Source organism: Curtobacterium sp. SORGH_AS_0776, from assembly GCF_031453355.1.
Taxonomy (GTDB): Bacteria; Actinomycetota; Actinomycetes; order Actinomycetales; family Microbacteriaceae; genus Curtobacterium.
The window spans coordinates 1,808,847-1,866,517 of record NZ_JAVIYU010000001.1 but is presented as its reverse complement, the minus strand read 5'-3'; the positions used below and the strand labels follow the sequence as shown (position 1 = coordinate 1,866,517).

Sequence of the window (57,671 nt, the reverse complement as noted above, 5' to 3'; positions counted from 1 at the left end):
GACGGCCGGAAGTCGTCGAGCACGTCGGCCAGGTTGTCGACGCCGGAGAGTTCCTCGACGACGACGCCCTCGACCCGGAGGTCGGCTCCCCAGACCTTCTCGACGAGTTCGGCGTCGTGCTTGCCCTCCACCATGATCCGGGAGGGCAGTGCCACCCGGGCGCGCTGCGACTCCACGGCGAACGATCCGGACGCGGTGCGGAGGCGACCACCGTCGGACGCGTGCCGGACCGCCGGGACCGAGCCGCGCCTCCCGGAACCCGCGCCGTCCGCCGGACCGGCACCCGCACCGCCAGCCGGAGCGCGCCGCCCCACCGGCGCCTGCGGGCGGCCCAGCGTGACGAGCTCGCCCTCGAGCAGGAACTGCCCGCTGAAGGGGAACGACCGGGTGCGTCCCTTCCAGTCCTCGAGCTCCACGTTGCCGGCCTCGAGCCGCACCACGGCGCCGGCCCAGCCGGTCGTCGGGTCCTCGAGGACCATGTCCCGCTCGAGCGGCACCTGCCGCACCTTCTGCACCCCGCGCGAGCGCCAGTCGCCCGAGAGCACGTCACTGCCGTACCGGTCGTCGTCCACCCGCACGAGGGTACTGTCGTCCCGGGCCCGGACGACGTCGACCGGCCGCACACCCCACCATCTCGACGGAAGGCACACCCTTGCGCGCTGCGATCATCCACGCCCAGAACGACATCCGTGTCGAGGACCGCGACCAGCCCGACCTCATCACGCCGAAGGACGTCGTGGTCAAGGTCGTCGCGGCGTGCGTGTGCGGGTCGGACCTCTGGCCGTACCGGGGCGTCACGCCGACGAAGCAGCCGCGTCCGATCGGCCACGAGCTCGTCGGCGAGGTCGTCGCGGTGGGCGACGCCGTCACGGACCTGCACGTCGGCGACTTCGTCATCTCCCCCTTCACCATGAACGACGGCACGTGCCAGGCCTGCCGCCACGGCATGACGACCGGCTGCGACCACCTGTCCGGCTTCGGCGGGAAGGACGCGTACGGCGACCCCGTCGGCGGCGCCCAGGCCGAGTACGTCCGCATCCCGGACGCCTCCGCGACGCTCGTCGCGGTGCCGGGCCCGGTCGACCCGGCGCTCGTCCCCTCGCTCCTCACCCTGTCGGACGTCTTCTCCACCGGGCACCACGCCGCGGTGTCGGCAGCCGTGGGCCCCGGCAAGACGGTCGTCGTGGTGGGTGACGGCGCGGTCGGGCTGTCCGCCGTCCTCGCCTCGAAGCGGCTCGGTGCCGAGCGGATCATCGCGATGAGCCGGCACGCCGACCGACAGGCGCTCGCGCGCGAGTTCGGCGCGACGGACGTCGTCGAGGCGCGTGGCGAGGAGGGCGTCGCGGCGATCCGCGAGCTGCTCGACGGCGACCTGGCCGACTGCGCGGTCGAGGCCGTCGGCACCGAGGAGAGCATGGACCAGGCACTGCACTCGGTCCGCCCGGGTGGCAACCTCGGCTTCGTCGGGGTCCCGCACGGGGTGCCGACGATCGGCACGCGGTACCTCTTCGACACGAACATCACCGTCGCGGGCGGCATGGCCCCGGCGCGCAAGTACATCCCCGAGCTGCTGCCGGACGTGCTCTCGGGTGCGATCGAGCCGGGCCGTGTCTTCGACCTCGAGCTCCCGCTCGACGAGGCGGCGGAGGCGTACCGCGCGATGGACGAGCGTCGCGCGATCAAGGTGCTGCTGCGTCCGTAGGACCCGTCCGCGACGTCGACGTCCCGCGCCGCCCGTTCGGCGCCGCGCGTTCCGCTCCGCACGTTTCGCGGAGCGGAACGCGTGTTTCGAATCGGTAAACAAACCTTTCAGTAAAGAAGGTTGTCCGTTACAGTCCTCGACATGACCACTCGAGGACGCACCCCCGGCCAGCCCGGCCTCCTGCGTGTCCTCAACGACCGGGCCGCGCTCGAGCTCCTGCTCGACGACGGGCCGCTCACCCGCAACGAGATCGCCCAGCGCACCGGGCTCAGCAAGCCGACCGCGGCCGAGATCATCCGGCGGCTCGAGGCGGCGGCCCTCATCCGCGAAGCCGGCACCGCATCGCAGGCCGGTCGCCGGGGCCCGAGCGCGGTGGTGTACGAAGCGATCACCGACCGCGACCTCGGCGTGGCGGTCGACGTCCAGCTCGTCGACGTCCGGAGCACCGTGGTGGACGCCGCGGGCCGGACCTTCCCGGTCGCGACCCACACGATGTCCCCGGCCGAGATGCGCGCGCCCGGTGCCGACATCGTCGCCGCCGCGATCTCCCGGGCCGCGGCGGCCGCGGGCGTCGACCCGGACCTCGTCACCGCGGTCGGCGTCGGGGTCCAGGCGAGTGTCGACCACGCGACCGACACCCTCATCTTCACCGACGGCCTGCCCGGCTGGCCCCGTGACCGGGTCGCCGCGACGCTCTCCGCCGCACTCGGGGTCCGCGTCGTCATCGAGAACGACGCCAACCTCGCGGCGATCGCCGAACGGAACATGGGCGCCGGACGGACCCCCGGGTCGTTCGCCCTGTTCTGGATGGCCGAGGGCCTCGGCATGGCGCTCGACCTCGGCGGCCACCTGCACACCGGCGCGTCCGGTGCCGCCGGCGAGATCGGCTACCTCGGCGTGCCCGCAGACGCACGCTCCATCGACCCGACGGCCACGATCGTCGCGGACCTCATCTCCGAGTCCGCGATCATCGCACTCGCCGCCGAACACGGGATCACGGCACCGGACGGCACCGCTGCCGACTGGCGCCAGGTGCTCCCGCAGCTGCCCGGGCTCCCCGAGCAGCACCCGTTCACCACCGCCCTCGGCGAGCGTGTCGGGCACAACGTGCTCCCCGCCCTCGCCGTCGCCGATCCCGAGACGGTCGTGCTGCACGGCCCGACCGGGATCGCGGGCGGACCCGCCCTGGCCGCCGCCGTGACCGCCTGGCTCCGGACCCGCACGCGCTGGTCCACCGCCGTCGTGGCCCCCGGCGTCCCCGACACCCCCGTCCTGCACGGTGCGCGGCACGTCCTCATCGACGTCGTCCGCACCGCGCTCGCGGACCGGCTCGAGCGCATCAGCGACGATGTGCCCGCACCGGACCCGGCCGAGCGCCCCTGACCAGCACCACCCCACCCGCACCACTCGAGGCACCATCACCCGGCCCTGTCCCAGGGCTCTTCGGCGCGCCCGGAAACGACGTCGCACGCCCGGATCCGTCCGGCGTGCGGCACCGCGACCGCACCGCGTCGGAGCGAGACCAGAGAGCGAGTACCGCAGTGTCCCTCCCCCAACCGAACGTCCCGCACCGCCGGACGTTCCGCCGCATCGTCACCGCCACGGCCGTCGCCGCCGTGGGCGCCCTCGTCGTCGCGGGCTGCAGCTCCGGCAGCAGCGCCGACTCGATCGAGAAGAGCGCACCGAAGGAGCTCAAGGGCACCGTGTCCCTGTGGCACTTCTTCACCGGTCGCGAAGCCGGCGTCGTGAAGAGCGCCGTCGCCGGCTTCGAGAAGGAGAACCCCGGCGTCACGGTCGACATCCACGCCGGCCAGGACGACGAGAAGCTGCAGAAGGCGATCTCGTCCGGCCAGAACATCGACGTGGGCCTGTCGTACTCGACCGCCATCGTGGGCAGCTTCTGCTCCTCGGGCGCCTTCCGCGACCTGTCGCCGTACATCAAGCGTGACGATGTCGACCTGTCGGACATCCCGAAGGCCGTGCAGTCGTACACGCAGTACAAGGGCACGCGCTGCACCCTGCCGGCCCTCGCCGACGTCAGTGCGCTCATGTACAACAAGCCGCTGCTCGCGAAGGCGGGCATCACGACCCCGCCGAAGACGCTCGACGAGCTCAAGGCCGACGCGCTGAAGCTCACCACGTACAACGCCGACGGGTCGATCAAGCAGCTCGGGTTCAACCCGCTCATCGACTTCTACGAGAACTCCCCCGAGCACTGGGCCCCGATGGTCGACGGCTCGTGGCTCGACGCGAAGGGCAACAGCGTGATCGGCACGTCCGACGCCTGGAAGAAGCTCATCACCTGGCAGAAGGGCTTCGTCGACGAGATCGGCTACGACAAGCTCAAGGCCTTCACCTCGGGGCTCGGCCAGGAGTTCGCCGCCGACAACGCGTTCCAGACCGGTCAGGTCGCGATGCAGATCGACGGCGAGTACCGCACCGCCTTCATCAAGGACCAGAAGCCGGACCTCGACTACGGCACCGCGCCGACCCCGGTGATGGACGGCCTCGGCAACTACGGATCGACCTACATCGCGGGCAACGTGGCGGGCATCGCGAAGGGGTCCAAGCACCCCGAGCTGGCCTGGGCGCTGCTGAAGTACCTCTCGACGAACACCGACGCGCAGGTCACGATGGGCAACGGGCTGAAGAACATCCCGACGCTCACCTCGGCCCTCGAGTCGCCGAAGCTCGAGGTCGACGAGAACTACAAGACCTTCGTCGACGTCGCGGGCGACAAGGACACGATGACCTCGCCGGGCACCGCGGACGGCGCCGCCTACATCGGCACCTTCACGAAGTTCTGGCAGGCGTACCAGCAGAACGGCGGCGACCTCGACGCGAAGCTCAAGAAGCTCGACTCGGACATCGACAACGCCAACCAGCTGGCTGGTCCGTGACCATGACCGACGTCACCACCCCTGAGACCGGCAGCCTGGAGGCGCGGCCCACCCGCGCCTCCCGGCCGCCGGCCAGCGCCGGGTCGCGTTCGACGGCCCCCGGGAGCCGACCACGTCGGCGCCGCTCCGCCGAGTCCCGCCGTCGCCTGGTCGCGCTGACGATGCTCGCCCCGGCCCTGGCGGGCCTCGTGATCTTCTTCGCGTACCCGCTCGTCGCGTCGATCTTCTACTCGTTCACGCGCTACAACCAGCTGCAGGAACCCGAGTTCGTCGGGCTGCTGAACTACCGGTTCCTCTTCACCCAGGACCCGCAGATCGGCCCCGCGGTCGTGAACACGCTGTGGTTCGTGGTCATCCTCGTGCCGGTCCGGATCGTCTGCGGGCTGCTCGTGGCGGGACTGCTCAGCCGCGCGAAGACGGCGACCGGGTTCTGGCGGACGCTGTTCTACCTGCCCGCCCTGGTGCCTCCCGTCGCGAGCGTCGTCGCGTTCGTCTTCCTGTTCAACCCCGGCACCGGCCCCGTGAACCAGATCCTGCGGGTGTTCGGCATCGACGGCCCGCTGTGGTTCAACGACCCCGCGTGGTCGAAGCCCTCGCTCGTGATCATGGGCGTCTGGGTGATGGGCGACATCATGATCATCTTCCTGGCGTCGCTCCTCGACGTGCCGCGCGACCTGTACGAGGCCGCGTCGCTCGACGGGGCGAACGGCGTCCAGCAGGTGCGGCACATCACGCTGCCGACGATCGCGCCGGTCATCGGGTTCGCCGCCGTCACGGGGGTGATCGCGGCCCTGCAGTACTTCACCGAGGCCGCCGTCGCGTCGGGCGTCGCCAGCGGCAAGGCCACGATCGGCGGAGGCACCGCGGCGCAGCTCGGCTACCCGGGCACCTCGCTGCTCACCTACACCGAGCTGCTCTACCAGCACGGGTTCGCGAACTTCCAGTTCGGCTACGCGTCCGCGATGGCCGTGGTGCTGTTCGTGGTCACCGCCGTGGTGCTCGTCCTCACAATGCGCCGCATCTCCGTCTTCAGACCCGAGGAGTCCTGATGACCGCCGTGTCCCAGTCCCCGCTCGCCCGGGCTCCCCGCCGTGCGGCGTCCGGCTCCGCCCGCGGTCCGCGCCGCAGCCTGCTGGTCTGGATCGCCGAGCACGCCGCACTCGTCGCGCTCGGCGTCCTGACCATCGCGCCGATCGTGTTCGTCATCCTGACGTCGCTGATGTCGAGCAACCAGGCACTCACCGCGTCGATCGTGCCGCGCCCGTTCGACTTCTCGAACTACGGCCGGGTGTTCACCGAACTGCCGCTCGTGCAGTGGTTCGGCAACTCGTCGATGTACGCCGTGCTCGCCACCGCGTTCATGCTCGTCAGCTCGGTCCCGGCGGCGTACGCGCTCGCCCAGATCAAGTTCCGTGGCGCGAACCTGATCTTCACCGTGATCATCGTCGCGATGCTCCTGCCCCCGCAGGTCACCGCGGTGCCGGTCTACGTGATGTGGTCCGAGCTGCACCTCACCGGCACGCTCTGGCCGCTCATCCTGCCGAACCTGCTCGGCGACGCGTTCAGCATCTTCCTGCTCCGTCAGTTCTTCATGACGATCCCGAAGGAGTACGGGGACGCCGCTCGCATGGACGGATGCAGCGAGTGGGGCGTGCTGTGGCGCGTGGTCGTCCCCATGGCCCGCCCGGGCATCGCGTCGGCGGCGATCTTCATGTTCTTCCACTCGTGGAACGACTACTACGGCCCGCTCCTGTACGCCTCCGAGAACCAGGCCGCCTGGCCGGTGGCGTACGGGTTGGCCACGTTCCGCGGCCAACACGGCACCGACTGGTCGATGACGATGGCGATGACCGTCGTCGTCATGGTGCCCGTCGTCATCATCTTCTTCTTCGCACAGAAGGCATTCGTCGAGGGCATCGCGCTCACCGGCGTGAAGGGATAGCACCACAGTGAAACTCGCAGTCATCGGTGGCGGATCCACCTACACCCCCGAACTCGTGGACGGCTTCGCCCGGCTCCGTGACCAGCTGCCCATCGACGAGCTGTGGCTCGTCGACCCCGATCCCGTCCGGCGCGAACTCGTCGGCGGTGTCGCGAAGCGGATGTTCGCCCACGCCGGCCACCCGGGCACGATCCACGTCACGGACGACGTCGTCGCCGGGGTCTCGGACGCCGACGCCGTCATGTTCCAGCTCCGGATCGGCGGGCAGGCCGCCCGGCACCAGGACGAGACCTGGCCGCACGAGGCCTGCTGCATCGGGCAGGAGACCACCGGGCCCGGCGGGTTCGCGAAGGCGCTCCGCACCGTGCCGGTCGTGCTCGAGTACGCGTCGCTCGTCAAGCGGTACGCCAAGCCGGACGCGTGGATCGTCGACTTCACGAACCCGGTGGGCATCGTCACCCGTGCACTGCTCGAAGCGGGGCACCGGGCCGTCGGGCTCTGCAACGTGGCGATCGGGTTCCAGCGGCGCTTCGCGAAGGAGTTCGACGTCGCTCCGTCGGCCGTCCGGCTCGACCACGTCGGTCTGAACCACCTGACGTGGGAGCGCGGCGTCCACGTGACGGACGGCTCCGGCGAGCGCGACGTCCTGTCCGACCTGCTCCGTGCCGACACCGGTGCCCTCGACCGGATGGCGGAGAGCGTGCACATGCCGGCCGACCTCATCCGGCTGCAGCACGCCGTGCCCTCGTACTACCTGCGCTACTTCTACAGCCACGACGTCGTGCTCGAGGAACAGCTGCACGCCCCCACCCGTGCCGAGGCCGTCATGGAGACCGAGCGGGCCCTGCTCGCGAAGTACGCGGACGAGTCCGTCGTGACGAAGCCCGCCGAGCTCGAGCAGCGGGGCGGCGCCTACTACTCCGAGGCGGCGATCGACGTGCTCTCCTCGATCCTCGGCGACCGCGGTGACGTGCAGGTCCTCAACGTGCGCAACGACGGCACGTTCCCGTTCCTCCCCGACGACCACGTGATCGAGGTCCCGGCCCGGGTCACCCGCGCGGCGATCACACCGTTGCCCGTCGCGCCGCTCGACGCCGACATGGTCGGACTCGTGTCGCACGTCGCCGGGTACGAACGCCTCGCCCTCGACGCCGCCGTGCGCGGAGGCCGCGACCGCGTGCTCCGCGCGATGTGGGCGCACCCGCTCGTCGGGCAGGTCGACAAGGCCGAACGGCTCACCGACCTGCTCCTGGCCGCGAACGTGGAGCACCTGCCGTGGACGCGATCGGAGCAGCTGACGTGGGCGGGCTGAACGGAGCCGGAGCGTCCGGGGGCGGCGTCGGCACCGCCCGAGCGACCCGTCCGCCCGCACCCGTCCCGCCGGCGCCGAGCGACGTCGTCCTGGCCGTCGACGGTGGCGGCAGCAAGACGGACGTCGTCGCGATCGCACTCGACGGTTCGATCGTCGGGCACGCACGGGGCCCCGGCTCGAACCCGCAGACCCGCGGGTGGGGACGTCGCCGGGCCGATCCTCGACGACGTCCGGGCGCGGGTCGTCGGCGACCTCGGCGACCGTCGGATCCGGACGACGCACGTGTACCTGGCCGGGCTCGACCTGCACGACGAACTCGTCGCGGCGACCGGGGCGCTCGCGCACTGGGAGGCCGACGGCGGCGCGCCGCACGTCCTCGACAACGACCTGTTCGCTCTGCTGCGGGCGGGGACCCTGTCGCCGGACGCCGCCGCGGTCGTCTGCGGCACGGGAATCAACGCGCTCGCCGTCCGGGCCGACGGCACCACCGCACGGTTCCCTGCCATCGGGGACGTCTCGGGCGACTGGGGCGGCGGCGCGTACCTCGGCAACCGTGCGCTGTGGCACGCAGCCCGCGCCGACGACGGTCGCGGACCGGCGACGGCCCTGGTCACGGCCGTGCCGGCGGCACTGGGTCTCCGCAGCGTCCGCGAGGTGACCGAGGCCATCCACTTCGGCCGCCTCGACCAGCGGGTGTTCAACCGGCTGTGCCCGGTGCTGTTCGAGGTCGCCAGCGCGGGTGACGCCGTGGCCGCCGGCGTTGTCGCGCGGCAGGCCGAGGAGATCGTCCTGCTCGCCGCGGTCGCGCTCGAGCGTCTCGGTCTGGGTGGCTCGGCCGCGAGCCCGGTGCCCGTGGTCCTCGGCGGCGGGGTGCTCGCGGCACGGGATCCCCTGCTCGTCGAGGGCGTCGTCGACGGCCTCGCTGCCCGGGTGCCCGGAGCGGTGCCGACGTGGGTGACCGATCCTCCCGTGCTCGGGGCGGGGTTGGCGGCGCTGGAGTCCGTCGGGGCCGACGACGCCGCGCTCGACCGCTACCGGCAGGCCGTGCGCTCCCGCGCCTTCGCGAGCACCACGGCGCTGATCCGCTGACGCGGCCGCGCGCCTGCGCGCCCGCCGCGCACGCGCCCGCGGCCGCCGCGCCCGCGCCGCGCGAGGTTTCGCGCCCAGCGACAGTCCACGGCCGCCCGGACCCGTGAACTGTCGCCCAGCACGAAACGTCACCACGCACGGACGGGAGGCGCGGTGCCAGCCCGCACCGCGCCTCCCGTCCGACCGTGCTCGCGCCCATCCCGTGGTCGCGCGCCCCGAGACTCGGCCGGGCGGACGAGATGCGGGCCGCCGGGCCGCGAAACTGTCCGCCGAGCCGAGACTCGGCAAGACCGCCACCGCGCGCCGCGCTACGCGCGCGCCAGCAGCCCCAGCATGTCGACCACCCGGTTCGAGAACCCCCACTCGTTGTCGTACCAGGCGACCACCTTCACGTGCCGCCCCTCGTCGACACGGGTGAGCAGCGAGTCGAACACGCTCGACTCCGGCCGCCCCGTGATGTCCGTCGACACGAGCGGGTCCGCCGTGAACGCCAGCACCCCCGCGAGCGGCCCGGCGGCGGCGGCACGGTAGGCCTCGTTGACCTCCTCGACGGTGACGTCCCGCGACACCACGGTGTTCAGCTCGACGATCGACCCCACCGGCACCGGCACCCGGATCGCATCACCCGACAGCTTGCCGTCGAGCCGCGGCAGCACGAGCCCGATGGCCTTGGCCGCTCCGGTCGACGTCGGCACGATGTTCACCCCGGCGGCACGCGCCCGACGCAGGTCGCGGTGCGGACCGTCCTGCAGGTTCTGCTCCTGCGTGTAGGCGTGCACGGTCGTCATGAACCCGTGCTCGATGCCCGCGAGGTCGTCGAGCACCGACGCCAGCGGCGCGAGCGCGTTCGTCGTGCACGAGGCGTTCGAGACGACGGTGTGCACCACCGGGTCGTACACGTCGGAGTTCACGCCGTACGCGATGGTGGCGTCCGCGCCGGTGGCGGGCGCGCTGATGAGGACGCGGCGGGCTCCCGCGGTCAGGTGTCCCGCCGCTGCGTCGCGCGCGGTGAACCGGCCGGTCGACTCGAGCACGACCTCGACGCCGAGGTCGCCCCACGGGAGCTCCGACGGCTCACGCGACGCGAGGACGCGGATGCGCCGTCCGTCGATGACGAGGGTGTCCCCGTCGACCTCGACGGTCCCGGCGAACGGGCCGAGCGCGGAGTCGTACCGGAACAGGTGGGCGAGCGTCTCGGGTGCGGTGAGGTCGTTGACGGCGACGACCTCGAGGTCGTCGCCTCCCCGGGCGAGGAGCGCGCGGAGGGTGTTGCGGCCGATGCGGCCGAAGCCGTTGATCGCGATGCGGGTCATGTGGACTTCCTTTCGTTCCGCGGTCCATGCTCACGGCCCGGGAGGCGCGGCTCCAGTGGCTGGGAAGCCAGCGTTCGAAAGGATGTCGCCACCACTGCGGCGACGCGGTCAGTCCTGGAAGGTCCGCCGGTACTCGGTCGGCGAGGTCCCGAGTATCCGACGGAAGTGCGTCCGCAGGTTGGCGTCCGACCCGAGCCCCGCCCGCTCGGCGACCTGGTCGACGGCGAGGTCCGAGCGCTCGAGCAGCTCCCGTGCGAGGTCGACCCGAGCGCGGAGCACCCACTGCATCGGCGTGTACCCGGTGTCCTCGACGAAGCGCCGCGAGAACGTCCGAGGCGAGACCGTCGCGTTCCGGGCGAGGACCTCGAGCGTCAGCGGGTCGGCGAGGTGTCGGAGCGCCCACTCCCGCGTCTCGGCGAAGACGTCCCCGAGTGGCTCGGGCATGCTCCGCGGGACGTACTGCGCCTGCCCGCCGCTCCGGTACGGGGCACTCACGAGGCGCCGTGCGACGTGGTTCGACAGCCCGACCCCGTGGTCCTGCCGGACGATGTGCAGGCACAGGTCGATCCCGCTCGCCGCGCCCGCACTCGTCAGGACCGACCCGGCGTCGACGAACAGCACGTCCTCGTCCACGTCGACCTCGGGGTACCGGTCGCGGAGCACCCGAGTGTAGTGCCAGTGCGTGGTCGCACGGCGGCCGTCGAGCAGTCCCGCGGCGGCCAGGGCGAACGCCCCGGTGGAGATCGCCGCGATCCGGACGCCCCGCTCGTGCGCCTGCCCGAGCGCCGCCACCACGTCGGCCGGGGGTGGCGTGTCCGCGGGGAACCGGTACCCGGGCACGAAGACCGTCTCGGCCCACTCGAGGGCGTCCAGCCCGTGGTCGACCGCGTACGCGAGGCCGTCTCCCCCGGCGATGCGACCCACGCGGGGGCCGCACACCCGGACCTCGTACGGCATGCTCGGGCGGTTCGAGAACACCTGGGCCGGGATCCCGACGTCGAGCGGCTTCGCCCCGTCGAGCACGAGGACCGCGACGCGGTGCAGGTGGGGCGTGGCCATGCAGCGACGCTAGCGCCCTCCGGGGACGTCAGGCATCGCGGATCGCGAGGACCCGGTGCGGAGCCGCCCGCTCCGCCCGCCACCCGGAGGGCAGGACGTCCTGGAGTTCCGGCAGCGTGAAGCTCCGCCGGATCGAGCGCAACCCGTCGACCCGCACGAAGGTGCCGGCCGCGACCAACGTCGAACCGACCGCGTACGCCCGGTAGGCCGAGCGCGACCGCCGGATGTCCGAGTGCAGGCTGCGGCTCGTCGCCAGCTGTTCGGAGTCCGCGAGGAACCCGCGCCGCTCCTCGTCGCCGAGGTGGTGCAGCACGTGGTTCGACACGACGACGTCGAACCGCTCCCCCGCGGCGATGAGCTCGGCGCTCGACTGCTGCCGGAAGGTGACACCGCGCGGGGTGGAGCGGGTCGCCGCGTCGATCGCCCGCGCGTCCGGGTCTGCCCCGACGACCTCGACGTCGAACCCGTCGGCGGCAGCCCACCGGACGAGCGCCCGCGCGAGGTCGCCGCCGCCGCACCCGAGGTCGAGCACGCGTCCCCGCCCGTTCGCGGGGAGCGCCGGCGCGACGTGCGTCCGCCACGCGGAGCGCCAGCCGCTCACGAGTGCGTTCACCACGGCGAAGCGCCGGAACGTCCGCGCGAGCGCGCGCGGGTCGCAGTCCGGGTCGTCCATGAGTTCGTGGAGGTCCAGTGCGCGCGTGGTCAGGTCGACGGCCGGGAGGCGCGGGTCGATCCCCTCGGTGCGGCTCACGAGACGCCCGTGGTCGCCGTCTCGACCGCGTGGTCGCGGGTCGCTGCCGTCGCCGCCGTGACCGGTTCGTCCTGCTCGCGGGTCGGGATCGACGGTCGCGTGCTGCCGACGGCGGTCAGTCGGGCGGCCTCGACCGTCAGGCCCGGCCCGAATGCGAGCGCGATGACGGGGGCACCGTCGTCGATGCCGTCGTCGAGCACCTGGCGGAGCACGAAGAGCACGGTGGCACTCGAGACGTTCCCGTGGTCGCGGAGGACGGCGCGGCTCGCCGAGAGGGCGGCGTCCGGCAGCCCGAGGGCGACCTGCGTCCGGTCGAGGATCGCGCGGCCTCCGGGGTGCACGGCCCAGGTCGGAACGTCGACGGCAGCGGAGCCCACGGCGGACAGCAGCGGCGCGACGGCCTCGGCGACCGTGGCGCCGAGGAGCTTCGGGACGGCCGTGCTGAGCACCATCTCGAAGCCCTCGTCGCCGATGTTCCACGCCATCTCGGACGCACCCTCGGGCACGACCGTCGTCGCGAAGTCGTCCAGGCGGAGTCCGGCACCCTCGGCGGTGACCACTGCGGCCGCCGCACCGTCCCCGAAGACGCTGTTGGCGACGATCTGGTCCGGGTCGTCGCTCGCCCGGACGTGCAGCGTGCAGAGCTCGGCGCAGACGACGAGCACCACGGCGGACGGCACCGACTCGGCGAACGCCGCAGCGATGCGGAGCGCCGGGAACGCCGCGCAGCACCCCATGAACCCGATGTGCTGGCGGAAGACCGTGCGGGGGATGCCGAGTTCGGTGACGACGTCGAGGTCGGGGCCGGGCTGGGTGAACCCGGTGCACGAGACGGTCACCACGTGGGTGATCGACTCGGGTGTCACGCCCGAGCGATCCACGGCGTCGCGGGCGGCCGCCACGAACAGGGCCGGGGCGAGCTCGCGGTACCGGTCGTTCCGGGTGCCGGTCGACGGGGACCGCAGCACGCCCTGGTCGTCGCGGAAGGCGCCGGACGGCCGCGTGCTGTCGAGTTCGTCGAGCACCGTGTGCCGGTGCTCCACGGCGGAGGCGTCGAACGCGGCGGGGACGAGCCGCCTGCCGAGCCGGCCCAGGTCGGGCTGCGACGCGAAGAGGTCGCGCACCGCAGCCTGCTCGAGTGTCGTCTCGGGGACGGCGGTACCGATGGCGCGGATCGTTGCGGACACGACTCATCCTGTCACCGGGTCGCTGACGCGTCCCCAGGATCGACGGGAGGCGCGGTGCCAGCTGGCACCGCGCCTTCCGTCCGTGGCCTGTACTCGTCTACGACTGCTGCGCGCGCTCCAGCACCAGCTCGCGGACGCGGGCGGCGTCCGCCTGGCCTTGCATGGCCTTCATGACGGCGCCGATGATGGCGCCGGCGGCCTGGACCTTGCCGTCCTTGATCTTGGCGAGGACGTCGGGCTGTGCGGCGAGCGCCTGGTCGACCGCGGCGGTGAGCGCCGAGTCGTCCGACACGACCTTGAGCCCACGCGACTCGACGACCTGCGACGGCGACCCTTCGCCAGCGATGACGCCTTCGAGGACCTGGCGTGCCAGGCGGTCGGTCAGGTCACCGGACTCGACGAGGGCGATGAGCTCGGCGACGTGCTGCGGCGAGACGAGGTCACCGGGGGCGGCGTCCCGCGTGTTCGCGACACGGCTGATCTCACCCGTCCACCACTTGCGTGCGGCCTGCGGTGCGGCACCGGCGGCGACGGTCCCCTCGAGCTCGTCGAGCAGCCCGCCGTTCACGACGTCCTGGAACTCGAGGTCGGTGAAGCCCCAGTCGCCCTTGAGCCGACGGCGACGTGCCACCGGGGCCTCGGGCAGGGAGGCGCGGAGCTCCTCGATCACGGCCGGGTCCGGCACGACCGGGAGCAGGTCGGGCTCCGGGAAGTAGCGGTAGTCGTCGGCGTCGGACTTCGGACGGCCGGCCGAGGTGCGACCGGTGTCCTCGTGCCAGTGCCGGGTCTCCTGCGTGATCGACCCACCGGCGGCGAGGATCGCGGCCTGACGCTGGATCTCGTAGCGGATGGCCCGCTCGACGGCCCGGAACGAGTTGACGTTCTTCGTCTCCGTGCGCGTGCCGAGCTTCTCCTGCCCGCGGGGACGCAGCGAGATGTTCGCGTCGCAGCGGAGGTTGCCGCGTTCCATGCGGGCCTCGGAGACGCCGAGCGCCCGGACGAGGTCACGGATGACCTGCACGTACGCCGCACCGAGCTCGGGTGCGCGCTCCTCGGCACCGAAGATCGGCTTCGTGACGATCTCGACGAGCGGGACCCCGGCGCGGTTGTAGTCGACGAGCGAGTACTCGGCGCCCTGGATGCGGCCCGTGGCACCGCCGACGTGCGTCAGCTTGCCGGCGTCCTCTTCCATGTGGGCGCGCTCGATCGGCACGGTGAAGATGGTGCCGTCGGCGAGCTCGACCTCGACCTCGCCCTCGTACGCGATCGGCTCGTCGTACTGCGAGATCTGGTAGTTCTTCGGGTTGTCCGGGTAGTAGTAGTTCTTCCGGGCGAACCGCGAGGACTCGGCGATCGAGCAGCCGAGCGCGAGCCCGAGCTGGATCGAGTACCGCACCGCCTGCGCGTTGACGACCGGCAGCGACCCGGGGAGCCCGAGGTCGACCGGCGTCACGTTCGTGTTCGGCTCGCCGCCGAAGAAGTTCGGCGCGTCCGAGAACATCTTGGTCTTCGTCGCGAGCTCGACGTGGACCTCGAACCCGAGGACCGGCTCGTACAGCCGGAGTGCCTCGTCGAAGTCCATCAGCGCGTCCTTCTGCGCCATCAGATCACACCTTCCTGCGCAGCGGACTGCTGACTCTGGTCGAGGTCCGGGATGCTGTCGATCAGCGGGCGGCCCCACTGCTGCTCGAGCAGGCGTTCGAGGGCGGCGCCGTACCGGTAGAGCCGGGCGTCCTCGCGCTGCGGTGCCATGAGCTGCACGCCCGTGGGCAGCGAGTCCTCGGGAGCGAGGCCGTTCGGGATGCTCATGCCCGGGACGCCGGCGAGGTTCGCCGGGATCGTCGTCAGGTCGTTGAGGTACATCGCCAGCGGGTCGTCGATGCGCTCACCGATCGGGAACGCGGTCGTCGGGGCCGACGGGCTGACCAGCAGGTCGACCTGCTCGAACGCGGCCTGGAAGTCACGCTGCACGAGGGTGCGGACCTTCTGCGCCGACCCGTAGTAGGCGTCGTAGTAGCCGGCGCTCAGCGCGTACGTGCCGAGGATGATGCGGCGCTTCACCTCGGGACCGAAACCGGCCTCGCGCGTGGCGGCCATGACGTCCTCGACGGTGGCACCGTTCTCGGGCGTCACGCGGAGCCCGAAGCGCACGGAGTCGAACTTCGCGAGGTTCGACGACGCCTCGGCCGGGAGGATCAGGTAGTAGGCGCTGATCGCGTAGGCGAACGACGGAGCGTCGATCTCGACGACGACGGCACCGGCCGACTCGAGCAGGGCGACGGTCTCGTGGAAGCGCTGGGTGACGCCCGCCTGGAAGCCCTCGCCACCGGCGAGCTCCTTCACCACGCCGACGCGCAGGCCGCGCAGCGTGTCCGCCTGCAGGCCCTCGCGCGCAGCGGCCGCCATCGACGGCCAGGCGTCGGGGATGCTCGTGGAGTCACGCGGGTCGTGCCCGCCGATGACGTCGTGCAGCAGCGCGGCGTCGAGGACGGTGCGCGACACCGGGCCGACCTGGTCGAGGCTGGAGGCCAGGGCGATCGCGCCGTAGCGGCTCACCCCGCCGTAGGTCGGCTTCACGCCGACGGTTCCGGTGACGGCACCCGGCTGACGGATCGAGCCGCCGGTGTCCGAGCCGAGGGCGAGCGGTGCCTCGTGCGCGGCGACCGCGGCGGCCGAACCGCCGCCGGAGCCACCGGGGATGCGGTCGAGGTCCCACGGGTTGTGCGTCGGGCCGTACGCCGAGAACTCGGTCGTCGAGCCCATGGCGAACTCGTCCATGTTCGTCTTGCCGAGCGGCACGAGGCCGGCGGCACGGAGCTTCGCGACCGGGGTGGCGTCGTACGGCGGCACCCAGCCTTCGAGGATCTTCGAGCCGGACGTCGTGGGCATGTCCTGTGTGCACAGGACGTCCTTGATCGCGATCGGCACGCCGGCGAGCGGACCGAGGTCGTCACCGGCGGCACGGCGGGAGTCGATCGACTTCGCCGCGGCGATCGCGTTCTGGTTGACGTGCAGGAAGGCGTGGACGTCGCCGTCCACCGCCTGGATGCGGTCGAGGTGCGCCTGGGTGGCCTCGACGCTCGAGACGTCGCGCGCCACGAGGGCGTCGGCGAGCGCCGCGGCGCTCAGCTTCGTGATGTCGGTCACTGCTCTTCTCCCAGGATGGCCGTCACGCGGAACCGTTCGCCGTCGGAGTCGGGTGCGCCCGAGAGCGCCTGCTCCTGCGTGAGGGTCGGACCGACCACGTCGGGTCGGGTGACGTTGCCGAGCGGCACGGGGTGGCTGGTCGCCGGGACGTCCGGGGTGGCGACCTCGGTGACCTTGGCGACGCTGTCGACGATGTGCGACAGCTCCCCCGTGAGCTTCTCGATCTCTTCGGGCGTGAGTGCGATACGTGCGAGGTTCGCCAGGTGGGCGACCTGCTCGCTCGTGATGTCAGGCATGGTGCTCCGTCGATCGGTTCGTGGATTGCGCACCAGTCTATTGGTGCCTCAGTGGCCCTTCTGCTTCCCCTGCGGCTTCTGTGGAGACTGCTGTGCCGGCTGCTGCGCTCCCGTCTGCTGACCCTGCTGCTGGTCCTGCTGCTGCGTCGCTGCCGCGTCACCCTGGGACGCGCCCGACGATCCGCTCGACGACGTGTGGCTGGTCTGACCGATCATCGCCGGGTCCGCAGCCGGCAGCGTGCCACCGCCGACGGTCTGGTCGAGGTACGACATCATCGACTTGCCGACGCCGAACTTCGCGGTGTACCCGGTGGTCCCCTGCAGGAACGGCCAGTTCGCCAGGCTCACGTTGTTCTTGACGTTGCCGATCCAGGTCGCGTTCGTGTACTTCGTGCTCGACGCGACGAGCCAGTTCTGCACGTCGCCGTCGGTGGTGCCGGTCTTCGCGAACTTCGGGGTGCTGTCCCCTGGGTTGGCGCTCGCGGCCGTGCCGGACCCGGTGAGGACGCCCTGCAACGCGTAGTCGACCGTCCCCGCCACGTCGGCCGCCACACCCTGCGTGCAGGACGACGGCGTCGGGGTGATCTTCGTGCCGTCCGACTCGGTGACGGAGTCGATGGCGGTCGGCGTGCAGACGACGCCGCCGTTCGCGAAGCCCGCGTACGCCTCGGCGAGGTCGATCGGGGACAGGTTGTTCACGCCGAGGATCGACGCCGGGGTCTGCCCGAGGGCGCCGCCGGCCGCCGGGTGGATGCCCATCGACTGGGCGAGCTGCGCGATCTTGCACAGGTCGAGCTGCTTGCCCATCGCGGCGTAGGCGGTGTTGATCGACTCCGACGTCGCGGCCTGCACGGTCATCGACGACGGCACGTTCTCCGCGTTCGACACCGGCCAGGTCCCACCGCTGATGTCCTGGCAGGTGTTCGTGAACTCCGAGTTCTGGAACGTGTGCTCGGTCGTCGACACGGACTGCGAGAGCGTGTGCCCGGTGGCGAGCCACTCGGCGAGCGTGAACACCTTGTACGTCGAGCCGGTCTGGAACCCGCCCGAGTTGCCGTACCCGCTGTCGGCGCTGTAGTTCACCGCGGTCGACCCGGCCGTCGAGGTGTCGCCCTGCGTGTACTGCGTGTTCTGCACCATCGAGAGGATCCGGCCGGTTCCCGGCTCCACGGTGACGTTCGAGCCGCCGACGTCGACGCCGGCCATCGTCGACGGGACGTAGGTCGACAGCGCGGTCTGCGCCCGGGACTGCAGGTCGAGGTCGAGCGAGGTGTGGATCTCGAGGCCCTTGGTGTCGAGCGTCGCGATGCGCTCGGCGGCCGTCTTGCCGAACGCCGGATCCTGCAGCACCTGGTCGCGCACGTAGTCGCAGAAGTACCCGGCGTCGTACCCGGTCGCGGCCGAGGAGCAGCCGTTCGCCGTGGCGGTGATCTTCGGCGTGACCGGTGTCGCCTTCGCCTGCTCGAGCTGCGCCTTCGTGATGTCGTGGTGGACGTACATGCGCTGCAGCACGTAGTCGCGGCGTTCCTTGGTGGCCGCGTAGCCGTTCTTCGCGCCGTTGTCGGCGTTCGACGGCTGGTCGATGCGCAGGTTCGACGGGTTGTTGAGGATCGCGACGAGCGTGGCCGACTGGACGAGCGAGAGGTCCTTCGCGTGCACGCCGAAGTAGTACTCGGCACCGGCCTCGGCGCCGTACACGCGGCCGCCGAGCCCGACGAGGTTCAGGTACCCGGTGAGGATCTGGTCCTTCGAGTACTTCTTGTTCACGGCGATCGCGTACCGCATCTCCTGGAGCTTGCGCTGCGGGGTCACCCCGGCGGCGTCCTCGTAGCACGCGGCGACCTTCTTCTCGGTGTCCGCGGCGTCCTTGCCCGTGAGCTCCTCGCACTGCTGCACGAGGACGTTCTTCACGTACTGCTGGGTGATGCTCGACCCGCCCTGCACGTCACCGCCGACGACCGTCGCCGCCGCACCGCGGAGCGTGCCGACGACGTCGATGCCGCCCTCGTCGTAGAAGCGGGGGTCCTCGGTGTCGATCGCCGCCTGCTTGAGCGTCTTCGCCATCGCCCCGGACGCCACGGTCGTGCGGTTCTCGGCGTAGAACGAGGCGATCTTGACCTGCTGTCCGCCCTTCTCCGCGTAGACCGAGGAGACCTGCTGCGGCGTCTGGATGTCGAGGTAGCTCGGCAGGTCCTCGAAGAAGGACACCGCCCCGGACGTGCTCTCGCCCGCGACGGCGACCCCCGGCGTGACCGCCACGGCGACGAGCATGCCGGCCAGCGCCGACATCGCGACGAACGTCAGGAGAGCACCAGGCCATCGCACCACACGCATGCAGGGCACCGTACGGTCACGATCTGGACTGGTTCTGCCGTGGAACGAGTCCACGCTGCACCGCCGCTCAGGTTCCCACCCAGGATCAGTCGCGGGGCTGGAGGTCCTGCGGTCGGACGAGGTACATGTCCGGCGACGCCTGCGGCAGCCCGTCGCCACCGCGCTCACCGCGCCGGACCTGCTCGCGGACGAGGTCCCCGCGGCCGACGGCGATGAGCGCGACGTCGTGCAGCGACGCCGTCCCCGGCTTGAGGTAGTCGTTGTGCCCGACCGGTCGGCGGAACACCTCGCCGGCCTCCTGCACGTCGACGCCGCCGGTCAGGTCGAGCACCGTCGATCCGAACCCCGCGGAGCCGGGATCGGTGCCGAAGTACCCGGAGCCGGCGATCGGGTCGCTGTGCGCGTCGCCGACGAACACCTGCCCGGCGCTGACGGCCAGGTCGGCCGAGGTGCGCACGTCGCTCCCCGGGGAGCCCAGGACCGTCAGGGTGTCCGCGCTCATCTCCCCGGAGGCCAGCGCCATGAGCGCCGCGGTCGACCCGTACGAGTGAGCGACGATGTTCACGCGCGGCTCGTCGCCGTCGCGGATTTCCCGGAGCCCGCCGACCGTCCGGGCGAGGCGCTCCCCGCCCGTCTTGGCCATGCCGAGCGACATGATGTTCGACAGGTCCGGCGTGCGGTAGCCCATCCACGCCACGACGGCGACGCCGTTCCCCGAGCCGGGAGCCGCCAGACCCGCCACGGTCGCCTGCTCGGTGTAGAGGTCGTTCGCGGTGTTCGTGAAGTCGGCCATCTGGCCGGTCACGGTGAAGAACATGCCGGGGACGACGACCGTGACGTCGGCGGCGGTGTCCAGGTCCCCGACGGCGATGGCCGCGCGCCCGGCTCCCCGCGTGTCGAGCGTGATGAGGTACCGGTCCGGTGCACCGACCTCGTGCACGAGCGCGTCGCGGACCTGGCCGAGCATCGCGGTCACGGCGGCCGCGGCCGAGTGGTCGGCGAGACCCGTGGCGAGGACCGCCCGGTTCGCACGGTCGCGGACCGCGTAGGGCACGCCCTCGAGGTTCCCGACGACGGACGGCGCGAGGGTCGTCAGCGTGTCGCGCTCGTCGTCCGAGAGTCCGGACCACCAGGCGGTGACCTCGGCGGCGGTCGGCGGGTCGTCCTCGGCGGTCGCGAGCACGTGACGGTCCTGACCGGCACGGAGGAGGTCCGCGCCGCTGAGCGACGACAGGTCGGTGAGGAACGCCCGCCCGTGCTCGACGGTGACCCCACCCGACGCGGACGACGGCCCGGACACGGACACTGACGCGGTCAGGTGTACCCCGGTCAGGACCGGTGCGGCTCCTGAGGTCCCCTCAGGGACCTGTGCGGAAGCATGCGCGACGGCCGCGGAGTGGGTGGCGGGCGCGACTGGGGCCTCGACCACTCCGAGCGAGTGCATCGAGGCGGTGAGCAGAGCCGCGGCGATGAGCAGCAATCGGGTCTCCCCCGGGAAGGCCGTCCCGTCGTCCCCCTGCAGACGACGGGTGATGCTCTAGCGAGTGTAAGGAGGATAGCCTTCCCGACGACGTGCGCGCTGCAACTTGTCCCCCGAACTGGGTGCACACTCAGGCGCGCCGTACCTCGCAGACCGAGGCCGGACGTGCTCCTGAGTCGGACTCAGTCCTCGGGCTCGTCCCCGGCAGCGTCGCCGAGCGCCGACGGCCCCTCGGTCACCAGCAGGCGGAACTGCTCGGCGTCGATGATCCGGACCCCGAGCTGTTCGGCCTTCGTGAGCTTCGAACCGGCACCGGGACCGGCTGCGACGAAGTCCGTCTTCTTGCTCACGCTCGAGGCCGCCTTGCCGCCCGCCGCGATGATCGCCTCCTGCGCGCCCTCGCGGCTGTACCCCTCGAGGGAGCCGGTCGCCACGACGGTCAGCCCGCTGAGCACGCCGCCTTCCTCGTCCGCGGCGCCCGGTCCGGGGTGCCCGGGCGTGGTGAACTGCACGCCCGCCGCCGTCCAGCGGTCGATGATGTCGCGGTGCCAGTCGACCTCGAACCAGTCGAGCAGGGCGTCGGCGATGATCCCGCCGACACCGTCCACCGCGGCGAGTTCCTCGCGCGAGGCGGCCCGGATCGCGTCGAGCGACCCGAAGTGGTTCGCCAGCGCGCGGGCTGCCACCGGCCCGACGTGCCGGATGCTCAGGCCGACCATGATCCGCCAGAGCGGCTTCGTCTTCGCGGCGTCGATGTTCGCCAGCATCTCGAACGCGTTCTTCGACGGGTACCGGCTCGGTTCGCCCGTGTAGTCCGCTCCCCGCGCGTCGGGGTCGAACGGCGGATCGGTCTTCTTGCGCGCCCGACTGAACGGCGTCACCCGCTTCGGCGCACCGTCGTCGGTGGTCTTCTCCATGCCGGTCTCGGCGTCACGGACGATGACCTCGATCGGGACGATGTCCTCCATCGTCAGGTCGAACAGGCCGGCCTCGGTCTCGAGCGGGGGCTGCTCGGGGTGGAGCGGCTGCGTCAGGGCCGCGGCAGCGACCTCGCCCAGCCCCTCGATGTCGAGCGAGCCACGGGAGGCGATGTGCTCGACCCGGCCGCGCACCTGCGCCGGGCAGCTCTTCGCGTTCGGGCAGCGGAGGTCGATGTCGCCTTCCTTCGCGGGGGCGAGGGGCGTGCCGCACTCGGGGCAGTTCGTCGGCATGACGAACTCGCGCTCGGTGCCGTCGCGGAGTTCGACGACCGGACCGAGCACCTCGGGGATGACGTCGCCGGCCTTCCGGAGCACGACGGTGTCCCCGATGAGGACGCCCTTCGCCTTGACGACCTGCTGGTTGTGCAGGGTCGCCTGGCGCACGACCGACCCGGCGACCTCGGCCGGGGCCATCACCGCGAAGGGCGTGGCGCGACCGGTCCGACCAACGCTGACGACCACGTCGAGGAGCGTCGTGTGGACCTCTTCCGGCGGGTACTTGTACGCGATCGCCCATCGCGGGGCGCGCGACGTCGACCCGAGTTCCTCGTGCAGGGCGAGGTCGTCGACCTTGATCACGATGCCGTCGATCTGGTGCTCGACCGAGGCCCGTCGCTCGCCGTAGTCCTTGACGAAGGCCAGCACCTCGTCGATGGAGTCGAAGACCCGGTAGTGCGAACTCGTCGGCAGGCCCCACGTCTGCAGGAGCTCGTACACCTCGGACTGCGCGCGGACGTCGGTGTCCCGTTCGAGTTCGCGGACGGGCCACGCACCGATGCCGTGCACGAGCATGCGCAGCCGACGGAGCCGGTCCACCATGAGCTCGCGCTTCGCCTCGGACTTGCCCTCTTCCTTCTGGCGGAGGGATCCGGCTGCCGCGTTGCGCGGGTTCGCGAAGACCCGCTCCCCCGCGTCGCGCTGCTTGGCGTTCAGTTCGTCGAACTGCTCGACCGGGAAGAAGATCTCGCCACGGACCTCGACGAGGGGCGGGTGCCCGGAACCGGACAGGCGGTCCGGGATCGTGCCCATCGTGCGGACGTTGCCGGTGACGTCCTCGCCGACGACGCCGTCACCGCGCGTCGCCGCCGACACGAGCCGACCGTTCTCGTAGCGGAGGTTGATCGCGAGCCCGTCGATCTTCAGCTCGGTGAGGAACCGGACGCGCTCGGCACCGGCATCGCGCTGCACCTTGACCGCCCAGTCGACCAGTTCGTCCGGGCTGAAGACGTTGTCGAGGCTGAGCATCCGCTCGGCGTGCTCGACCGGCGCGAACTGGATCGTCTGAACCTGCGCACCGACGGTCTGCGTCGGGCTGTCCTCGGTGACGAGCTCGGGGAAGCGCTGCTCGATGGCGTCGAGACGTCGGGCCATGACGTCGTAGTCCGCGTCGGTGACCGTCGATCCGTTCTCACCGAAGTAGTAGGCGCTGCGCAGCTCGGTGATCAGCGCCCGGAGCCGGTCGACCTCACGCTGCGCCTGCGCCGCGTCGAGTGCGGCGGGGTCGATCGTCTCGAACGTCGAGTCCGCGGGCGTCGTGTCGCTCATGCCCTCAGTTCTACCGGCAACCACCGACCGGACGCGCAGCCGACGGGCAACCCGGGAGCGCCGCGCGGTCAGACGGCGGCGGGCACCGCCGACACCGTCGCGTCGATCGTGCACTGCCCGAGCACCCGGGTGCCGACGTACACGACCGCGGTCTGCCCCGGCGCGACGCCTGACAGCGGCTCGTCGACGTCGATGACCAGCTGGCCGTCGGTGACCCGTGCGGTCGCGGGCACCGGGTCGGCGTGCGCCCGGATCTGCACGTCGCACGCGAACGGCGTGGACGGGTCGGCGGGCGCGGTGCCGGCCCAGGTGAAGCGCGACCCGGACATCGAGGTCACGTCGAGCGCCTCCTTCGGGCCGACCACGACGGTGTTCTCCTTCGGGCGGATCTCGAGCACGAACCGCGGCTTGCCGTCCGGGGCCGGTCGACCGAGGTGCAGTCCGCGCCGCTGTCCGACCGTGTACCCGGTCGCCCCGTCGTGCGCACCGACGACCGTGCCGTCCCGCTCGACGACCTCGCCGGGGGCCGTGCCGACGCGGTCCGCCAGCCAGCCCCGGGTGTCGCCGTCCGGGATGAAGCAGATGTCGTAGGAGTCGGGCTTCTGCGCCACGGTGAGGCCTCGCGCTGCTGCCTCGGCCCGGACCTCGTCCTTCGAGGGCGTCGCTCCGAGCGGGAACATCGCGTGCTGGAGCTGCTCGGCGGTCAGGACGCCGAGGACGTACGACTGGTCCTTCGCCCACGCCGCCGAGCGGTGCAGCTCGCGCGACCCGTCCGGACCGGTGACGATCGAGGCGTAGTGCCCGGTGCAGACGGCGTCGAACCCGAGGGCGAGCGCCTTCTCCAGCAGCGCCGCGAACTTGATCCGCTCGTTGCAGCGCATGCAGGGGTTCGGCGTGCGGCCGGCCTGGTACTCGGCCACGAAGTCGTCGACGACGTCCTCCTTGAACCGGGCCGAGAAGTCCCACACGTAGTAGGGGATGCCGAGCGCGGACGCGGCGCGCTGGGCGTCCATCGAGTCCTCGATCGTGCAGCAGCCGCGGCTGCCGGTGCGCAGGGTCCCGGGCATGCGGCTCAGCGCCAGGTGCACACCGACCACGTCGTGCCCGGCGTCGACCGCCCGGGCTGCGGCCACCGCCGAGTCGACCCCACCGCTCATCGCCGCCAGAACTCGCATGGCTCCAGGGTAACCCGCCGACGAAGCGGTACCGCGGGCGTACCTTTGTCCGAGCGATGACCTCCGAGACCCCTGCCTTCGACTTCCGGTCGGTCCTGCTGTCCGGGTTCCTGCCCGCAGCGCTCTTCGCGATCGGCGAGGGCGCGATCATCCCGATCATCCCGATCGCGGCGAGCTCCCTCGGCGCGAGCCTGGCGTTCGCGGGCTTCGTCGCGGCGCTCATCCTCGTGGGCGAGCTCATCGGGGACGTGCCGTCCGGGGTGGTGGTCGCCCGCATCGGGGAGCGCAACGCGATGATCGGTGCAGCCGTGGTCTCGGTCGTCGGGCTCCTGGTGTGCACGGCCGCCCCGAACGCCTGGGTCCTCGCGCTCGGGGTGTTCCTCGTCGGTGTCTCCACCGCCGTCTTCGCGCTCGCCCGGCACGCCTACATGACGACCGCGATCCCCCTGCACATCCGGGCACGGGCGCTGTCGAGCCTCGGCGGCGTGTTCCGCTTCGGCTACTTCGTCGGTCCGTTCATCGCCGCCGGTGTCGTGCACCTGACGGGCACCACGCAGAGCGCGTTCTGGATCCACATCGTCTGCTGCCTCCTGGCGGCGGTGACGCTCCTCGTCCTGCGCGACCCCGCGACGGGCGCACGCGGCTTCCGCAGGCCGAGCCGCGCCTCCCGGCTCACGACGGACGACGCGACGAACGCGACGGGCGCGACCACGACGGAGCCGCCCACCGACACCGGTGCGCAGTTCGTCCAAGAGGAAGCGCACGGCCTCTTCCGCACCATCCGCGCGAACCGGGCCGTGCTCCTCCGGCTCGGCAGCGGTGCCGGCCTGATCGGCGCGCTCCGCGCCGGCCGCCAGGTCATCCTGCCGCTCTGGGCGGTCAGCGTCGGGCTCGACGACTCGACCGCGGCGCTCGTCATCGGCATCGCCGGTGCGGTCGACTTCGCGCTCTTCTACACGAGCGGGCAGATCATGGACCGGTGGGGCCGCCTGGCGAGCGCACTCCCCTGCATGGTCGGGCTCAGCATCAGCTACTTCCTGCTCGCGTGGTCCGGGCACCTCGACGCCCGGGTGGGCTGGTTCGTCGCGATCGCGATGGGGATGTCGCTCGCGAACGGGGTCGGGTCGGGCATCCTCATGACGCTCGGCGCGGACCTCGCGCCGCGGGACCACCCGGCGCCGTTCCTGGGCGCCTGGAGGTTCACCGGCGACTTCGGGCAAGCCGCTGCACCGCTCCTCATCTCCGGCGTGACCGCCGTCGCGTCGATCGCGGTCGCGAGCGGGGTGATGGGGGTGCTCGGCCTGGTCGGCGCGGGCATCCTCTTGCGGTACGTGCCGCGGTACCTCCCGCGGAAGCTGCGCTGACCGTCCGCCGAACGGCCGGTCGGGGCGGCCCAGGAGGCGCGGATCACGTCCGGCGCGCGGGCGGCGCTCGGTAGACTGCCGCTGCTCGCGGGAGTGGTGGAATCGGTAGACACGCAGGATTTAGGTTCCTGTGCCCCTGGCGTGAGGGTTCGAGTCCCTCCTTCCGCACCAGAGTTTGCGTCCTCACGCATCTCATACCACCGAGGGACGTTGCCGTCATCGGCGGACGGTACCCTCGTCCTGCGGGACGCCTCCCCGTGTCCCCGCCTCCACGACCGGAAGAACCATGCACTCCGTCGCACTCGCCCTGATCCCCTGGCTGGATCCGCAGTACATCCTCGACAACTTCGGGGCCATCGCCGTGTTCGTGGTGTGCGCCATCATCTTCGCCGAGACCGGGCTGCTCGTCGGCTTCATCTTCCCGGGCGACAGCCTGCTCGTGATCACCGGCCTCTTCGCGTTCGACCGCGGCGGCGAGATCGGCGGCATCCCCGTCTGGATCGCCGCGCTGATGATCGCCGCGTCCGCGTTCCTCGGCGGCGAGCTCGGCTACTACATCGGCAAGAAGGCCGGCCCGCCCATCTTCGAGCGCAAGGAGAGCGGGCTGTTCTCCAAGGCGAACGTCGACCGCACGAACGCGTTCTTCCACCGGTTCGGGCCCCTCGCGGTGATCCTGGCCCGGTTCGTCCCCGTCGTGCGGACGTTCCTGCCGATCGCCGCCGGTGTCGGCCGGATGAACTACAAGAAGTACTCGCTGTACAACGCGATCGGCGCCGTCGTGTGGGGCGTCGGGGTGACGTTCCTCGGGTACTTCATCGGGCACATCCCGTTCGTCGCGCACATCGTCCGCGAGTACATCGACATCATCCTGCTCGCGGCCGTCGTCGTGACGGTCGTGCCGATGGCGCTGACGTACTTCCGGAACGCGCGCAAGGCGAAGCGCGACGAAGCCGCGGCCGAGGCGGGGACCGAGCCGCAGCGCTGACGGTCCGTCCTGCCGGACAGGAGGCGCGGTGCCGGCTGGCGCCGCGCCTCCTGTCCGTCGCGGGCCGTGCCGGCCCGGACCGGGCCGCCGCCCGGTCCGCTCGCGCCGCCGAGCGGGCGAAGTACGCACCGCTCGGCGCCCCCGCGCCGCACATTCCGCCCGCTCGCCGCACAACCGCGGCGGCCAGCACCGCCCAGCCGCCGCCCGCTCCGCCGCGGGGCCGCGGCTGCGCCGGGCCCTCGCACAACCAAAGACAACCCGAGCCACGTCGCGACGTGGCTCGGGTTGTCTTCGGTTGTGCGGACGCGCGCCCGCGCCCGCGCGTCAGACGCCGAAGTACTCCCGCACCACCGGCGCGATCCCACGGAACGCCTTGCTCCGGTGCGACAGCGCGTTCTTCTCCTCGCGCGTCAGCTCCGCCGACGTCCGATCGGCGTCGTCCGGCCGGAAGACCGGGTCGTACCCGTGCCCCCCGTCGCCGATGGGCTCGGTCGTGACCTCGCCGTTCCAGACCGCCTCGACCACGTGCTCGGTGCCGTCTGGCGTGACGAACGCCGCGGCGCACACGAACGCCGCCGTGCGCTCGACGACCCCGTCGAGGTTCCGCAGCAGCAGCGCGATGTTGTCCGCGTCGACCCGTGTGCCGGCGTACCGCGCCGAGTGGATGCCGGGAGCACCGTCCAACGCGTCCACCGCGATGCCCGAGTCGTCGGCGAGCGCCGGGAGCGCCGTGTGCGCGACCGCCGCCCGGGCCTTGATGAGGGCGTTCGCGGCGTAGGTGTCCCCGTCCTCGACGGGCTCCGGGCCGTCGTACCCGACGAGCTCGACGCCGTCGCCCAGCGCCGACCCGAGGATCTCGCGCAGCTCGACGACCTTGCCCTTGTTGTGCGTCGCCAGGACCACCGTGCGGGAGGTCACGCGAGCCCCAGCACGGACTTCTGGATCGCCGCGAGGGACTGGTTGCCCGCGAGCCCGAGGTCCAGCAGCACGTTGAGCTCGTCGCGGTCGAAGGGTGCGTGCTCGGCGGTCCCCTGCACCTCGATGAACTTGCCCGAGCCGGTCGTGACGATGTTCATGTCGGTGTCGGCGGCGGAGTCCTCGGTGTACGCGAGGTCGAGCATCGGCTCGCCCTTGACGATCCCGACGGAGATGGCCTGCACGCTGTCGAGCAGCGGGGTCGCCTTCTTCGCCACGAACCCGCGGTCGCGCCCCCACTCGATCGCGTCCACCATCGCGACGTACGCGCCGGTGATCGACGCCGTGCGGGTGCCGCCGTCGGCCTGGAGCACGTCGCAGTCGATGACGAGCGTGTTCTCGCCGAGACCCTTCGTGTCGACGACCGCGCGGAGCGATCGGCCGATCAGGCGGGAGATCTCGTGCGTGCGCCCGCCGACCTTGCCCTTGATCGACTCACGCTGCATGCGCTCGTTCGTCGAGCGGGGCAGCATCGAGTACTCGGCGGTGACCCAGCCGGTGCCCTTGCCGGCGAGCCACCGCGGGACGCCGTTCGTGAAGGACGCGGTGCAGAGCACCTTGGTGTTGCCGAACGAGATGAGCGCGCTGCCCTCGGCCTGCGTGCTCCACCCCCGCTCGATCGTGACGGGACGGTGGTCGGTCGCGGTGCGGCCGTCGATGCGGAGCGTGTCGCTCATGGGGTCCTTTCGATGCGGGGCAGCGTGATGGCCCCGGTCTGGAGGTGGCCGACGCTGGAGACCTCGGGGCCGAGGAAGCGTCGGGCGAGTCGGATGAAGCCGTTCTTGTCGTCGCCGGTCGCCTCGAACGAGTAGGTCGGCGGCTCGGTGGCAGTGCGTTCGAGTCCGTGCTCGACGAGTCGTCGGTACACGTCGTTGGCGGTCTCCTCGGCGCTGGAGACGAGCGTCACGTCCGGACCCATCACGTACTGGATCGCGGCGGACATGAGCGGGTAGTGGGTGCACCCGAGGACGAGCGTGTCGACGTCGGCTGCGCGGATCGGTGCGAGGTAGCCCGCAGCGACCTCGCGGAGCGCTGGGGAGGAGGTGTCCCCCGCCTCGACGAACTCGACGAAGCGCGGGCATGCCGCCAGGCTCAGGCTGATGTCCGACGCGACCGCGAAGGCGTCCTCGTACGAGCGCGACGCGATGGTGCCGACCGTGCCGATCACGCCGATGCGTCCGGTGCGGGTCTGCTTGACGGCGGCGCGTGCAGCGGGCTGGATGACCTCGACGACGGGGATGCCGTACGCCTGCTCGTACCGTTCGCGGGCGTCCCGGAGCACCGCGGACGAAGCGGTGTTGCACGCGATCACGAGGGCCTTCACACCCTGTTCGACGAGGTCGTCCATCACCTCGAGCGCGTAGCGACGGACGTCCGCGATGGGCTTCGGGCCGTACGGCGAGTGCACGGTGTCGCCCACGTACCGGATGCTCTCGCGTGGCAGCTGGTCGATGATGGCGCGGGCCACCGTGAGTCCGCCGACCCCGCTGTCGAAGACTCCGATCGGTGCATCCGTCACGACACCAGCGTACCGAGCGCGCGGGCCCGCCCGCCCCGCGAGCGGGCGCAATTCGCACCGCTCACCGCGCCGACACGACGGAATCCGCCCGCTCGCGTCCACGGCCCGTCCAGGAGGCGCGAGCCGACCCCGCCAGGCCGCCCCGCGCCTCCAGGCGACCACCCCCACCCCGCGAGCGGGCGAAACACGCACCGCTCGCCGCACCGACGCGGCACATACTGCCCGCTCGCGACCGCGCGGGTCCGCCCGCCTAGCGAGCGGGCGGAACACGCACCGCCCGCCGCGACGACCCGGCACATACCGCCCGCTCGCGTCCACGTCCCGCCCAGGAGGCGCGAGCCGACCCCGCCAGGCCGCCCCGCGCCTCCAGGCGGCCACCTAAACCCGCGAGCGGGCGGAACACGCACCGCTCACCGCGCCGACGCGGCACATACCGCCCGCTCGCGCGCGCCGGCCGGCGGATCCGTACCTCCGAGCCCGGGCGACACTAGTGTCGGAGAGGTGACCAGCGCGCTCCTCACGGACCAGTACGAACTCACCATGGTCGACGCGGCCCTCAAGGACGGCACGGCCGACCGCCGGTGCGTGTTCGAGGTCTTCGCCCGCCGCCTGCCGGACGGACGCCGCTACGGTGTCGCCGCGGGCCTCGGCCGGTTCCTGACCGCGCTGACGGACTTCCGGTTCGGCGACGACGAGATCGCGTTCCTGCGCGACCGCGGCGTCATCGATGCCGGGACGGCCTCGTACCTCGCCGACTACCGGTTCACCGGGGACATCCGGGCCTACCGCGAGGGCGAGGTCTTCTTCCCGAACTCCCCCGTCCTCCAGATCGAGGGCACCTTCGCCGAGGCGGTCGTGCTCGAGACCCTCGCCCTGAGCATCTTCAACGCCGACAGTGCGATCGCGAGCGCCGCCGCACGCATGGTCTCCGCTGCCGACGGTCGTCCGCTCGCCGAGATGGGCTCCCGGCGCACCGGCGAGTGGAACGCCGTCGCCGCCGCTCGGGCCGCGTACATCGCGGGCTTCGGGGCGACGAGCAACCTCGAGGCCGGGCGCACCTGGGGCATCCCGACGATGGGCACCGCGGCGCACGCGTTCACGCTCCTCCACGACTCGGAGGAGGACGCCTTCCGGTCGCAGATCGACGCCCTCGGGACCGGCACGACGCTGCTCGTCGACACCTACGACATCGAGGCCGCGGTCGACACCGCGGTCCGGCTCACCGACGGCAAGCTCGGCGCCGTCCGCATCGACAGCGGCGACCTGCCGTCCGTCGTGGCGTCGGTCCGCGCACAGCTCGACCGGCTCGGGGCGACCGACACGAAGATCACGGTCACGAACGACCTCGACGAGTACACGATCGCGGCACTCCGCGCGGCGCCGGTCGACTCCTACGGCGTCGGGACCTCGGTGGTCTCCGGATCGGGCCACCCGGCCGCGGGCATGGTCTTCAAGCTCGTCGCACACCGCGACGCGAGCCACCGCGACGCGAGCCACCGCGACGCAGCCGACGGCGGTGCGAACGACGACGGCTGGGTCCCGGTCGCGAAGAAATCGCCCGAGAAGGCCACCGTCGGCGGACGCAAGCAGGCCGGCCGCCGCCTCCGCAACGGCATCGCCACCGCCGAGGTCGTGCTGACCACGGGTCAGGTCGGGCCGGACGAGCGCCCGCTGCTCGTCCCCGTGGTGAGGAACGGCGAGGTGGACCCGGCATTCCTCGGCGTGCAGGGCGTCGAAGCGGCCCGCGCGCACCACAAGATGGCGAAGGCCGAGCTGCCCGCCGACGCGTCACGCATCGGTCGGGGCGACCCGGCCATCCCGACGCTCGTCATCTGAGCGTCGGCGTCACTCCGCCTTCATCTTCTCGTAGATCGCCTTGCAGTCGGGGCAGACCGGGAACTTCTCGGGGTCGCGCCCGGGGATCCACTTCTTCCCGCACAGCGCCTTGACGGGCTTGCCGGTCAGGGCCGACTGCAGGATCTTGTCCTTCTTGACGTAGTGCGAGAAACGCTCGTGGTCGCCGGGCTCGATCGCCTCTTCCTCGAGGAGCTTCTCGAGCTCGCGGTCCATCACGTCGAGGCCGCCACCGGGTTCCGTCATGCTCATGCGTCCAGGGTACGACGACCGGGCGCGCGCCGCGACGGTCCGCGACGCGCGGGGGGGGGCGTGGCCGACCCGTGACGGCCTGGAGGCGCGGGGCGGGGTCGACCCGCGCCTCCAGGCCGTCAGGTGGTCACCCCGGGAGGCGACCCGGCTCAGTTGCGCTGCGCTGCGGCCAGCAGGTCCGGCCCGTGGCGGTCGAAGAGGCGACCGCCGATCGCGACGCCCGCCGCCAGCACGACCACGCCGACCAGGACCCCGACGACGAGGGTCAGGATCCCCCACGGCTCCGGGCCGTCGACGAAGGCGAGCACCGCGAGCCACGCCGCGGGGACGGAGCAGACCAGGATCCCGACCACCATCGACGACTGCGCGACCGAGGCGAGGACGCCGGCGGCCTGCGGCTGCTGGAAGGGGTGGTCGCCCGGTCGGACGGTCGGGTACGGCAGCAGGACGGACACGACGCTCGACAGCCCGAGGCCGGACAGGAGCGCACTCGTGCTCACGCCGACCAGCAGCGGGAAGGCCGTCCAGTCGCCGAACAGCCACGCGGAGACCCACGAGCCGGCGACGAGTGCGGGGATGCCCACGGTGAGCACCGGCACGAGGCGACCGAGTCGGTCGCTCCAGCCCGGGGCTCCCGAGGCGACGTGCAGCCACACCGCGGTGTTGTCGTACGAGACGTCGTTGTGCGGCAGGAAGCCCGCGATGAGCGCCATCAGCGGCAGCGGCACCAGGGCGGTCCAGTGCCACGGCACGCCGGCCACCCCGAGCGGGATGACGACGAGCGGGACGAACACGATGATCAGGTAGGACGCGCGGTACCGCGGGTCGCGTCCCCAGTAGGTGAGTGCCCGTGCCGCCACCGCGCCGACGGGCGTGGAGCCGAGCGTGTCGAACCATCCGAGGCCCCGGTACCGACGGGTCCGCGCACGGCCGTCGACGGTCTCGAGCGCCCGGCCGACCACGGCCCACCAGGCGAGGCCGAGCAGGGCCACGACGACCACCGCGATGACGAGCTTGACGATGCCCTCGCCCACACGGCCGCTCGCGACGTCGGCCGGGACGGCCCAGGCGGCGCCCCACGGCGTCCACCCGGCGATGTCGGCGACGCGCTGCATCTCGGCGCCGGCCGGGTCGAGCCAGTCGACGCGGAGCAGGAGCGAGACGGCCGGGATCGCCAGCACGACGATGACCAGCGCGACCAACCAGCCGGCGTCCCGCGACCGGTGCGGACCGATCAGGGACGCACCGACGGCGCTGCCGACGCGGATGAGCAGCGCGCACGTGGCGATGGCGAGGAGGGCGGCGACGACGCCGAGGACGCCGACACCCGCACCGCGCATCCACGCGACCGACTGCGCGACGGCCACGACGGCGACCGCGACGACCGGGACCCCGATGAGTCCGGCGACGCCGAGCCCGACCGCCAGGTCACGTCGGCCGATGCCGAACACGGTGAAGCGCCGCGGATCGAACTGGTCGCCGCGCCCGACGACGAGCGGGACGACCGTGAACGCGAAGGCGATGAGCGTGCCGACCGGGACGACGACCGAACGTGCGACCTCGGGTGCGGCGTCACGGAGCCCGACGACCTCGATCGCCACGAGCACCGCGGCGACGAGTCCCGCGAGGCTGCCGAGCACGACGAGGACCGACCGACGGGCGCTCCCGCGGACCTCGCCCGCGAGCAGGTCCGCCCTCAGCCGGAGAAGCTGTGCAACCATTCCATGCTCTCTGCCACGACGCGGCCGCCCGCGAGTTCGACGAACTTGTCCTCGAGGCTCTTGCGCCCGCGGACCTGCGCCATCGTGCCGGAGGCGAGGACCTTGCCGCCGACGATGATGGCGACGGAGTCACACGTGCGCTGCACGAGCTCCATGGAGTGGCTGGAGAGCACCACCGTGCCGCCCCCGCGCGTGTAGCGACGGAGGATCTCGGTGATGGTCGCTGCGCTCACCGGGTCGACGGACTCGAACGGTTCGTCGAGCACGAGCACCCGGGGCGAGTGGATGAGCGTCGCCGCGAGGGCGATCTTCTTCGCCATGCCCACGGAGTAGTCGGCGACCTGACGGCCGAGCGCCTCGCCGAGACCGAACGCCTCGGCCAGGTCACTGCTGCGCTTGCGCGCGGTGGCACCGTCGAGCCCGCGGAGGGTCGCCGAGTAGTACAGCAGCTGCGCGCCGGTCAGCCGGTCGAACAGCCGGAGCCGGTCCGGCAGCACGCCGAGGTCCCGCTTGGCGGCTGTCGGGTCGGCCCACACGTCGTGGTCGAGCACGGTCACGCTGCCGGCGTCGGGGCGCAGGAGTCCGGTGACCATCGACAGGGTGGTCGTCTTGCCGGCGCCGTTCGGGCCGACGACGCCGAAGATCGAGCCCTGACGGATCTCGAGGCCGACCTCGTCGACGGCGAGGGTCTGGCCGTAGCGCTTCACGAGGCCGTCGGCACGGAGGACGACGGGCTGCTGGGGCTGCTTGGCCGTGGGCGCGGGGCGCTTCGTGCCGCTCGGGCGCTTCTTCGCGGACTTGGTGTCGGGCGCCGCGGTGTCCGCTGCGGTGTCCGTTCCGGTTGCGGTGTCCGTCGGGGTCGCGCGGTCGGTCGGGGTCGCGCGGTCGGTCGCGTCCGTAGCGGCGGGCGCGTCCGTCTCATCGGTCGCGTCCGTCTCATCCGCCCCGTCGCGCGGTCCAGGAGGCACGGTGCCGGTCGTCCCCGCCGTCTGCGTCGGGCGGGTGGCACGTCCCTTGCCGCCGCGCGCCTTGGCAGGGCGGCGACCGGTGGTCGTCGGCGCCACCGCCTGCGCGGCGACGCGGTCCGCCCCTGTCTCCGTCTCCGTCGTCTCGGTGGCCGTCGTGTCGTCGGTCATCGTGTCCTCAGCGGAGGCGTCGTGTGCATCCCCGTCCCCCATGTCGTCGTCAGCGGCGTCTCCCGCCGCAGTGGCGTCGTCGTCCTCGGTGGCAGCGTCGTCCGAGGTGTCGTCGTCGCCGTCGGCGGCCGCTTCGGCCTCGGTGTCGGCGTCCGCTTCCTCGGTCAACCAGGCAGCGTCCGACGTGGCGTACACGTCGTCATCGTCCCCTGCTGCTGCGGCCACCGCCCCACCGTACCAACGCTCACCGGACAGCGGGGGACGCCTCGGGCGCGGTGTCCCGAATCCCCGGCGCTGTGTCACAAATTGAGCACGAAGCGGCCGAGACCGTACCCCGGCGGAGGGTCGTTCCGTATCATTCACCGAGGCACGACGAAGTGTTCACCACTTGGAAACCTGCCCCGGCCGGTGTCCCCGTGACGATCCCTCCCTGCGAATGCGCGCAGAGACGGCGGTCTTCCCGGGCAGATCGGATCTTCCGGGAGCACACTCGACGAGGCCCGCCCGTGCCCCAGGGCGCGCGGGCGGACACCAGAAGGGACCAGCATGACCACGCAGATCGTCATCCTCGCAGCGGGGATGGGCAGCCGCCTCGGGCGCAGCCTGCCGAAGCCGCTGACCGAACTGAGCGACGGCCGCACCATCATGCAGCAGCAGTTCGACAACATCCGTGCGGCGTTCGGTTCGAGCGCACGCGTCACCATCGTCGTCGGCTACAAGTCGGAGTACATCGTCGAGGCCTTCCCCGAGGCGAACTTCGTCTACAACGAGTCCTACGACTCCACGAACACCTCGAAGAGCCTGCTCCGCGCCCTCAAGGCGACGGGCAAGGGCGGCGTGCTCTGGATGAACGGCGATGTCGTCTTCGACCCTCGTGCCCTGGTGCGTGCGGCCGACATGATCGACGAGGACCGCTCGTTCGTCAGCGTCAACACCGACAAGGTCTCCGACGAAGAGGTCAAGTACACCGTCGACGTCGAGGGCTTCATCCACAAGCTGTCGAAGCAGGTCGTCGGTGGCCTCGGCGAAGCCGTCGGCATCAACTACGTGTCCTCGAAGGACAAGCAGGCGCTCATCCGCCAGCTCGGTCGCGTCGACGACCAGGAGTACTTCGAGGGCGGCATCGAGGCTGCCATCGCCGAGGACGGGCTACTCTGGAGCCCGATCGACATCTCCGACCTCTACGCGGTCGAGATCGACTTCGCCGAGGACCTCGAGCGCGCGAACAACCTGTTCGCCTGAACCAGCGTCAGGACCCCCTCGGCGGTTCCGCCCGAAGGGAAACCGTGACCACAGCGAGTGCGCCGACCGCGCCCGCGGCTGCCGCACCAGCGGCGTCCCGGAGCGCCGGTCGGCGCTATCGTCATGCCCTCTGGCTGCTGACGATCCGAGACCTCCGCGTCCGCTACTCGACCTCGGCGCTCGGCTACTTCTGGTCGATCCTCGACCCGCTCGTGATGTCGGCGATCTACTGGTTCGTCTTCACGCAGGTGTTCCACCGCGGGTCGGTCGGCGAAGAGCCGTACATCGTGTTCCTGCTGTCGGCGCTGCTGCCGTGGATGTGGTTCACCGGTGCCGTCTCGGACTCCACGCGGGCGTTCATCAAGGAGACCAAGCTCATCCGGTCGACGACGATCCCGCGCAGCATCTGGGTCGCCCGGGTCACGGCGTCGAAGGGCATCGAGTTCCTCCTCAGCCTGCCGGTGCTCGCCGTGTTCGCGATCGCGACGGGGGCGCACTGGCACTGGGAGATCGCGCTCTACCCGCTCGCGATCGTGCTGCAGTGCGCGCTCGTGTACGGGCTCGGCCTGATCGTCGCGCCGCTCGTGGTCTTCTTCCGTGACCTCGAGCGTGCGGTGAAGCTCGTGCTCCGGTTCCTCTTCTACGCCTCGCCGATCATCTACGGCACGTCGGCACTGCCCGACAAGCTGCACGACCTCGCGGCGTTCAACCCGCTCAGCGGCATCTTCGGCATCTACCGCGCGGCGTTCTTCCCGTCGCAGCTGAACTGGTTCGAGGTCGGGGTCTCCGTCGTCGTCACCGTCGTCGTCCTCGCGATCGGACTCGTCGTGTTCCGCCGCAGCGAGCACCGCGTCCTGAAGGAGCTGTGATGACCGCCACCGAGCAGACCAGCCGCAGCGCGACGGTCGCCCCCGTGATCTCCGTCCGCGACGCCGGCATCCGGTTCAAGCGCAACCGTCGGGCGAGCCGGAGCTTCAAGGACCTCTTCGCCGGCAGCAACCGCCGCAAGCGCGCGGACGAGTTCTGGGCGCTCCGGGGTGTGTCGTTCGACGTCCGCCCGGGCGAGGCGATCGGGGTCGTCGGCCGCAACGGTCAGGGCAAGTCGACGCTGCTGAAGCTCGTGGCCCAGGTCATGCTCCCCGACGAGGGACGCATCCACGTCGGCGCCGGGGTCGCACCCCTGATCGAGATCACCGGTGGCTTCGTCGGAGACCTCTCGGTCCGCGACAACGTCTACCTCACGGCGGGACTGCACGGCATGTCCCGGGCCGAGATCCGCGACGCCTTCGACGAGATCATCGAGTTCGCCGAGATCGGCGACTTCGTCGACACCCCGTACAAGCACCTGTCGAGCGGCATGAAGGTGCGCATCGCGTTCGCGGTCATCTCGCGCCTCGACGAACCGGTGATCCTGGTGGACGAGGTCCTGGCGGTCGGCGACAAGGGGTTCCGCGAGAAGTGCTACAAGCGGATCGAGGAGCTCCTCGCCGGCGGCCGCACCCTGTTCTTCGTCTCGCACAGCGACAAGGACCTCCGCCGCTTCTGCGAGCGCGGGCTGTACCTCGACAAGGGTCGCCTGCAGCTCGACGGCACGATCGAGGAAGCACTGCAGCGGTACTCGTCCGACTACGCCGTCTGACCACCGATCCCCGTCCACAACCAGGGTCCCCAGGGCCGCTCTCCACAGCCGCCCCTCCCCCGAGCCGAACCGGCCGCCGGACGTCAGACCCTCACCCTACGGTGACGGCATGCACCACCCGACACCGGCCTACCCCGTCCCGTTCTCGATCGACCGTTCCCGTGCCCCGCGCCGCTACGACCTGCTGAACACCGGCGACGAACCCGTCGACGGCATCACGCTCACCCACCTCGGCACCGGCTACTGCCCGCCGCTCGCCGTGCACCGGCTCGAACCGGGTCGGTCGCTCTCGATCGCCGTGTTCGGCGCCGCCACCGACGACACGGGCGTGGTGATCGTCCGCTGGCGTCGACCGGACCGCTCCGAGTACCTCTGGCGGATGTCCCTCGTGGGTGACGCCCGTGCTGCCTGACCGTCCTCGTCGTGCCACCGCCGACCGGTGGGTCCGGGTCGGTCCCTCAGTCCTCGCCGCGCGCCGCCGCGACGGTCTGCCAGCGGGCGAGCAGCCGTTCGACCGCGTCGTGCAGCCGCTTCGTCGCCGCACCCGGCGTCGTGTCGCCGAAGTACCGCTCGACCCAGCGCTGCAGCTTCGCGAGCTCGGCGGCGTCGTTCGCCGCGGCGTCGACCCGCGCGACGACGTCCTGCGCATCGGACGCCGTCAACCAGTTGGCGTCGCTCAGGTACCCGCGCTCGTCGACGTCCGCCTCGGGCGAGACCGGCCGGGTCACGATGAGCGGCTTGCCCACGGCCAGCCGGTCGTAGATCATCGCGCTGATGTCCGTGATCGCCACGTCCGCTCCGGCGAGCTGCCACCCCAGCTCGGCACCGTCGTCGTACACGTGGTGCGCGCCCGGGTCGGCGGCGTTGGCGCTCGCGATGGCCGCGACGATCCGCTCGTGCGCCGCCTTGTACGCGGCGTCGCGCACACCGCTGCGAGGGTGCGGCCGGTAGACGAGCCGGTGCGTCGGCGACGCGAGCACCCGTTCGGCGATCGTGGTGCCGTGGCTCGCGATCGACCCGTAGGCGGCCGCGGCCCGGTCCCCCTCCCAGGTCGGCGCGTAGAGCACGACCGTGCGGCCGTCGGCCGGGTACGGCGCCGCGCCGGCGAAGTGGTCGGCCTGCGGGCGACCGATCGAGATCGTCCGGGCATCCAGGTCGTAGTCCCACAGGGCGTCCGACAGCCGTCCACGAGCGGCGTCACCGGCGATCAGGGCGTAGTCGTACGCCTTGAACTGGTTCGTCGTCATGTACATCTTGTCGCTCTCGCCGTGGTTCACGAAGACGTGCCACATGCGCCCGTACCGCATCATCTGGAAGTTGCGGGCGTTCTGGTTGACGTAGAAGACGATCTTCGGGGCCTGCTCCTCGACGAACTGCTCGAGGTCGACGACCTGGCGCGCGTAGACCACGGGCACCGGGGACTCGTCGAGCAGGGTGAGCATGGTGCCGGGGCTCCGCGCGATGATCGCGACCGGGTGGGTCGCCGCGAGTTCGGCGAGGGGGGCGTACCACTGCCGCACCTGGTACATGTTCACGGGGCCGTCGGCGAAGTAGACGGCGATCTCCACGGTGCCCGGAGCAGGGGCCGCCACCGACGGCAGTCGGCGTGCGAGTTCACGACGGCTGCGTCGCGACTTGAGCAGGCGGTCGGCGAGCCGCAGGGCCGTGCGCGCGTCGCTGATGATCGGCATGGTCTCTCTTCCTGGGTCCGGGGACGGTTCGGTGCGGGCGGGTCAGACGACGGGCGGACGGCCGGCGAGCGTCATGCGACCGATCGTGAGCCAGCCCATCACGTGCACGGGGCCGCAGTCGCTCCGCCAGCCTTCGCGGACGCCACCGAACCAGGTGGCGAGCCGCTGCGGGTGTCGCCACCAGCGAGCGACCTGGATGGCCGCCCACGACCCGACGTACACCGGTCGGAGCACCGCCGGCAGGTTGCGCCGAGCCAGCCAGACCCGGTTCCGAGCGTTCAGCCGGTAGTACTCGGTGTGACGTGCCGGGTCGATCGCGGGGTGGTACGCGACGAGGTCCCCGGCGTACCAGGTCCGTCGGCCGGCATCCCACACGCGCCACGCGAGCTCGATGCCCTCGTGCGCGTAGAAGTACTCCGCTCCCCAGCCGCCGGTCGCGCGGTACACGTCCATCGGCAGGACGACCGCTCCTTCCCACACCGAGAACACCGGCGACGAGTGATCGGGCTCGCCCTTGCGGATCCGCGGGATCCAGCGCGTCGGGTTCGCAGCGCCGGTGGGGTCGACGACCCGGGGTTGCACGAGACCGAGCGACGGATCGCGCTCGAACAGGCCGATCGCGTCGCGCAGGAACGTCTGCGACGGCACCGAGGCGTCGTCGTCGAGGAAGAACACGTAGTCGCCGTCGACCACCTCGGCCCCGGCGTTCCGCCCGGCGGGGATGCCCACGTTCTCGGGCAGGGCCAGCGCGCGGACGCCCTCGGGCAGACCGGTCGGCTCCCAGCCGTTGCCGACGCACACCACGTCGAGGTCGACGTCCTGCTGCGCGAGCACGCTCTCGAGTCCACGACGCAGGTCGTCCGGGCGGGTCCCCTGCGACAGGCTCACCACGGCGACACGGGGCCGCTCGCGGAGTGGGACCGCGTGACGACGGAGCGTGCCCGGCGTCACCCGCGGACCCGCTTCGACGAGATGATCGCGACGAAGTGCCCGAACGTCGCCAGCACTGCCAGTGGCAGGAGCGCGCCCACCAGGATCCGGTCGGCCAGGGGATGACCGATCACGAGCGCCAGCAGCGCGAAGACGAACGCGAGGATGCTCAGCTCGACCGAGTGGTACAGGCGGTGGAACGGCAGGAACCGGGCGGCGCGGCGAAGCGTGGCGAGCCGTCGTCCGGACGGAGCGGTGCCGGCGTCGCGACGGTCGACGAGCTTGTCGAGCCCGGCGTTCGCCCGTGCGACGTGCACCATGTCGTTGAGCGCCTTGTTGAGGACGATCACGAGTCCCAGCGCGCAGCCGATCGTGGTCCACATCCAGTCCGCGCCGTGGATCGGCCACGTGGCCGCACGGACGCCGAGTGCGATGGGGATGAGTCCCTCGGTCGTGTAGTGCCCGACCTTGTCGAGGAACACGCCGGCGGGCGACCGGGTCCCCCGCCACCGGGCGACCTCGCCGTCGCAGCAGTCGACGAGCATCTGCAGCTGCCCGAGCACGAGCGCGAGCGCCGCGCCCCAGATGCCCGGGATGAGCAGGGCGGCCGCGACGCTCCACCCGACGAGGATCATCAGGCCGGTCACCTGGTTCGCCGTCACGCGGGTCTTCAGCAGCACCCACGTCAGGTACGGCGAGACGTCCCGCAGGTACAGCGACGCCGTCCAGTGCTCGGCGTTCGCCCGCGAACGGACCTCGTCCGGTTGGGCGACGGCACGGAGTTCGGCGATCGAGGTGGGGCGGGCGTTCCCGCGGCCGGTCGTGTCATCGGTCAAGAGGTCAGGTCACCGTCCCGTGTGCGTGGTCAGCTCGGACGTCCGGGTCAGGAAGCCGATGATGAAGCCGAGTCCCCACCCGACGTGGATGCACGGCAGCACCACGACGAGCCAGAGGAGCGTCGGCAGCCCCGACCGCCGGGCGACCGCGACGGCCCCCAGCACGACGAAGACGATGTAGACGGCGGGCACCACGAAGCCGAGCAGCGCCCACGCCGCCCCCGTCCCGAGTGCGGCGCCGACGATCCCGACGATGCCGGCGACGATGCCGAGCGCCATCGCGGCGACCATGGCCGGGGGCACGAAGTAGCGCAGCCCGTTGTTGGCGGGGAACCGGCGGGCGAGCTCGCCGCGCCACAGCCCCGTCGCGACGAACTGCCGGACCAGACGCTTCAGGCTCGGCCGCGGGCGGTACGTGACGACGAGCTCCGGGGTGAACCACACCGTGCCACCGGTCTGCCGGAGCCGCCGGTTGAGCTCCCAGTCCTGGCCGCGCTTGATGCCCTCGTCGAACAGCCCGACCGCGAACAGTCGCTCACGCCGGAACACGCCGAGGTACGCCGTCTCGGCCGGACCGGCCTGGCCGCCGACGTGGTGCGGCGTGCCACCGAGCCCGACGCGGCTGCCGTACGCGAGCGCCACGGCGCGTTCGAACGGGGTCCGCCCCTCGGCGCGCATGATCCCGCCGACGTTGTCCGCGCCCGACTCCTGCAGCACGCGCACGGCGATCCGCGTGTAGTCCTGCGGCAGCACCGAGTGCGCGTCGACACGGACCACGACGGGGTGCACGGACGCGCGGATCGCCACGTTCAGCCCGGCGGGGGTGGAGCCGGCCGGGTTCTCGATCGCGCGGATCCGGGGGTCGGCGGCGCTCATCTCGGCGACGAGTTCGTTCGTGCCGTCGATCGACGGGCCGAGGGCGAGGATGACCTCGAACGGACCGGAGTAGTCCTGCTCGAGCAGACTCTGGACGGCTGCCCGGACCTCGGTGACCTCGTTGAGGACGGGCATCACGTACGAGACGCCCGGCAGGGGCTGTCCGTCTGTCTGCATCGGTACCTCGGGGTCCTCACCTGGGTGCACGGGACGCACCGCGGACGGTGCCGCCCCGCAAGAGCGACCCTGAGCCTATCAAGTCGCCGCGGGTCGTCGGGGCGACCGGCAGACGGACGGGAGGTGGGCCCCACCCGGCCGGTACCGGCGCGACGCGGAGCCTGCGGAGCGTCGTGACGGCCGAGACGGGAGGGACGGTGCCAGCTGGCACCGCGCCTCCCGTCCGTCGCTGGTCGCGTCAGCCCTTGTAGGTGCCGAGCGTGACGTCCGCCTCGCGCGTCTGACCGCCGCGGATGAAGGTGATCGTGGTCTTCGCGCCGCCGGCGAAGTACCGCACCTGTGCCGTGAGGTCGGTCGCGTCGGACACCGTCGCCGAGCCGATCTTCGTGACGACGTCGCCCTTCTGCAGGCCGGCCTTGGCCGCCGCGCCACCGGACGACACCGACTTGATGAGGCCGCCCATCTGCGTGGCGTTCGCGTCCTCGGCGGCGTCGCCCACGGTCGCACCGAGCAGCCCGTGCGTGGCGGAGCCGTTGTCCTTGATCTCGTTCGCGACCCGCTTGACGAGGTTCGACGGGATCGAGAAGCCGACGCCGATGCTGCCGGACTGGCTCGACGACGAGTCGGACGAGCTGCCCGCGCTGGCGATGGCCACGTTGATGCCGATGAGCTTGCCCTTGGAGTCGAGCAGCGCACCACCCGAGTTGCCGGGGTTGATCGACGCATCGGTCTGGATGACCGGTAGCGACACGGTGCTGTTCGTCGACGAGTTGCTGCCGTTGCCGCCGTTGCCCCAGAAGTCGAAGGGACCGCCGCTCGAGCCGTTCCCGCCCTCGTTCGAGTCGCCGCCCTCGGTGGGAGCGCTCGAGGTGACCTGGATGCTGCGGCTCAGGGTCGAGACGATGCCGTCCGTCACCGTGTTCGACAGGCCGAGCGGCGCACCGATGGCAACTGCGGTGTCGCCGACGTTGAGGTCGGAGGAGTCCGCGAAGCTGATCGGCTTCATGTCCGTCGCGTCGATCTTGATGACCGCGAGGTCGACCGTCGGGTCCGTGCCGACGAGCTTCGCCGGGTAGATCTTACCGTCCGAGGTCGTCACGGTGATGGTGCCGTTGGAGCTGTCGCCGTCGAGGGTCACCACGTGGGTGTTGGTGACGATGTAGCCGTCCTTGCTGAAGACGACGCCAGAACCGGTGCCGGCCTCGCTGCTCGACGAGACGTTGATCGTGACCACCGAGGGGGTCGCCTGCGCCGCTACCGCGGTGACGACCGTGGCGTTGTTGTAGTCGTTGACGGTGAGGTTGCCGCCACCCTGCGCGCTCGAGGACCCGACGACGCTGCTGCCGCCCTGCGTGTTGGACGCGGCGAGCCAGCCGGCGCCGCCGCCGACGAGGCCAGCGATGACGACACCGGCGATGATCGGGAGGGCGAGGCGGCCACGACCGGTGCCGGTGCGGCGGCCGGGGGCTGCTGCTCCGACGCCTGCTCCGGCTGCGCCTGCTGCTCCGGCGGCCCCGGCTGCTCCGGCGGCTCCGGTGTCGAAGTAGTGGCCGTTGCGCTGGTTCGAGCCGTCGACGTCGCCGAACGCGCTCGTGGGGGCCTGGGCGGACGGGGCTCCGGCGTACTCGGAGGCCGATGCCGGCGCCGAGGTCGGCTGGGCGTACTCGCCGTAGCGGGGCTGCTGGCCGTACTGCGCCTGCTGTCCGTACTGCGACTGGCCGTACTGCTGCCCGTACTGCTGCTGGCCGTACTGGGACTGACCGTACTGCTGCTGGTCCTGGCCGTACTGCGGCTGGCCGTACTGCTGCTGGCCGTACTGGGACTGCTGGGCGTGGTCGGTGCCGTACGGAGTGCCGTGCGCGCCGTACCCGGCCGGCGCCTGGCCGTACTGGCTCGTCTGGCCGTACTGGTTGGGCTGGCCGTTCTGGTCCGGCTGGCCGTACTGGCTCGTCTGACCGTACTGGCTCGTCTGGCTCGTCTGACCGGCGTCGGAGTCGTGCTGGGACAGCGTCGGGTACGGCGCCGTGTACCGGTCGGTCGGGTGGTCGTTCGAGGCCGCGATGACATCGGGGTCGCTCGCGGGAGCGATCACGTCGGTGTGGTCCGCGGAGCCGTCGTGCGGAGAACGGTCGCTCGTCGGAGCATCGCTGCTCGGAGCGTCGTCGCGGAACGCGTGGTCGAAGTGCTCGGAGTCGTTCGGCGAAGCGTCCTCGGATGCGGCCTTCGCGGCCGCGTCGTCCGGACGGATGTCGTCGCCCTGCCCGTTGGGCGTGGTGTCGGTCATGCTGGACGTGCTCCTTTCAAGCTCGTGCAGTCTGTCGCACCCACCTGAGCGGTGCTCCTGGTGACGCTGCAAGCGACCTATGGCGATCTTATGCGTGGGCTGTGCGGCCGTTCCCGAGATGCCCGCGGCCCGGCCGCTAGGTTGGGGTCCGTTCAGCGCCGCGAGTGCGGTCGACACCTCGGAGGGAACCACATGCGCCACGCAGGACCCTGGTTGCGAGCAGCAGAAGGAGCGATGCTCCTCGGCCCGGACGGCGTCCCCGCGCCGACGGTGTTCGCCGAGATGAGTGCGCTCGCGGCGGCCACGGGCGCGGTCAACCTCGGGCAGGGCTTCCCGGACGAGGACGGTCCCGCCGAGGTCCTCGAGGCAGCGGTCGCAGCCATCCGCGACGGCGTCAACCAGTACCCGCCCGGACGCGGGACCCCGGACCTCCGAGCGGCCATCAGCGAGCACCAGGCCCGGTGGTACGGCCTCGAGGTCGATCCCGACCGCCAGGTGCTCGTCGCCGCCGGCGCGACCGAGGCCCTCGCCGCGACACTCCTCGCCCTGGTGGAGCCGGGCGACGAGGTCATCACCTTCGAACCGTTCTACGACGCGTACGGCGCGCTCATCGGTCTCGCCGGCGGGACCCACGTGACGGTGCCGTTGCGGGCGCCCGACTTCCTCCCGGACGAGGACGCCCTCCGCGCCGCGTTCTCCGACCGGACCCGTGCGGTGCTCGTGAACACCCCGCACAACCCGACCGGCCGTGTCCTCCCGACGGAGGTGCTCACCACGATCGTCGAACTGGCCACGAAGTACGACGCCGTGATCGTCACCGACGAGGTGTACGAGCACCTGACCTTCGACGTCCCGCACGTCCCGATCGCCACCCTGCCCGGTGCCGCCGATCGCACCGTGACCATCTCGAGCGCTGGGAAGACCTTCAGCACCACCGGCTGGAAGATCGGCTGGCTCACGGCGGCGCCGGCGCTCGTCGACGCGATCACCACCGTGAAGCAGTTCCTGACCTTCGTGAACGGCGCGCCCTTCCAGCCCGCCGTGGCGACCGGGCTCCGACTGCCGGACAGTGTGTTCGCCGGCATCGCCGCCGAGCTGTCCGCCAAGCACGACCTGCTCGCCGCGGGACTCCGAGCGGCCGGCTTCGAGGTGATGCGCCCGGACGGCGGGTACTTCGTCATCGCCGACACGGCTGCGCTCGGGTACGAGGACGCCCGGGCGTTCTGCCTGCAGCTCCCCGAGCTCGCCGGGGTGGTCGGTGTACCGGTCTCGGCGTTCATCCGACCCGATCACGCCGGCGGCTACCGGTCACTCGTGCGGTTCGCCTTCTGCAAGCGGCGCTCGGTGCTCGAGGACGCCGCCGCTCGGCTCGCCGGTCTCGCCCTGCGCGGCTGACTCCCCCGCGGGCGGGCGGACCGGACCCGCCCGCCACCGCGAGTGGGCGGTATCAACCCGGCCCGCGCCTCCAGGCCCACGCATTTCGCCCGCTCGGCACGAGCGCCACCGCGTCCCGCCGCGAGCGGGCGGGATCGGATCCGCTCGCGCTTCCGCGCCCACGCGTTTCGCCCGCTCGGCACCAGCGCCACCGCGCGCCACGGCGAGCGGGCGGAATCGACTCCGCTCGCGCCTCCAGGCCCACGCGTTTCGCCCGCTCGGCACGAGCGCCACCGCGCCCCCGCGAGCGGGTGAAACAGCGCCCGCCCACGCCTGGCGAACGGCGCATTTCGCCCGCTCGGCAACAGCGCCACCGCGCCCAACCGCGACCGGGCGGAACAGTGCCCGCGCCTGCCGAGCGGCGCATTTCGCCCGCTCGGCACCAGCGCCAATGCGAGTGGGCGGAATGGGATCCGCTCGTGCCTCCAGAGCAACGCATTTCGCCCGCTCGGCGGGGCGCACACACGTACGCCTCCCCCGCGCCCCGCCGGGCGGGTCAGGGGCGGGGCGTGACCTCGTAGCGGCGGAGCGCCAGCGACGGATTCGTGCGGCGCACGGCGTCCGTCATGGCGGTGTCGATCCCCGCGACGAGCATCCCCGGGACCGCCCCGGCAGCGGCGACCGCGACGCCCGAGGGGTCGAGGACGACCGAGCCTCCGATGCCGACCGGCGGCGTCTGTCCCACCCCGACCACCCACACGGTGTTCTCGATGGCACGGGCGGTGAGCAGCGTCCTCCAGTGGTGCTCCTTGCCGGGGCCACGGACCCACTCGGCGGGCAGGACCACGACGTCGGCGGCGCCGTGTTCGGGTGCGGCCAGGCGCCGGGTGACCTCGGGGAACCGCAGGTCGTAGCAGGTCTCGAGGCCGACGCGCAGCCCGCCGAGCTCGAACACCGGCAGCTGTTCGGGGTCGCCGGACTCGATGTGGTCCGACTCCTTCGAGCCGAACGCGTCGTAGAGGTGCACCTTCCGGTACGTCGCAGCGATAGACCCGTCGGGCAGGACCGCGACGAGGGTGTTCCGGAAGCGGTCCGGGACGTCAGCGGCTTCGGCGACGCCGACGATGAGGGCGATGCCGACCTCGCGGGCGACGGCCTGCAGACCGGTGACGAACGGACCGCCCAACGGTTGGGCGGCGGCCACGAACCGGTCGTCGATCTCGGCGGTGAAGTACGAGGTGTACTCCGGCGTGACGAGGAGGTCGGCGTGTCGGGCGGCGGCGTCGACTGCCGCGCCGCGGACGGTCTCGAGGTTCGCGACGGGGTCGTCCACGGGTGCGAACTGCGCCGCGGCGACGGTGAGGGTGCCCATCCGCCGAGCGTACCGGGCGGCCCGAGACTCGGCTCCGCGGACGTTCCTCGCGCAGTGCGGGCGCGAAACTGTCCGCCCGGCCGAGACTCGGCGCCGCCCACCCGCACACGCGCCCACCGGCACCGCACACGCACACGCCGGCCAGCACCGCACACGCACACGCCGGCCAGCACCGCACACGCCGGCCAGCACGCGCACGCGAAGAAGGCCCCGGTCCGATTGGACCGGGGCCTTCTCTGTGACGCTTGGTTGCGGGGGCAGGATTTGAACCTACGACCTCTGGGTTATGAGCCCAGCGAGCTACCGAACTGCTCCACCCCGCGGCACGTTGAACAGCCTACACGGGGCCGTGGCGGGGCACAAATCGAGTGCCCCGCCACGGTGTGTCTAGTTCGAACCCTCGGCCTCGGTGGCGGCCTGGATCGCGTCCTGCAGTCGCTGGTCAGCCTCGGCGGCGGCGACCAGGTCGTTCTCCGCGTAGGCGTCCTGACGGTCCTGCAGCGCCTGCTTGGCGTCGTTCAGGGCCTTCTGCAGCGCCGCGTTGTCGACCGTGCCCGAGCCCGACGACGAACCGGAGCCCGACGACGAACCGGAGTCCGACGAACCCGAACCGGAGTCAGAGCCCGAACCGGAGTCCGAACCCGACGACGCACCCGAGTCGCTCGAGCCACCCGATGCACCCGAGTCACCGGCCGACGCACCCGAGTCGCCACCGAAGAGGCTGTTGAGCGCCTCGTCGAGGGTGTCCTCGAACGCGATCTTGTCGCCGAACGCCACGAGCACCTTCTGCAGCAGCGGGTACGAGCCGCTCGACGTCGACTGCACGTACACGGGCTGCACGTAGAGGAAGCCGCCACCCACCGGGAGCGTGAGCAGGTTGCCCTGCTTCACGGTCGAGTTCCCGCGCTTGAGGATGTTCAGCTCCTGCGAGACGGTCGAGTCTCCGTTGAAGAGGCTCTGCACCTGTCCGGGCCCGGGGATGTTGTCCGTCTTCGGCATCGTCAACAGCGTGAGCTTGCCGTAGCCGGACCCCTTCTTGCCCTTCCCCGCGCCTCCGGCATCGGAGTCCACGGCGAGGTACCCGGTCAGCACGTTCCGGTTGTTCGCCCCGGCCGACTGCTGCGGGATGTAGGTCGTGTACAGCGTGTACGCGGTCCCCTGCCCCGGCACCTTCATCGTGAGGTAGTACGGGTCCTGCAGGTTGCCCTTGGCCGTCGTCGTGGTGGTCGCCCCGAGCGCGTTCGTGCCCGAGTTGGTCGTGGTCGATGCGTCCGAGGTGTCGGTGTCGTTCGTCCCCGAGGTCGGTTCCTGCGGCACGTTCCAGGCGTCGTCACCCGAGTAGAACGAGTTCGCGTTCGTGACGTGGTAGGTGCCGAGGATCGACCGCTGCACCTTGAACAGGTCGGTCGGGTACCGCACGTGGTCGAGCAGCTCCGCGCTCATGCTCGACACGGGCTTCGTCGCCGTCGGGAAGATCTTCTGCCACGTCTTGAGCACCGGGTCCTTGGTGTCCCAGGCGTAGAGCGTCACCTTGCCCGTGTACGCGTCGACCGTGGCCTTCACCGAGTTCCGGATGTAGTTGACCTGGTCGGTCCGGTACGCCGAGCTCTCAGCACCCGCGATCGTGTCGGAGAGGCTCTGGCTCTGCGAGTACGGGTACGCGTCGCTCGTCGTGTAGCCGTCGACGACCCACTGGATGCGGTGGTCGACGATCGCCGGGTACGCGTCGTTGTCGAGGGTCAGGTACGGCGCGACCTTCTGCACGCGCGTGATCGGGTCGCGGTCGTAGAGGATCTGCGAGTCCTGGTTCACGGCGTTCGACAGCAGGATCTGCTCGGACTGGAACTTCGCGGCGTAGACGAGCCGGTTGAAGAAGTTGCCGATGCTCGGGCCGCCGTCGCCGGCGTACGTCGTCGTGGCGTTGCCGCCGCTGTCGTCGTTCTCGTCCGAGCCGGACGGGTAGTCGAGCTCGACGTTCTTCGAGCCCTTCGGCGCACCGACGATCGAGTACGCCGGCGAGGTCTCACCGAAGTACACGCGCTGCTGGAAGTCGCCGAGGGCACCGTTGGACGGGATCCCCGACTCGAGGAACACCGGCTTGCCGTCGCTGGCGCGCTGGTTGCCGTACGCCGCCGTCACGCCGTAGCCGTGCGTGTAGACGAAGGCACGGTTGTACGGGGTGTTCGCCTGCGCGCTGAGGCCGTCGAGGTCGATGTCGCGCACCGCGATCACGGTGTCCTCGGTCTCGCCCTTGACGTCGTAACGGTCGACGTCGAGCTCCTTCGGGAACTGGTAGTACTGCCGGTACTGCTGCAGCTGGCTGAAGGTGTCCGAGACGATCTTCGGGTCGATCAGGCGGATGTTCGCCGTCGTCTGGGCGTCCTGCGCGAGGGCGCCGGAGCTCGCCTCGGTCGTTGCGTCGTAGTTCTGCTCCTGGACGCCCGCGACACCGTAGGCGTCACGGGTCGCCTTGATGTTCCGCTCGATGTACGCGGACTCGAACGTCCGCTCCGAGGGCTTGACCTGCAGGCGCTGGACGATCCAGGGGTAGATGCCGCCGATGACGATCGCCGCGACGAGCAGCAGCCCGGTGCCGACGATCGAGATGCGCCAGCGGCCGATGACCGCGGTCACGATGAAGAGGATCGCCACGATCGCGGCGATACCCGCCATGATCTCGCGACCCGGGATGACGGCGTTCACCTCGGTGTACTGCGCACCGGTGATGAGCGAGTTCGACTTCGTCAGCGCGGCGTACTGGTCGAGCCAGAGGCTCACGGCCTGCAGCGCGACGTAGACGGCGGCGGTGATCGCGAGCTGGATGCGCGCGGCCTTCGAGATCCGGACCTCGCGGCCGCCGAAGCGCATCGCGCCGTACAGGTAGCACGCGGCGAGCGCGGCCAGCCCGGCGATGAGCACCACGGCGGACGAGTACGCCACGATCGCGCGCCAGAACGGCAGTTCGAACACGTAGAAACCGATGTCGAGCCCGAACTGCGGGTCGGTCTTGCCGAACGGCGTCCGGTTGAAGTACTCGAGCACCATGCTCCACCGGCCGGCGGTCGACAGCCCGGCGAAGATGCCGAGCACGACCGGGATCCCGATCATGACGGCACGGCGCAGCGGCTCGATCACCTGCTGGTAGCGGTCGAGCTGCGAGTTGAGCTTCGCGTAGACCGGCCGGAACCGGAACGCGATCGCGATGCTCGCGTAGACGGGCACCGCCATCCCGAGGAACCCGGCGAGGAACATCAGGGTCCCGGCGATCCACCGCGTGGTCAGGACCTGCTGGAAGCCGAGCTGCGCGAACCACGCGTAGTCGGTGTACAGGCTCGCGAAGATGAAGAAGGCGATCACCAGTGCGGCCAGCACGATGATCGTGACCACGATCGGGACCCGCGGCGAACGCCGCCCCGAGGTGGACGAGGTTGTCGTCACTTGATGTGCTCCAGACGTGTCGAACCGGCGGGCCCGGCGCGGCGGGCCGTCAGTGCATCGATCCTATGTGGCGCGAGCACCCCTGAAACTGTACGGAGACTCAGGATGGTGAGTCGCGCCTCCTGGAACACGGTTCGGGAGGCACGGATCGCGACGACCGCGGACGTCGCCTGGAGCGCGCGGCCAGGTCTACGACGTGCAGCGCGCGAGCTTCGCGGTGCTCTTCCCGGAGGCGATCGTCTGCAGGTCGGTGACCGCCTGGTCGAGCGTGGCGACCTTGTAGACGTCGAGTCCGTCCGGGACGTGGCCGACGACCTCGCCGCAGTTGTCGGCCGGGGCGAGGAAGACGGTCGCGCCGGCGTCCTTCGCGCCGTACAGCTTCTGCCGGATCCCGCCGATCGCGCCGACCTCGCCGTCGGCGGTGATCGTGCCGGTGCCGGCGACGTGCTTGCCGCCGTTGAGCTTGCCCGGCGTGATCTCGTCGATGATCCCGAGGGCGAACATCATCCCGGCCGACGGGCCGCCGACGTCCTGGAGCTCGATGGAGACGCGGAACGGGAAGTCGTACTGCTCGGTCACGCCCACGCCGATCAGGGCCGTGCCCTGCTCGCTCCGCGGCGTGAGCTCGACCGTCTTCTCGGCGCCGTCGCGTTCGACGACGACCGTCGCCGGACCCGAGGTGCCGTGCTTCGCGACCAGCTCACGGAGCGAGGTCGCGTCGGCGTTCTCGGTGAGCGAGGTCCCGTCGAAGGAGCGGATGACGTCGCCCTTCTCGATGACGCCGTCGGCCGCGGAGCCCTTCTGGACCGTGCCGACCTCGAGGTCGGTGGGCAGCTCGTACCCCTGCTGGATGAGGGCCGCGGCCACGGCGGACTGCTGCGACTGCTGCATGTCGGCGGTGTCCTGCTGGTTGACCTGGTCGGTGGTGACGCCCTCGGGGTAGATCGCGGACGCCGGGATGACCGCCTCGGACTTCGTGAACAGCGCCCGGATGACGCTCGTCCACGAGGGGCGGTTCGTGGCGTCGCCCTGGATGCCGACGGTGAGCATGTCGAGTGCACCGGCGGTGGGGTAGGTCGGGTGGCCGTCGACCTGGATGAGCTTGACCTGCTTCGCGTCCTTGCCCGTGCCCTGCTCCTGGGTCCCGATGGTGTTGTACACCGGGCCGGGGACCTCGATCAGGTAGGGGCTCGGCAGCAGGCTGGCGAGGAGCCCGAGGACGACGGCACCGATCACGAACGCCCAGCCGACGGTCCGGGAACGGGGACGACGACGGGGCTCGGCGGCGAAGAGGGTCACGAGAACGTCCTTCCACGGGGGCTGTTCGCCCTCGGCGCAGCGGTTCGGGCGTTCCCACGGGGGCGTCCCAGGCGCGGCCCCGTGAGCAGCGATTAGCGTAGTCGTCATGCCTGATGAACCGCAGCCGGGGCCGGACGACGACTTCCAGGAGATGCTCCGGAAGCTCCTCTCCGGCGAGGGCCAGATCGACCCGTCGCAGCTCGCCGGTGCCGCCGGACTGCCGAACGACCCGGCCTTCGTCGCGAACCTGATGAGCCAGCTGCAGCGTGCCGCGCAGTCGGGCGGTGACGGCATCGACTTCTCCGTCGCGTCCGAGCGCGCCACCGCGATCGCCCGTGAGGGCGGCCACCCGGTCGACCCCGCGACCTCGCAGGCGGCCGACCAGGCGTTCCAGGTCGCGGCGCTCTGGCTGGACGAGGCCACCTCGGTCGCCGAGCTCACCGCGACGCCGAGCCTCTACACGCGCGAGCAGTGGGCGAAGGCGACGACGCCGGTGTGGGCGCAGATCGCCGAACCCGTGGCGCTGAGCATCTCGAACGCCCTGACCGAGGCGATCGAGCAGCGTGCCCCCGAGCAGCTCAAGGCGATGCTCGGCGACGTCTCGAAGGCGATGCGCGGCGTCGGCGGCGCACTGTTCGCGATCCAGCTCGGCCAGGTCGTCGGGCAGCTCTCGAAGGAGGTCGTGTCCGGCGGCGACGTCGGCGTGCCGCTCCTCGACGAGCAGGTCGCCGCACTCCTGCCGCAGAACGTGGCCGAGTTCGCCGAGGGACTCGACGTCCCCGAGGACGAGGTCCGCATCTACCTGGCCGTCCGGGAACTCGCGCACGCACGGCTGTTCCGTTCGGCCCGCTGGCTCCGCCTGCACATCATCTCGTCGATCACCGACTACGCGCGGGGCATCCACATCCCGTTCGACCGCGTCGAGGAGCTCGCGTCCGAGATCGACCCGACGAACCAGGAACAGCTCCGGGACGCCCTCGCGTCCGGTGCCCTCATCCCGCCGCGCACCGAGGAGCAGGAGGCCGCCCTCGCCCGCCTCGAGACGATGCTCGCGCTCGTCGAGGGCTGGGTCGACACCGTGACCGCCGCCGCCACCGAGCGTCTGCCGAAGTCCGGCGCGATCGCCGAGATGGTCCGACGTCGTCGTGCCGCCGGTGGTCCGGCCGAGTCGGCGTTCGCGACCCTCGTCGGCCTCGAACTCCGCCCCCGCCGCCTCCGCGAAGCAGCGGCGATGTGGCAGCGGGTCACCGACGAGCTCGGCACCGAGCAGCGCGACGCGCTCTGGTCGCACTTCGACGCGGTCCCGACCTCGGACGACATCGACGCGCCGGACGCCTTCGTGGCCCGGCTGCGCAACCCCGGCCGCTCCGCCGAGGACGACGAGTTCGACAAGGCGCTCGAGGACCTGCTCAACGACGCCACCGGTGACCGTCCGCGCGAGGACGAGTCCGGCAACGTCGACGAGGGCGACGCTCCGAAGTAGTTCTCCACAGATCCGCTGTCCCTGCCCCGCGCGGGCGCCTGGTCCGCCAGCGTGGGGGCATGGGCATCCGCATCGATCCGACCCTCGAGTTCGTCTGGCGCGACCCGACCACCGTCCAGCTCGGGGTCGATCCTCCCCGCGCCGTCGTGCCGGTCCCGAGCACGGCCGAGGAACGGTTCCTCTGTGCACTCCGCCGCGAGACCGGCCGTGATGCCCTCTCCGGGGTCGCCGCGGCGAGCGGGTGTCCGCCCGGTCTCGCCGCGCGCGTGCTCGGGGACGCCTCGCCCGCGGTCGTCGACGTCCTGCCGGAACCGCTGGCCCGGGTCGAGGTGCACGGCACCGGCGCCCTGCCGGACGCGGTCGCCGAACTGCTCTCGGGCGAGGGCGTCACGGTCGCGCGCACGACCGCGCCGCGTGGTGGACCGGTGACCGTCCCCGACCCGGATCCCCAGCTCGCCGTGGTGGTGGCCGACCACGTCGTCGACCCGGCGGTCCGCGCTGCCTGGACCCGGCGGGGCACCGCCCACCTGCCGGTCGTCGTCGGGGACGGACGCGTGCGCCTCGGGCCGTTCGTCGTCCCGGGTGCCGGGCCGTGCCTCCAGTGCGTCGAGTACGCGCACGTCGACGACGACCCGTGCTGGCCGGCCATCGCGGCGCAGGTGTGGGGCCGCCCCGCGGCACCGCTCTCGCCCTACCGGATCGCGGCGGTTGCGGCGGCTGCGACCCGGATGCTCCTCGAACGGCTGCCGTCCCGCACCCAGCACCCCGGTCCGGACCAGCTGGTCTTCGAGCGCGACGACCTGTCGGTCAGTCGGCTCCCAGTGACGTTCCATCCGCGCTGTTCGTGCCGAGCGCTGCCAGGAACCGACTCGCCACCCGGGCTCCCCCACGCGTGGAACCCTGTCGCGACCACGTGACCGTCACCGACCGGCGGGCACGGGTCAGCCCGACGTAGAAGAGCCGGCGTTCCTCGTCGACCTCGGCGTCGGTCGTGGCGTACGAGATCGGGAGTAGCCCCTCGGCCGCACCGATCACCACGACGTGCGGCCACTCCAGGCCCTTGGACGAGTGCAGCGTGGCGAGGGTCACGGCGTCCAGCTCCGGCTCGTGGTGCGTCGCGGCACGGTCCACCAGGTCCTGCGTGAACTGCTGCATCGTCGTGCCGGCGGGAGCGTCCTCGGCGAGGCCCATGATCGCCTGCAGCGCTTCCCACTGCTCGCGCACAGCGCCGGTGCCCTCCGGTGGCGTCGGCGTCCACCCGCTCACCTGCAGCACGAGGCCGACCCGCCGGGTGAGCTCGTCGTCGGTCTGCCGGACGGCCTCGCCCCGCATGTGGTGCACCGCGAGCTTGACCTCGGGGCGGTCGAAGAAGCGCGTGCCGCCCTGGACCCGGTACGGGATGCCCGCGCGTCCGAGCGCCGACTCGACCGCGGCGGCCTGGGCGCCGAGGCGGTAGAGCACCGCGACGTCCCCGTAGGACGCGCCCGAGGCCGGGTCGGCGACCAGCGACGCGATGGTCCGGGCGACCGTCTGCGCCTCGTCGCCGTCGTGCACGCACGCGAGCACCTCGGGCCGTGGTCCGGGCTCGGTGTGCTGCGCGACGAGGTCGAGGGCGCCCGGTTGCCCGCGCATGAGCGCGTTCGCGGCGTGCACCACCTCGCGCGTGGAGCGGTAGTTCCGCTCGAGCCGCAGCACGGATCCGCGGGGGAATTCCGAGCCGAAGCCGAGCAGGTAGCGACTCGACGCCCCCGCGAACGAGTAGATCGTCTGGCTGGCGTCGCCGACGACGCAGACGTCGTCCCGGCCGCCGAGCCACGCGCGCAGCAGGTCGTGCTGCACGGGCGAGACGTCCTGGTACTCGTCCACGACGAAGAACCGGTACTGCTGCCGGACGTACGACGCCACCCTGGGCTCGGACTCCACCATGCCGAGCGTCGCGAGCAGGACGTCCTCGAAGTCGAGCTGCCGCCGGTCGTCCTTGAGCTGCTCGTACGCGCGCATGAGGTCGAGGACCCGGCGCGGCGCGGTGTCGCGCGGCATGACCCGTTCGGCCGCCGCGGCCTCGTACTCGTCGTACGAGAGCATCTGGACCTTCCGCCACTCGACCTCGCCGGCCAGGTCGCGGAGCGTCGGGGTGTCCACCCGCAGGCCGACCGTGTCCGCCGCGTGCGCGATCATCCGCCCCTTGGACTCGACGATCTTCGGGGCGTGGCCGCCGACGGTGTCCGGCCAGAAGTAGCTGAGCTGCGCCATCGCCGCGGCGTGGAACGTGCGCGCCTGGACCGTGCCCGCACCGAGGGAGCGCAGCCGCGACCGCAGTTCGCCGGCCGCCCGGGTGGTGAAGGTCAGGGCGAGGACGTGGTTCGGCGCGTAGGTGCCGGTCGCGACGCCGTACGCGATGCGGTGCGTGATGGCGCGGGTCTTGCCGGTGCCGGCACCGGCGAGGACCGCCACGGGACCGAGCAGGGTCCGGGCGACGGTGCGCTGTTCGGCGTCGAGCGCGGCGAGGAGCTCGTCCGGCGACGGCGGTCGGAGCGGCTCGGCCCCGGCCCCGGCGGCGGCGCTGCTCACGGCAGGTCCAGCGGCCCGCCGTACCACTCTTCGATGATGGCGCGGGCGATCGACGTCCTGCCCGGCAGCAGCAGGGTGTCGCCCGCACGCTCCCGGATCTCGTCGCGCGAGAACCACCGGACGTCGAGGATCTCCACGCCGTCCGGCCGAGCCGTCGTCGGGTCCCCGTCCACCGCACGGGCGCGGAAGCCGAGCATGAGCGACGCCGGGAACGGCCACGGCTGCGAGCCGAGGTACTCGGGTTCCTCGACGCGGACGCCGGACTCCTCCCAGACCTCGCGCCGGACGGCGTCCTCGAGCGACTCCCCCGGCTCGACGAAGCCCGCGAGCAGCGAGTACCGGTCCGCATCCCACGCCGCGTTCGACCCGAGCAGGATCCGGTCGTCGGCGTCGGTGACCCCGACGATGATCGCCGCGTCGGTGCGCGGGAAGTGCTCGTGTCCCTCGGGATCGCGGCGCACCCAGCCACCGGTGACCACGTCGGTCGCGGACCCGGTGCGGGGCGAGAAGCCGTGCACGGCGTGCCAGTTCGCCATCGCCACGGCCTCGACCGCGAGGCCCTGGTCGCGCGGCGACAGCTCGGTCCCGAACATCCGCAGGCTCTCCCACGCGTCGTCGGCCGGTTCGATCCGGGCGGCGGTCTCGGCGTCGAGGAACGCGGCGACGAACCGGGTGCCGGCGGGCGCATCGGGGGCGTCGGACACGGCGCGACCGAGGTACAGCGTCACCGCGTCCACCGGCACGGCATCGGCGGAGACGAAACGGAGGGTGCCGTCGGCGTTCCGCAGCATCTCGGAGCCGCGGACGGGCAGGTACCGCGTCGACGGGTCGTCCCGCAGCACCCGGTCGAGGTCGTCCGTCGTGCGGAACTCCGCGTCGCGGTCGAGGTCGTTGCGGGAGAGGGGCAGCCTCGCGGCGAACTCGACGGTCACGGCAGGGGGCTCCTCGGGTCGGATCGGGTCGGCGGTGCGGGAGCCCGGGCTGCCGCGGGCCAGCGTGGCGCACGCTCGACCACCGGCTGCGGACCTACCCTGAGGGGCATGGCGGGATCCCAGTTCACTCTAGCCGCGTTGGCGACCACGGCCGTCTCAGGCCTCGTCGTCACGGGCACGCGCACGCTCGGCTCGGCCGCGTCCGGGGACTACGAGTCGGCCGTCCTCCGCGACGCCGACGGCGCCTGGTCCGCGATCCGCCGCCCACGCAACCAGCGAGCCGAGGCCCGGCAGTCCGCCGACCTCGTCGCGATCCGGGCGCTGAGCGCCGGGATCCGCACGCGCCTCCCGTTCGGCGTCGCCGAGTACCGCGGACAGGCGCCGATCGGCTCGACCCGCGCCATCGTCACCTCGTACCTGCCCGGGACGCACCCGAAGCTGCAGGCCCTCGTCGAACGACCGGAGCTCGCGACCAGCGTCGGCCGGGCGATCGCCGCGATCCACCAGCTGCCGACGAGCTTCGTCACCGACGCCGGTCTGCCGTCCCTCACCCCGTTCGAGGTCCTGCGCTCCGCCGTCTCCGTGATGGACCGCGCGGTCGCCACGAAGCTCGTCCCGGCGGCGCTCAAGGAGCGGTGGGAGGGCGCGGCGCGCGACCAGCAGCTCTGGCAGTTCACGCCCACCGTCGTGCACGGGTCGCTCGGCACCGAGACGATCCTGGTCTCCGGCGACGACGTCTCCGGCGTCATCGACTGGGGCGAGCTGCGGCTCGGCGACCCGGCGAAGGACCTCGCGTGGGTGCTCGCCGGCCGCAAGGACGCGTTCGACACCGTCCTCAGCGCGTACGAGGCGAACGGCGGCGGCCGGGACCGGCAGCTCGCGCAGCGCGCGCGGGTGCACCACGAGCTCGAGACCGCGCAGTGGCTGCTGCACGGCGTGCAGGTGAAGAGCACCGAGGTCGTCGACGACGCGGTCGCGATGATGCACCGGCTGGTGGACGCGGTCCAGACGCCGAGCGCGGCACCGCTGCAGTCGGTCTCGCCGGAGACGATGGAGATCGGCGAGGTCGAGCAGCTGCTGTCGTCGACCGAGCGTCGGCACGGCTGACGCGCTTCGGCGCGGCTGACGCGCGTCAGCGAGGCTGACGCGCGTCGGCCCTGGAGGCGCGGCTCGCCTCCGCCCCGTCGCCGGCGGTCCGCCGCGCCACCGGTCCGGATCGAACCACGGTTCCGACATCGAACCAGCGTCCGCGCGTGGTTCGACGTCGGATTCGTGGTTCGACGTGCGGGCCGGCGTCAGCGCGGCGGGCCGGCGTCAGCCGATCGCGTCCCGCCAGGCGCGCTCGAGTCCGGCGCGGTCGAGGAGTTCGCGCGGCCGGACCTCGAGGTCGTCGGCCACGAAGTAGAACACCGCGTCGACCTCGTCGATCGGGCGCCCGGTGAACTCCGCGTAGGCGACCCGGTACAGGGCGAGCTGCAACTGCCGCTTCGCCAGGTCGTCGTCGCCCGA

47 protein-coding genes and 2 tRNA genes (2 of these 49 cut by a window edge) are annotated in these 57,671 nt (G+C 71.6%); 19 read left to right on the top strand and 30 right to left on the bottom strand.

Features of this window, described 5'->3' with window-relative positions; translation table 11 throughout:
- Window positions 1-572: the 5' portion of a DUF3097 domain-containing protein gene (locus QE359_RS09360; RefSeq protein ID WP_309778948.1), read on the bottom strand. 370 nt of this gene lie to the left of the window's left edge; only the first 572 of its 942 coding nucleotides appear in the window; it begins with the start codon at window positions 570-572; the stop codon falls past the left edge of the window.
- An 80-nt stretch (window positions 573-652) separates the two neighbouring features.
- Here QE359_RS09360 and QE359_RS09355 point away from each other — a divergent pair, with 80 nt between their 5' ends.
- The 7 genes from QE359_RS09355 (at window position 653) to QE359_RS09325 (ending at window position 8,945) form a co-directional block, all read left to right on the top strand.
- A complete protein-coding gene (locus QE359_RS09355) occupies window positions 653-1,702 on the top strand; it encodes a zinc-binding dehydrogenase (RefSeq protein ID WP_309778947.1) in 1,050 nt (349 codons plus the stop codon).
- Between the two features lie 141 nt (window positions 1,703-1,843).
- Complete coding sequence (locus tag QE359_RS09350) at window positions 1,844-3,085, top strand: ROK family transcriptional regulator (protein WP_309778946.1); 1,242 nt, start codon at window positions 1,844-1,846, stop codon at window positions 3,083-3,085.
- Window positions 3,086-3,243: 158 nt separating this feature from the next.
- The gene (locus QE359_RS09345; protein ID WP_309778945.1) at window positions 3,244-4,602 is read left to right on the top strand and encodes an extracellular solute-binding protein; all 1,359 of its coding nucleotides are present in this window, start codon (window positions 3,244-3,246) and stop codon (window positions 4,600-4,602) included.
- A gap of 2 nt (window positions 4,603-4,604) precedes the next feature.
- Complete coding sequence (locus tag QE359_RS09340; RefSeq protein WP_217637349.1) at window positions 4,605-5,651, top strand: carbohydrate ABC transporter permease; 1,047 nt, start codon at window positions 4,605-4,607, stop codon at window positions 5,649-5,651.
- Window positions 5,651-6,544, top strand: a complete 894-nt coding sequence (locus tag QE359_RS09335) for a carbohydrate ABC transporter permease (protein WP_309778944.1) — start codon at window positions 5,651-5,653, stop codon at window positions 6,542-6,544. The genes QE359_RS09340 and QE359_RS09335 overlap by 1 nt, the downstream gene beginning before the upstream one ends.
- Window positions 6,545-6,551: 7 nt before the next feature.
- Window positions 6,552-7,856, top strand: a complete 1,305-nt coding sequence (locus tag QE359_RS09330; RefSeq protein WP_309778943.1) for a 6-phospho-beta-glucosidase — start codon at window positions 6,552-6,554, stop codon at window positions 7,854-7,856.
- Window positions 7,857-7,958: 102 nt separating this feature from the next.
- Window positions 7,959-8,945: a BadF/BadG/BcrA/BcrD ATPase family protein gene (locus QE359_RS09325; protein WP_309778942.1), complete on the top strand. Its 987-nt coding sequence runs from the start codon at window positions 7,959-7,961 to the stop codon at window positions 8,943-8,945.
- Between the two features lie 308 nt (window positions 8,946-9,253).
- Here QE359_RS09325 and gap read toward each other — a convergent pair whose 3' ends face one another.
- The 11 genes from gap to mnmA all read right to left on the bottom strand — a co-directional run bounded on the left by gap (window position 9,254) and on the right by mnmA (window position 24,212).
- On the bottom strand, window positions 9,254-10,258 hold the full coding sequence (gene gap / locus QE359_RS09320; RefSeq protein WP_309778941.1) for a type I glyceraldehyde-3-phosphate dehydrogenase: 1,005 nt from the start codon (window positions 10,256-10,258) through the stop codon (window positions 9,254-9,256).
- A 108-nt stretch (window positions 10,259-10,366) separates the two neighbouring features.
- Window positions 10,367-11,317, bottom strand: coding sequence for a GlxA family transcriptional regulator (locus QE359_RS09315; protein WP_071302956.1), 951 nt, complete (start codon window positions 11,315-11,317; stop codon window positions 10,367-10,369).
- Window positions 11,318-11,345: 28 nt separating this feature from the next.
- The gene (locus QE359_RS09310) at window positions 11,346-12,068 is read right to left on the bottom strand and encodes a methyltransferase domain-containing protein (RefSeq protein WP_083295014.1); all 723 of its coding nucleotides are present in this window, start codon (window positions 12,066-12,068) and stop codon (window positions 11,346-11,348) included.
- Complete coding sequence (locus tag QE359_RS09305) at window positions 12,065-13,255, bottom strand: type III polyketide synthase (RefSeq protein ID WP_309778940.1); 1,191 nt, start codon at window positions 13,253-13,255, stop codon at window positions 12,065-12,067. Before QE359_RS09305 ends, QE359_RS09310 begins: the two co-directional genes overlap by 4 nt.
- Window positions 13,256-13,352: 97 nt before the next feature.
- Complete coding sequence (gene gatB / locus QE359_RS09300) at window positions 13,353-14,858, bottom strand: Asp-tRNA(Asn)/Glu-tRNA(Gln) amidotransferase subunit GatB (RefSeq protein WP_071295008.1); 1,506 nt, start codon at window positions 14,856-14,858, stop codon at window positions 13,353-13,355.
- Window positions 14,858-16,402, bottom strand: a complete 1,545-nt coding sequence (gene gatA / locus QE359_RS09295) for an Asp-tRNA(Asn)/Glu-tRNA(Gln) amidotransferase subunit GatA (RefSeq protein ID WP_070416659.1) — start codon at window positions 16,400-16,402, stop codon at window positions 14,858-14,860. Before gatA ends, gatB begins: the two co-directional genes overlap by 1 nt.
- Window positions 16,399-16,698 (bottom strand): Asp-tRNA(Asn)/Glu-tRNA(Gln) amidotransferase subunit GatC, encoded by a 300-nt coding sequence (gatC, locus tag QE359_RS09290; protein ID WP_070416660.1) that lies wholly within the window; start codon window positions 16,696-16,698, stop codon window positions 16,399-16,401. The genes gatA and gatC overlap by 4 nt, the downstream gene beginning before the upstream one ends.
- 48 nt (window positions 16,699-16,746) lie before the next feature.
- Window positions 16,747-19,032, bottom strand: coding sequence for a transglycosylase domain-containing protein (locus QE359_RS09285; RefSeq protein ID WP_309778939.1), 2,286 nt, complete (start codon window positions 19,030-19,032; stop codon window positions 16,747-16,749).
- 85 nt (window positions 19,033-19,117) lie between these two features.
- On the bottom strand, window positions 19,118-20,338 hold the full coding sequence (locus QE359_RS09280; RefSeq protein ID WP_309778938.1) for an alpha/beta hydrolase: 1,221 nt from the start codon (window positions 20,336-20,338) through the stop codon (window positions 19,118-19,120).
- Window positions 20,339-20,694: 356 nt separating this feature from the next.
- Entirely contained in the window at window positions 20,695-23,037 is a 2,343-nt protein-coding gene (gene ligA, locus QE359_RS09275; protein ID WP_309778937.1) for an NAD-dependent DNA ligase LigA, read from the bottom strand.
- Window positions 23,038-23,105: 68 nt separating this feature from the next.
- Window positions 23,106-24,212, bottom strand: coding sequence for a tRNA 2-thiouridine(34) synthase MnmA (gene mnmA, locus QE359_RS09270; protein ID WP_309778936.1), 1,107 nt, complete (start codon window positions 24,210-24,212; stop codon window positions 23,106-23,108).
- Window positions 24,213-24,268: 56 nt separating this feature from the next.
- On the opposite strand from mnmA, the gene QE359_RS09265 reads away from it, so the two are divergent.
- From QE359_RS09265 to QE359_RS09255, 3 genes are all read left to right on the top strand, one after another.
- Window positions 24,269-25,576, top strand: coding sequence for an MFS transporter (locus QE359_RS09265; protein ID WP_309778935.1), 1,308 nt, complete (start codon window positions 24,269-24,271; stop codon window positions 25,574-25,576).
- Window positions 25,577-25,663: 87 nt separating this feature from the next.
- Window positions 25,664-25,747, top strand: a tRNA-Leu gene (locus tag QE359_RS09260).
- A 115-nt stretch (window positions 25,748-25,862) separates the two neighbouring features.
- Window positions 25,863-26,561 (top strand): DedA family protein, encoded by a 699-nt coding sequence (locus QE359_RS09255; RefSeq protein WP_070416665.1) that lies wholly within the window; start codon window positions 25,863-25,865, stop codon window positions 26,559-26,561.
- Window positions 26,562-26,885: 324 nt separating this feature from the next.
- Here QE359_RS09255 and rdgB read toward each other — a convergent pair whose 3' ends face one another.
- From rdgB to murI, 3 genes are read right to left on the bottom strand one after another with little or no spacing between them, the layout of a single operon-like run.
- Complete coding sequence (rdgB, locus tag QE359_RS09250; protein ID WP_309778934.1) at window positions 26,886-27,479, bottom strand: RdgB/HAM1 family non-canonical purine NTP pyrophosphatase; 594 nt, start codon at window positions 27,477-27,479, stop codon at window positions 26,886-26,888.
- Window positions 27,476-28,213 carry a ribonuclease PH gene (rph, locus tag QE359_RS09245; RefSeq protein ID WP_309778933.1) on the bottom strand — a complete coding sequence of 246 codons (738 nt, stop codon included), beginning with the start codon at window positions 28,211-28,213 and terminating at the stop codon, window positions 27,476-27,478. Before rph ends, rdgB begins: the two co-directional genes overlap by 4 nt.
- A complete protein-coding gene (murI, locus tag QE359_RS09240) occupies window positions 28,210-29,055 on the bottom strand; it encodes a glutamate racemase (protein ID WP_070419170.1) in 846 nt (281 codons plus the stop codon). Before murI ends, rph begins: the two co-directional genes overlap by 4 nt.
- A 501-nt stretch (window positions 29,056-29,556) precedes the next feature.
- On the opposite strand from murI, the gene QE359_RS09235 reads away from it, so the two are divergent.
- Window positions 29,557-30,891, top strand: coding sequence for a nicotinate phosphoribosyltransferase (locus QE359_RS09235; RefSeq protein ID WP_309778932.1), 1,335 nt, complete (start codon window positions 29,557-29,559; stop codon window positions 30,889-30,891).
- A gap of 9 nt (window positions 30,892-30,900) precedes the next feature.
- Here the strand turns inward: QE359_RS09235 and QE359_RS09230 are convergent, their stop codons facing one another.
- From QE359_RS09230 to QE359_RS09220, 3 genes are all read right to left on the bottom strand, one after another.
- Window positions 30,901-31,161, bottom strand: a complete 261-nt coding sequence (locus tag QE359_RS09230; RefSeq protein WP_092384164.1) for a DUF3039 domain-containing protein — start codon at window positions 31,159-31,161, stop codon at window positions 30,901-30,903.
- A gap of 149 nt (window positions 31,162-31,310) precedes the next feature.
- Window positions 31,311-32,882 carry a hypothetical protein gene (locus QE359_RS09225; protein WP_071295003.1) on the bottom strand — a complete coding sequence of 524 codons (1,572 nt, stop codon included), beginning with the start codon at window positions 32,880-32,882 and terminating at the stop codon, window positions 31,311-31,313.
- Complete coding sequence (locus tag QE359_RS09220; protein ID WP_309778931.1) at window positions 32,858-34,243, bottom strand: ABC transporter ATP-binding protein; 1,386 nt, start codon at window positions 34,241-34,243, stop codon at window positions 32,858-32,860. The genes QE359_RS09225 and QE359_RS09220 overlap by 25 nt, the downstream gene beginning before the upstream one ends.
- 321 nt (window positions 34,244-34,564) lie before the next feature.
- On the opposite strand from QE359_RS09220, the gene QE359_RS09215 reads away from it, so the two are divergent.
- The 4 genes from QE359_RS09215 (at window position 34,565) to QE359_RS09200 (ending at window position 37,311) form a co-directional block, all read left to right on the top strand.
- On the top strand, window positions 34,565-35,260 hold the full coding sequence (locus QE359_RS09215) for a phosphocholine cytidylyltransferase family protein (RefSeq protein WP_309778930.1): 696 nt from the start codon (window positions 34,565-34,567) through the stop codon (window positions 35,258-35,260).
- A gap of 44 nt (window positions 35,261-35,304) precedes the next feature.
- Complete coding sequence (locus QE359_RS09210; protein ID WP_070416670.1) at window positions 35,305-36,129, top strand: ABC transporter permease; 825 nt, start codon at window positions 35,305-35,307, stop codon at window positions 36,127-36,129.
- Window positions 36,129-36,899: an ABC transporter ATP-binding protein gene (locus tag QE359_RS09205; protein ID WP_070416671.1), complete on the top strand. Its 771-nt coding sequence runs from the start codon at window positions 36,129-36,131 to the stop codon at window positions 36,897-36,899. Before QE359_RS09210 ends, QE359_RS09205 begins: the two co-directional genes overlap by 1 nt.
- A gap of 109 nt (window positions 36,900-37,008) precedes the next feature.
- Window positions 37,009-37,311 (top strand): hypothetical protein, encoded by a 303-nt coding sequence (locus tag QE359_RS09200; RefSeq protein ID WP_309778929.1) that lies wholly within the window; start codon window positions 37,009-37,011, stop codon window positions 37,309-37,311.
- A 46-nt stretch (window positions 37,312-37,357) separates the two neighbouring features.
- Here QE359_RS09200 and QE359_RS09195 read toward each other — a convergent pair whose 3' ends face one another.
- The 5 genes from QE359_RS09195 to QE359_RS09175 all read right to left on the bottom strand — a co-directional run bounded on the left by QE359_RS09195 (window position 37,358) and on the right by QE359_RS09175 (window position 43,693).
- Complete coding sequence (locus QE359_RS09195; protein WP_309778928.1) at window positions 37,358-38,590, bottom strand: CDP-glycerol glycerophosphotransferase family protein; 1,233 nt, start codon at window positions 38,588-38,590, stop codon at window positions 37,358-37,360.
- 42 nt (window positions 38,591-38,632) lie between these two features.
- Window positions 38,633-39,541, bottom strand: coding sequence for a glycosyltransferase (locus tag QE359_RS09190; RefSeq protein ID WP_309778927.1), 909 nt, complete (start codon window positions 39,539-39,541; stop codon window positions 38,633-38,635).
- On the bottom strand, window positions 39,538-40,356 hold the full coding sequence (locus tag QE359_RS09185) for a CDP-alcohol phosphatidyltransferase family protein (protein WP_071294999.1): 819 nt from the start codon (window positions 40,354-40,356) through the stop codon (window positions 39,538-39,540). Before QE359_RS09185 ends, QE359_RS09190 begins: the two co-directional genes overlap by 4 nt.
- A gap of 9 nt (window positions 40,357-40,365) precedes the next feature.
- Entirely contained in the window at window positions 40,366-41,409 is a 1,044-nt protein-coding gene (locus QE359_RS09180; protein ID WP_309778926.1) for a glycosyltransferase family 2 protein, read from the bottom strand.
- 238 nt (window positions 41,410-41,647) lie between these two features.
- Window positions 41,648-43,693: a trypsin-like peptidase domain-containing protein gene (locus QE359_RS09175; protein ID WP_309778925.1), complete on the bottom strand. Its 2,046-nt coding sequence runs from the start codon at window positions 43,691-43,693 to the stop codon at window positions 41,648-41,650.
- Between the two features lie 192 nt (window positions 43,694-43,885).
- Here QE359_RS09175 and QE359_RS09170 point away from each other — a divergent pair, with 192 nt between their 5' ends.
- The gene (locus QE359_RS09170; RefSeq protein WP_309778924.1) at window positions 43,886-45,088 is read left to right on the top strand and encodes an aminotransferase class I/II-fold pyridoxal phosphate-dependent enzyme; all 1,203 of its coding nucleotides are present in this window, start codon (window positions 43,886-43,888) and stop codon (window positions 45,086-45,088) included.
- Between the two features lie 535 nt (window positions 45,089-45,623).
- Here QE359_RS09170 and QE359_RS09165 read toward each other — a convergent pair.
- The 4 genes from QE359_RS09165 to QE359_RS09150 form a co-directional block, all read right to left on the bottom strand.
- Window positions 45,624-46,439 carry a carbon-nitrogen hydrolase family protein gene (locus tag QE359_RS09165; RefSeq protein ID WP_309778923.1) on the bottom strand — a complete coding sequence of 272 codons (816 nt, stop codon included), beginning with the start codon at window positions 46,437-46,439 and terminating at the stop codon, window positions 45,624-45,626.
- 246 nt (window positions 46,440-46,685) lie between these two features.
- A tRNA-Met gene (locus QE359_RS09160) sits at window positions 46,686-46,762 on the bottom strand.
- A gap of 64 nt (window positions 46,763-46,826) precedes the next feature.
- A complete protein-coding gene (locus QE359_RS09155) occupies window positions 46,827-49,826 on the bottom strand; it encodes a UPF0182 family protein (protein ID WP_309778922.1) in 3,000 nt (999 codons plus the stop codon).
- A gap of 240 nt (window positions 49,827-50,066) precedes the next feature.
- Window positions 50,067-51,176: a PDZ domain-containing protein gene (locus tag QE359_RS09150; protein ID WP_229085201.1), complete on the bottom strand. Its 1,110-nt coding sequence runs from the start codon at window positions 51,174-51,176 to the stop codon at window positions 50,067-50,069.
- A gap of 106 nt (window positions 51,177-51,282) precedes the next feature.
- On the opposite strand from QE359_RS09150, the gene QE359_RS09145 reads away from it, so the two are divergent.
- Window positions 51,283-52,659 carry a zinc-dependent metalloprotease gene (locus QE359_RS09145; protein ID WP_070416680.1) on the top strand — a complete coding sequence of 459 codons (1,377 nt, stop codon included), beginning with the start codon at window positions 51,283-51,285 and terminating at the stop codon, window positions 52,657-52,659.
- Between the two features lie 59 nt (window positions 52,660-52,718).
- Window positions 52,719-53,576, top strand: coding sequence for a hypothetical protein (locus QE359_RS09140; RefSeq protein ID WP_309778921.1), 858 nt, complete (start codon window positions 52,719-52,721; stop codon window positions 53,574-53,576).
- On the opposite strand, the gene QE359_RS09135 is transcribed toward QE359_RS09140, so the two are convergent.
- Complete coding sequence (locus QE359_RS09135) at window positions 53,467-55,230, bottom strand: ATP-dependent helicase (RefSeq protein WP_309778920.1); 1,764 nt, start codon at window positions 55,228-55,230, stop codon at window positions 53,467-53,469. The genes QE359_RS09140 and QE359_RS09135 overlap by 110 nt on opposite strands.
- Window positions 55,227-56,162 carry an NAD(+) diphosphatase gene (gene nudC / locus QE359_RS09130; protein ID WP_309778919.1) on the bottom strand — a complete coding sequence of 312 codons (936 nt, stop codon included), beginning with the start codon at window positions 56,160-56,162 and terminating at the stop codon, window positions 55,227-55,229. The genes QE359_RS09135 and nudC overlap by 4 nt, the downstream gene beginning before the upstream one ends.
- A 108-nt stretch (window positions 56,163-56,270) precedes the next feature.
- Here nudC and QE359_RS09125 point away from each other — a divergent pair, with 108 nt between their 5' ends.
- Window positions 56,271-57,269, top strand: coding sequence for a phosphotransferase (locus QE359_RS09125; protein ID WP_070416684.1), 999 nt, complete (start codon window positions 56,271-56,273; stop codon window positions 57,267-57,269).
- A 207-nt stretch (window positions 57,270-57,476) separates the two neighbouring features.
- Here QE359_RS09125 and QE359_RS09120 read toward each other — a convergent pair whose 3' ends face one another.
- Window positions 57,477-57,671, bottom strand: partial view of an ATP-dependent DNA helicase gene (locus QE359_RS09120; protein ID WP_309778918.1) — the end only. It continues 3,078 nt past the right edge of the window; 195 of the gene's 3,273 nt are visible here — the last part of the coding sequence; its start codon lies beyond the right edge, outside the window; the stop codon is at window positions 57,477-57,479.

Excerpts from the sequence above, each read along its gene's own strand:
- QE359_RS09350 (WP_309778946.1), top strand. The coding sequence starts at position 1,844 with ATGACCACTCGAGGACGCACCCCCGGCCAGCCCGGCCTCCTGCGTGTC.
- QE359_RS09340 (WP_217637349.1), top strand. The coding sequence starts at position 4,605 with ATGACCGACGTCACCACCCCTGAGACCGGCAGCCTGGAGGCGCGGCCC.
- QE359_RS09335 (WP_309778944.1), top strand. The coding sequence starts at position 5,651 with ATGACCGCCGTGTCCCAGTCCCCGCTCGCCCGGGCTCCCCGCCGTGCG.
- gap (WP_309778941.1), bottom strand. The coding sequence starts at position 10,258 with ATGACCCGCATCGCGATCAACGGCTTCGGCCGCATCGGCCGCAACACC.
- QE359_RS09315 (WP_071302956.1), bottom strand. The coding sequence starts at position 11,317 with ATGGCCACGCCCCACCTGCACCGCGTCGCGGTCCTCGTGCTCGACGGG.
- gatB (WP_071295008.1), bottom strand. The coding sequence starts at position 14,858 with ATGGCGCAGAAGGACGCGCTGATGGACTTCGACGAGGCACTCCGGCTG.
- gatC (WP_070416660.1), bottom strand. The coding sequence starts at position 16,698 with ATGCCTGACATCACGAGCGAGCAGGTCGCCCACCTGGCGAACCTCGCA.
- QE359_RS09285 (WP_309778939.1), bottom strand. The coding sequence starts at position 19,032 with ATGCGTGTGGTGCGATGGCCTGGTGCTCTCCTGACGTTCGTCGCGATG.
- ligA (WP_309778937.1), bottom strand. The coding sequence starts at position 23,037 with ATGAGCGACACGACGCCCGCGGACTCGACGTTCGAGACGATCGACCCC.
- mnmA (WP_309778936.1), bottom strand. The coding sequence starts at position 24,212 with ATGCGAGTTCTGGCGGCGATGAGCGGTGGGGTCGACTCGGCGGTGGCC.
- QE359_RS09265 (WP_309778935.1), top strand. The coding sequence starts at position 24,269 with ATGACCTCCGAGACCCCTGCCTTCGACTTCCGGTCGGTCCTGCTGTCC.
- QE359_RS09255 (WP_070416665.1), top strand. The coding sequence starts at position 25,863 with ATGCACTCCGTCGCACTCGCCCTGATCCCCTGGCTGGATCCGCAGTAC.
- rph (WP_309778933.1), bottom strand. The coding sequence starts at position 28,213 with ATGAGCGACACGCTCCGCATCGACGGCCGCACCGCGACCGACCACCGT.
- QE359_RS09230 (WP_092384164.1), bottom strand. The coding sequence starts at position 31,161 with ATGAGCATGACGGAACCCGGTGGCGGCCTCGACGTGATGGACCGCGAG.
- QE359_RS09225 (WP_071295003.1), bottom strand. The coding sequence starts at position 32,882 with ATGGTTGCACAGCTTCTCCGGCTGAGGGCGGACCTGCTCGCGGGCGAG.
- QE359_RS09215 (WP_309778930.1), top strand. The coding sequence starts at position 34,565 with ATGACCACGCAGATCGTCATCCTCGCAGCGGGGATGGGCAGCCGCCTC.
- QE359_RS09205 (WP_070416671.1), top strand. The coding sequence starts at position 36,129 with ATGACCGCCACCGAGCAGACCAGCCGCAGCGCGACGGTCGCCCCCGTG.
- QE359_RS09200 (WP_309778929.1), top strand. The coding sequence starts at position 37,009 with ATGCACCACCCGACACCGGCCTACCCCGTCCCGTTCTCGATCGACCGT.
- QE359_RS09195 (WP_309778928.1), bottom strand. The coding sequence starts at position 38,590 with ATGCCGATCATCAGCGACGCGCGCACGGCCCTGCGGCTCGCCGACCGC.
- QE359_RS09180 (WP_309778926.1), bottom strand. The coding sequence starts at position 41,409 with ATGCAGACAGACGGACAGCCCCTGCCGGGCGTCTCGTACGTGATGCCC.
- QE359_RS09175 (WP_309778925.1), bottom strand. The coding sequence starts at position 43,693 with ATGACCGACACCACGCCCAACGGGCAGGGCGACGACATCCGTCCGGAC.
- QE359_RS09170 (WP_309778924.1), top strand. The coding sequence starts at position 43,886 with ATGCGCCACGCAGGACCCTGGTTGCGAGCAGCAGAAGGAGCGATGCTC.
- QE359_RS09165 (WP_309778923.1), bottom strand. The coding sequence starts at position 46,439 with ATGGGCACCCTCACCGTCGCCGCGGCGCAGTTCGCACCCGTGGACGAC.
- QE359_RS09145 (WP_070416680.1), top strand. The coding sequence starts at position 51,283 with ATGCCTGATGAACCGCAGCCGGGGCCGGACGACGACTTCCAGGAGATG.
- QE359_RS09140 (WP_309778921.1), top strand. The coding sequence starts at position 52,719 with ATGGGCATCCGCATCGATCCGACCCTCGAGTTCGTCTGGCGCGACCCG.
- QE359_RS09125 (WP_070416684.1), top strand. The coding sequence starts at position 56,271 with ATGGCGGGATCCCAGTTCACTCTAGCCGCGTTGGCGACCACGGCCGTC.